The 57,671-nt window shown below is 53.2% G+C and carries 47 protein-coding genes, 2 tRNA genes and 1 other RNA gene (1 of these 50 running past the window's edge); 27 read left to right on the forward strand and 23 right to left on the reverse strand.

The annotated features are described in order from the left end of the window. On the forward strand, nucleotides 1-1,391 hold a 1,391-nt coding region (locus JW499_RS14675), incomplete at its 5' end, for an RHS repeat domain-containing protein (RefSeq protein ID WP_332874434.1). Between the two features lie 2 nt (nucleotides 1,392-1,393). After that, nucleotides 1,394-1,870: a hypothetical protein gene (locus tag JW499_RS14680; protein WP_205211318.1), complete on the forward strand. Its 477-nt coding sequence runs from the start codon at nucleotides 1,394-1,396 to the stop codon at nucleotides 1,868-1,870. Between the two features lie 1,341 nt (nucleotides 1,871-3,211). Here the strand turns inward: JW499_RS14680 and JW499_RS14685 are convergent. The 4 genes from JW499_RS14685 to JW499_RS14700 form a co-directional block, all read right to left on the reverse strand. After that, nucleotides 3,212-6,319, reverse strand: coding sequence for an efflux RND transporter permease subunit (locus tag JW499_RS14685; protein WP_205211319.1), 3,108 nt, complete (start codon nucleotides 6,317-6,319; stop codon nucleotides 3,212-3,214). Beyond that, entirely contained in the window at nucleotides 6,316-7,398 is a 1,083-nt protein-coding gene (locus JW499_RS14690) for an efflux RND transporter periplasmic adaptor subunit (protein WP_205211320.1), read from the reverse strand. Before JW499_RS14690 ends, JW499_RS14685 begins: the two co-directional genes overlap by 4 nt. Nucleotides 7,399-7,505: 107 nt before the next feature. Next, the gene (locus JW499_RS14695; RefSeq protein WP_205211321.1) at nucleotides 7,506-7,940 is read right to left on the reverse strand and encodes a cytochrome b562; all 435 of its coding nucleotides are present in this window, start codon (nucleotides 7,938-7,940) and stop codon (nucleotides 7,506-7,508) included. Between the two features lies 1 nt (nucleotide 7,941). Further along, the gene (locus tag JW499_RS14700) at nucleotides 7,942-8,193 is read right to left on the reverse strand and encodes an FmdB family zinc ribbon protein (protein ID WP_205211322.1); all 252 of its coding nucleotides are present in this window, start codon (nucleotides 8,191-8,193) and stop codon (nucleotides 7,942-7,944) included. Between the two features lie 149 nt (nucleotides 8,194-8,342). On the opposite strand from JW499_RS14700, the gene JW499_RS14705 reads away from it, so the two are divergent. Then, nucleotides 8,343-8,684 carry a 4a-hydroxytetrahydrobiopterin dehydratase gene (locus tag JW499_RS14705; RefSeq protein ID WP_205211323.1) on the forward strand — a complete coding sequence of 114 codons (342 nt, stop codon included), beginning with the start codon at nucleotides 8,343-8,345 and terminating at the stop codon, nucleotides 8,682-8,684. Between the two features lie 108 nt (nucleotides 8,685-8,792). Next, a complete protein-coding gene (locus JW499_RS14710; RefSeq protein WP_205211324.1) occupies nucleotides 8,793-9,425 on the forward strand; it encodes a DUF2799 domain-containing protein in 633 nt (210 codons plus the stop codon). A 177-nt stretch (nucleotides 9,426-9,602) separates the two neighbouring features. On the opposite strand, the gene JW499_RS14715 is transcribed toward JW499_RS14710, so the two are convergent. Continuing rightward, nucleotides 9,603-10,082 carry a Spy/CpxP family protein refolding chaperone gene (locus tag JW499_RS14715; RefSeq protein WP_205211325.1) on the reverse strand — a complete coding sequence of 160 codons (480 nt, stop codon included), beginning with the start codon at nucleotides 10,080-10,082 and terminating at the stop codon, nucleotides 9,603-9,605. Nucleotides 10,083-10,244: 162 nt separating this feature from the next. Here JW499_RS14715 and JW499_RS14720 point away from each other — a divergent pair, with 162 nt between their 5' ends. Next, nucleotides 10,245-10,946, forward strand: a complete 702-nt coding sequence (locus tag JW499_RS14720) for a response regulator transcription factor (RefSeq protein ID WP_205211326.1) — start codon at nucleotides 10,245-10,247, stop codon at nucleotides 10,944-10,946. A gap of 35 nt (nucleotides 10,947-10,981) precedes the next feature. Next, nucleotides 10,982-12,286 (forward strand): HAMP domain-containing sensor histidine kinase, encoded by a 1,305-nt coding sequence (locus JW499_RS14725; protein ID WP_205211327.1) that lies wholly within the window; start codon nucleotides 10,982-10,984, stop codon nucleotides 12,284-12,286. 7 nt (nucleotides 12,287-12,293) lie between these two features. Here JW499_RS14725 and JW499_RS14730 read toward each other — a convergent pair whose 3' ends face one another. The 9 genes from JW499_RS14730 to glnK (JW499_RS14770) all read right to left on the reverse strand — a co-directional run bounded on the left by JW499_RS14730 (nucleotide 12,294) and on the right by glnK (JW499_RS14770) (nucleotide 23,801). Next, nucleotides 12,294-15,029 (reverse strand): EAL domain-containing protein, encoded by a 2,736-nt coding sequence (locus tag JW499_RS14730; protein ID WP_232846438.1) that lies wholly within the window; start codon nucleotides 15,027-15,029, stop codon nucleotides 12,294-12,296. 40 nt (nucleotides 15,030-15,069) lie between these two features. After that, a complete protein-coding gene (locus JW499_RS14735) occupies nucleotides 15,070-16,476 on the reverse strand; it encodes an N-succinylarginine dihydrolase (RefSeq protein ID WP_205211328.1) in 1,407 nt (468 codons plus the stop codon). An 18-nt stretch (nucleotides 16,477-16,494) separates the two neighbouring features. Beyond that, the gene (astD, locus tag JW499_RS14740) at nucleotides 16,495-17,967 is read right to left on the reverse strand and encodes a succinylglutamate-semialdehyde dehydrogenase (protein ID WP_205211329.1); all 1,473 of its coding nucleotides are present in this window, start codon (nucleotides 17,965-17,967) and stop codon (nucleotides 16,495-16,497) included. 4 nt (nucleotides 17,968-17,971) lie between these two features. After that, entirely contained in the window at nucleotides 17,972-19,006 is a 1,035-nt protein-coding gene (gene astA / locus JW499_RS14745) for an arginine N-succinyltransferase (protein WP_232846439.1), read from the reverse strand. A gap of 59 nt (nucleotides 19,007-19,065) precedes the next feature. Beyond that, a complete protein-coding gene (locus tag JW499_RS14750; protein WP_205211330.1) occupies nucleotides 19,066-20,286 on the reverse strand; it encodes a hydrolase in 1,221 nt (406 codons plus the stop codon). A gap of 9 nt (nucleotides 20,287-20,295) precedes the next feature. Next, on the reverse strand, nucleotides 20,296-21,501 hold the full coding sequence (locus JW499_RS14755; RefSeq protein ID WP_205211331.1) for an aspartate aminotransferase family protein: 1,206 nt from the start codon (nucleotides 21,499-21,501) through the stop codon (nucleotides 20,296-20,298). Nucleotides 21,502-21,640: 139 nt separating this feature from the next. Beyond that, nucleotides 21,641-21,979, reverse strand: a complete 339-nt coding sequence (glnK, locus tag JW499_RS14760) for a P-II family nitrogen regulator (RefSeq protein ID WP_091354713.1) — start codon at nucleotides 21,977-21,979, stop codon at nucleotides 21,641-21,643. Between the two features lie 169 nt (nucleotides 21,980-22,148). Continuing rightward, the gene (locus JW499_RS14765; RefSeq protein ID WP_205211332.1) at nucleotides 22,149-23,408 is read right to left on the reverse strand and encodes an ammonium transporter; all 1,260 of its coding nucleotides are present in this window, start codon (nucleotides 23,406-23,408) and stop codon (nucleotides 22,149-22,151) included. Nucleotides 23,409-23,462: 54 nt separating this feature from the next. Further along, nucleotides 23,463-23,801: a P-II family nitrogen regulator gene (glnK, locus tag JW499_RS14770; protein ID WP_091354718.1), complete on the reverse strand. Its 339-nt coding sequence runs from the start codon at nucleotides 23,799-23,801 to the stop codon at nucleotides 23,463-23,465. 339 nt (nucleotides 23,802-24,140) lie between these two features. Between glnK (JW499_RS14770) and JW499_RS14775 the strand changes: the two genes are divergently transcribed. From JW499_RS14775 to JW499_RS14785, 3 genes are read left to right on the forward strand one after another with little or no spacing between them, the layout of a single operon-like run. Next, nucleotides 24,141-24,407 (forward strand): accessory factor UbiK family protein, encoded by a 267-nt coding sequence (locus tag JW499_RS14775; RefSeq protein ID WP_091354720.1) that lies wholly within the window; start codon nucleotides 24,141-24,143, stop codon nucleotides 24,405-24,407. Nucleotides 24,408-24,427: 20 nt separating this feature from the next. Continuing rightward, entirely contained in the window at nucleotides 24,428-26,344 is a 1,917-nt protein-coding gene (locus tag JW499_RS14780) for an EAL domain-containing protein (protein WP_205211333.1), read from the forward strand. 54 nt (nucleotides 26,345-26,398) lie between these two features. Further along, the gene (locus tag JW499_RS14785; protein WP_205211334.1) at nucleotides 26,399-27,898 is read left to right on the forward strand and encodes a YifB family Mg chelatase-like AAA ATPase; all 1,500 of its coding nucleotides are present in this window, start codon (nucleotides 26,399-26,401) and stop codon (nucleotides 27,896-27,898) included. On the opposite strand, the gene JW499_RS14790 is transcribed toward JW499_RS14785, so the two are convergent. Further along, a complete protein-coding gene (locus tag JW499_RS14790) occupies nucleotides 27,870-29,609 on the reverse strand; it encodes a putative bifunctional diguanylate cyclase/phosphodiesterase (RefSeq protein WP_205211335.1) in 1,740 nt (579 codons plus the stop codon). The genes JW499_RS14785 and JW499_RS14790 overlap by 29 nt on opposite strands. Nucleotides 29,610-29,872: 263 nt before the next feature. On the opposite strand from JW499_RS14790, the gene rep reads away from it, so the two are divergent. Continuing rightward, entirely contained in the window at nucleotides 29,873-31,888 is a 2,016-nt protein-coding gene (rep, locus tag JW499_RS14795) for a DNA helicase Rep (protein ID WP_205211336.1), read from the forward strand. 55 nt (nucleotides 31,889-31,943) lie between these two features. On the opposite strand, the gene JW499_RS14800 is transcribed toward rep, so the two are convergent. Then, nucleotides 31,944-32,366, reverse strand: coding sequence for a c-type cytochrome (locus tag JW499_RS14800; protein WP_205211337.1), 423 nt, complete (start codon nucleotides 32,364-32,366; stop codon nucleotides 31,944-31,946). Nucleotides 32,367-32,780: 414 nt separating this feature from the next. Between JW499_RS14800 and JW499_RS14805 the strand changes: the two genes are divergently transcribed. The 4 genes from JW499_RS14805 to JW499_RS14820 all read left to right on the forward strand — a co-directional run bounded on the left by JW499_RS14805 (nucleotide 32,781) and on the right by JW499_RS14820 (nucleotide 35,446). Further along, complete coding sequence (locus tag JW499_RS14805; protein WP_205211338.1) at nucleotides 32,781-34,889, forward strand: EAL domain-containing protein; 2,109 nt, start codon at nucleotides 32,781-32,783, stop codon at nucleotides 34,887-34,889. A gap of 132 nt (nucleotides 34,890-35,021) precedes the next feature. After that, a tRNA-Arg gene (locus JW499_RS14810) sits at nucleotides 35,022-35,098 on the forward strand. 47 nt (nucleotides 35,099-35,145) lie between these two features. Continuing rightward, a non-coding RNA gene (locus tag JW499_RS14815) (RtT sRNA) lies at nucleotides 35,146-35,268 on the forward strand. A 102-nt stretch (nucleotides 35,269-35,370) separates the two neighbouring features. Next, nucleotides 35,371-35,446, forward strand: a tRNA-Thr gene (locus tag JW499_RS14820). Nucleotides 35,447-35,480: 34 nt separating this feature from the next. On the opposite strand, the gene JW499_RS14825 is transcribed toward JW499_RS14820, so the two are convergent. Beyond that, nucleotides 35,481-36,797 (reverse strand): hypothetical protein, encoded by a 1,317-nt coding sequence (locus JW499_RS14825; protein WP_205211339.1) that lies wholly within the window; start codon nucleotides 36,795-36,797, stop codon nucleotides 35,481-35,483. Nucleotides 36,798-37,404: 607 nt separating this feature from the next. On the opposite strand from JW499_RS14825, the gene JW499_RS14830 reads away from it, so the two are divergent. The 4 genes from JW499_RS14830 to JW499_RS14845 all read left to right on the forward strand — a co-directional run bounded on the left by JW499_RS14830 (nucleotide 37,405) and on the right by JW499_RS14845 (nucleotide 45,154). Then, nucleotides 37,405-40,749: a transglutaminase family protein gene (locus tag JW499_RS14830; RefSeq protein WP_205211340.1), complete on the forward strand. Its 3,345-nt coding sequence runs from the start codon at nucleotides 37,405-37,407 to the stop codon at nucleotides 40,747-40,749. Between the two features lie 51 nt (nucleotides 40,750-40,800). Next, nucleotides 40,801-43,359 (forward strand): circularly permuted type 2 ATP-grasp protein, encoded by a 2,559-nt coding sequence (locus JW499_RS14835; protein ID WP_205211341.1) that lies wholly within the window; start codon nucleotides 40,801-40,803, stop codon nucleotides 43,357-43,359. After that, a complete protein-coding gene (locus JW499_RS14840) occupies nucleotides 43,356-44,252 on the forward strand; it encodes a transglutaminase family protein (protein ID WP_205211342.1) in 897 nt (298 codons plus the stop codon). The genes JW499_RS14835 and JW499_RS14840 overlap by 4 nt, the downstream gene beginning before the upstream one ends. Before the next feature lie 95 nt (nucleotides 44,253-44,347). Then, a complete protein-coding gene (locus JW499_RS14845) occupies nucleotides 44,348-45,154 on the forward strand; it encodes a transglutaminase-like domain-containing protein (RefSeq protein ID WP_205211343.1) in 807 nt (268 codons plus the stop codon). A gap of 37 nt (nucleotides 45,155-45,191) precedes the next feature. Here the strand turns inward: JW499_RS14845 and JW499_RS14850 are convergent, their stop codons facing one another. The 5 genes from JW499_RS14850 to JW499_RS14870 form a co-directional block, all read right to left on the reverse strand. Next, nucleotides 45,192-45,875 (reverse strand): phosphatase PAP2 family protein, encoded by a 684-nt coding sequence (locus JW499_RS14850; protein ID WP_232846440.1) that lies wholly within the window; start codon nucleotides 45,873-45,875, stop codon nucleotides 45,192-45,194. A 16-nt stretch (nucleotides 45,876-45,891) separates the two neighbouring features. Further along, nucleotides 45,892-47,403: a glycosyltransferase family 39 protein gene (locus JW499_RS14855; RefSeq protein ID WP_205211345.1), complete on the reverse strand. Its 1,512-nt coding sequence runs from the start codon at nucleotides 47,401-47,403 to the stop codon at nucleotides 45,892-45,894. A 125-nt stretch (nucleotides 47,404-47,528) separates the two neighbouring features. Next, nucleotides 47,529-47,933 (reverse strand): arsenate reductase/protein-tyrosine-phosphatase family protein, encoded by a 405-nt coding sequence (locus tag JW499_RS14860; protein WP_205211346.1) that lies wholly within the window; start codon nucleotides 47,931-47,933, stop codon nucleotides 47,529-47,531. A gap of 40 nt (nucleotides 47,934-47,973) precedes the next feature. After that, complete coding sequence (locus tag JW499_RS14865; RefSeq protein WP_205211347.1) at nucleotides 47,974-48,192, reverse strand: hypothetical protein; 219 nt, start codon at nucleotides 48,190-48,192, stop codon at nucleotides 47,974-47,976. Nucleotides 48,193-48,294: 102 nt separating this feature from the next. After that, nucleotides 48,295-49,143, reverse strand: coding sequence for an SH3 domain-containing protein (locus JW499_RS14870; RefSeq protein ID WP_205211348.1), 849 nt, complete (start codon nucleotides 49,141-49,143; stop codon nucleotides 48,295-48,297). Nucleotides 49,144-49,408: 265 nt separating this feature from the next. Here JW499_RS14870 and JW499_RS14875 point away from each other — a divergent pair, with 265 nt between their 5' ends. Then, nucleotides 49,409-50,644, forward strand: coding sequence for an EAL and HDOD domain-containing protein (locus tag JW499_RS14875; protein WP_205211349.1), 1,236 nt, complete (start codon nucleotides 49,409-49,411; stop codon nucleotides 50,642-50,644). 2 nt (nucleotides 50,645-50,646) lie between these two features. Then, complete coding sequence (locus JW499_RS14880) at nucleotides 50,647-51,393, forward strand: sulfite exporter TauE/SafE family protein (RefSeq protein WP_205211350.1); 747 nt, start codon at nucleotides 50,647-50,649, stop codon at nucleotides 51,391-51,393. A gap of 112 nt (nucleotides 51,394-51,505) precedes the next feature. Here the strand turns inward: JW499_RS14880 and ilvD are convergent, their stop codons facing one another. Continuing rightward, entirely contained in the window at nucleotides 51,506-53,341 is a 1,836-nt protein-coding gene (gene ilvD / locus JW499_RS14885) for a dihydroxy-acid dehydratase (protein ID WP_205211351.1), read from the reverse strand. Nucleotides 53,342-53,548: 207 nt separating this feature from the next. Between ilvD and JW499_RS14890 the strand changes: the two genes are divergently transcribed. The 7 genes from JW499_RS14890 to JW499_RS14920 form a co-directional block, all read left to right on the forward strand. Next, complete coding sequence (locus tag JW499_RS14890) at nucleotides 53,549-53,803, forward strand: hypothetical protein (RefSeq protein ID WP_205211352.1); 255 nt, start codon at nucleotides 53,549-53,551, stop codon at nucleotides 53,801-53,803. Continuing rightward, nucleotides 53,796-54,461, forward strand: coding sequence for a Crp/Fnr family transcriptional regulator (locus tag JW499_RS14895; RefSeq protein ID WP_205211353.1), 666 nt, complete (start codon nucleotides 53,796-53,798; stop codon nucleotides 54,459-54,461). The genes JW499_RS14890 and JW499_RS14895 overlap by 8 nt, the downstream gene beginning before the upstream one ends. 107 nt (nucleotides 54,462-54,568) lie before the next feature. After that, a complete protein-coding gene (locus tag JW499_RS14900; RefSeq protein WP_091354786.1) occupies nucleotides 54,569-54,766 on the forward strand; it encodes a YgaP family membrane protein in 198 nt (65 codons plus the stop codon). 185 nt (nucleotides 54,767-54,951) lie between these two features. Beyond that, on the forward strand, nucleotides 54,952-55,500 hold the full coding sequence (locus JW499_RS14905) for a glycine zipper 2TM domain-containing protein (RefSeq protein WP_205211354.1): 549 nt from the start codon (nucleotides 54,952-54,954) through the stop codon (nucleotides 55,498-55,500). 29 nt (nucleotides 55,501-55,529) lie between these two features. After that, nucleotides 55,530-55,835 carry a PepSY domain-containing protein gene (locus JW499_RS14910; RefSeq protein WP_205211355.1) on the forward strand — a complete coding sequence of 102 codons (306 nt, stop codon included), beginning with the start codon at nucleotides 55,530-55,532 and terminating at the stop codon, nucleotides 55,833-55,835. A 34-nt stretch (nucleotides 55,836-55,869) separates the two neighbouring features. Continuing rightward, nucleotides 55,870-56,562 carry a response regulator transcription factor gene (locus JW499_RS14915; protein ID WP_091354792.1) on the forward strand — a complete coding sequence of 231 codons (693 nt, stop codon included), beginning with the start codon at nucleotides 55,870-55,872 and terminating at the stop codon, nucleotides 56,560-56,562. Beyond that, nucleotides 56,559-57,671: the 5' portion of an ATP-binding protein gene (locus tag JW499_RS14920; RefSeq protein WP_205211356.1), read on the forward strand. 237 nt of this gene lie beyond the right edge of the window; only the first 1,113 of its 1,350 coding nucleotides appear in the window; its start codon is at nucleotides 56,559-56,561; the stop codon falls past the right edge of the window. The genes JW499_RS14915 and JW499_RS14920 overlap by 4 nt, the downstream gene beginning before the upstream one ends.

The raw sequence follows: 57,671 nt of genomic DNA on the forward strand, positions 1-57,671 counted from the left end.
CACTGGTGGCGATCCACAGCTCCGGTCTGGATAGTCTGGGAGCGGTGAAAGCACCGCAAACCCGCTATCTGCACAAGGATAACCTGGGCAGTGTGGACACCATCACCGATGCGGTGGGTAATATCGTTGACCGGATGAGTTTTGATCCCTTCGGTGGCCGCCGCCAGAACAACTGGCGGGAAGCGACCGCCGGCGTCAACCTGATCCCGGTGTTGACCAACCGCGGCTTTACCGGTCATGAGCATCTGGATGATGTCGGTCTGATCCATATGAACGGTCGGGTGTATGATGCGGCGTTGGGACGGTTTTTGAGTGCGGATCCGAATGTACAAGCACCGTATGCGACTCAAAACCTGAACCGCTACAGCTACGCGATGAATAATCCGCTGAAGTATACGGATCCGAGCGGATTCTTTTTTAAGAAGCTGTTTAGGTCCATTAAGAAGGCAGTTAGTAATGCGGTTAAGTTTGTTAAGAAGTATTGGCGGCAAATCGTTTCTATTGTAATTATGGTATATCTGCCTGGATATATACCCGAAGCGTGGGGGCCCGTAGTCACCGGTGCTATAACCGGAGGTGCAGCAGGTTTTGTATCTACGGGAAGCCTTAAAGGTGCCGTTATGGGGGCTGTAAGTGGCGCTGCTTTTGGAGCATTACATGGCTTTGATGGAGGCGTACTTGGCTCTGTGGAAAGTATACAGAAGATAGGCATGCATGGGTTAGTTGGCGGAATAACTTCAAAAATGCAAGGAGGTAAGTTCGGGCAAGGATTCCTGAGTGCCGCATTCACTCAAGCGGTTTCAATTGGCGCAAAAGGGACTAGCCTATTTAAAACAGCTGCAGGCAGAGCATTGAATGCAGCAGAACGGGCTAATAATGCTATTATCGCAGCAGCTATAGGTGGTACTGCTGCGTTGGTGGGCGGCGGTAAGTTTATGAATGGTGCAGTTACCGGCGCGTTTTCTCGGATGCTTAATGATGATGCTGATTGGAATAGAAAAGCGATACGAGCTAAAAGAGTTGTCCAAATCGCCAGTGATAAGGGCTCTTATATGAAAACGGAGTATGGTGAATGGCAGGCGAAGCCTTCAGATCAACTAAATGTAGATATACTAGATATTATACCAGCAACTCGAACTATTCGAGCTTTGAAGGCAATAGATACTCTCATGTTTAATGATGAGGTAAGGTCTGTATATAGCGTCGAGTACAGAGAATATACAGACTATGAATACGATACTTTATACGATCTAGAAAATGGTAAAAAAGTTAATGTTCAATTTTATCAGGGTTCAAGGAGAGAGCTTAGCACATATGAAAAACCTACAGGGTATAAAGAGGCAGTAGGTGTCCAAAGTAGAAGTTGTATGGCGATGACAATAGGATGTTAGCTATGAGAAGGTTTGTTACCATTGTGCTTACATTTATTATTTATCTGATTGTTGCTGGCTGTGAAAAAAATGAGCCTCGCCAACCATTTGGGGAGAGAGTTAAGCTATCAAATCCCGATAACCAAATAAAGTTTGAGCAAGAAATATCTTCCATAGAATACTATAAAGATCGTGAGGGATATGTCATATACTCTTTACATGATTATGATCTTGTTCTATCTGCTATTAGAAAAGCAATTTATGGAGATAGATTTACTCCCACTACCGAAGAATCTATTATCTTACATAATGAATGTAGAAAAGAAATTTATATTAATTTATTAAAATCAGTTAACATCAATTATTCGATTGAAAAAGGTCCAGATGGCGCTAAAGATTATCTAGTTTGGCGTCAGCTAGATGGTTATAAAGTTGATAAGGTAAGGAAAGAAGCCGAGTTTGAGTTTTTAAAAAGAGGTCCTGATTGTTATATTAGATAAATAAAGGATAAAGGGGACAGAGTGAAGCTCCCCCAGTTTAACAACAATAAAGGGGACAGATTTATTTTCCGGTGGAATTACCACCGTACCAAAGGCTATATCGGAGGGCTGTATAATCGCCGCGAGGGCGCGCCTCCCACAGTATTGTTCTCTATCGCAGTTACCCATCAGGAAAAAGGGGGCAGATTTATTTATAGGTCATCAGGCCAGTGTCGAATGGCGCTGGCCTTTTTCTTTGTGTGCCGTTCGGCCAGCAGGCCGTGCAGTTGGCTTCAGCCCAAGTGATCAGTTCCTGCCAGCCGGGCGCACAGATGGGACCAGTGCACGCAGCAAAACAGGTAACAGATTCTTCCTCTGCTCTATCTCTTCCTCGGTGCTCTCTGTGTCCTCTGTGGTAGAACCACTTTTCACGCATCCGTGTTCCCCAACGAGATTACAAAAACAGGGACAGGTATCTTTAAAACACGCTTCTCATTCATTTTAAATATGGGTTTTATTTCTGATATGGGATAGCCAGAAACCTGCTTGAATGGCTACACGACCCTGATAACCGTGCTTTTCAGCCAGTTCCCCGCCTCAGCTGTTATAAACTGATAACCGATCCCCCCAGCAATAAAGGGGACAGATTTATTTTCCGGTGGAATTACCACCGTACCAAAGGCTATATCGGAGGGCTGTATAATCGCCGCGAGGGCGCGCCTCCTACAGTATTGTTCTCTATCGCAGTTACCCATCAGGAAAAAGGGGGCAGATTTATTTATAGGTCATCAGGCCAGTGTCGAATGGCGCTGGCCTTTTTCTTTGTGTGCCGTTCGGCCAGCAGGCCGTGCAGTTGGCTTCAGCCCGAGTGATCAGTTCCTGCCAGCCGGGCGCGCAGATGGGACCAGTGCACGCAGCAAAACAGGTAACAGATTCTTCCTCGGCTCTATCTCTTCCTCGGTGCTCTCTGTGTCCTCTATGGTAGAACCACTTTTCACGCATCCGTGTTCCCCAACGAGATAACAAAAACAGGGACAGGTATCTTTAAAACACGCTTCTCATTCATTTTAAATATGGGTTTTATTTCTGATATGGGATAGCCAGAAACCTGCTTGAATGGCTACACGACCCTGATAACCGTGTTTTTCAGCCAGTTCTCCTCCTCAGCTGTTATAAACTGATAACCGATGACTCCTGGACCGAGCGTTTAAAATGCTCAGGCGGCTTGAGCTGCTCGCCGCTGGCGGGCGATTTTTTTGGGATAGAGCATTTCAAATTGCGTCGCGTTGCTGAGCCAGTCTTTCTGATCTATTTTGAGCCTTTTCAATATCGGTGGCAGGAGCATTTGTGCTAGATGGTGCATCAACTCCGCACTGAACCCCACTCATTCACCAGATGGTAGATCACCGGGATCAGCACCAGGCTGACCAGCATAGAGAAACTCAGCCCCCAGATCACCGTGATCGCCAAGGGTTGCAGCATCTCAGCGCCATCGCCCCAGCCCAGCGCCAGTGGCAGCATGCCGGCGACGGTGCTGAGGGTGGTCATGATAATCGGCCGCAGGCGCAATCGGGCGGCGTCCAGAATCGCGTCGGTGATGTTGTTGCCCTGATCTCTGGACAGCTCGACGTATTCGATCAGCAGGATGGCGTTGTTGACCACAATCCCGGTGAGCATGATCATTCCCAGCCAGACCGGCATCGACAGTGGCAGCGCGAGCAGCCAGATCCCTGCAGCAACGCCGATGGCGGCAAAGGGCACGCCAAACATGATGATCAGCGGGTTGCGCAGGGATTCATACTGAATCGCCATCACCACGAATACCAGAAACAGCGCCAGGCCGAGTAACAGGCTGGTGAGCTTGCTCTGTTCTTGCAGAACCTTTTCAGAGCCACCGTCATACGCGGTATAGCCCGAAGGCATGACAAAGTTATCCCGCACCTGATTGATGGCGCTCAGGGCTTCTCCCAGGGTGATATCCGGTGCCAGCGAGGCGGATATCTCGACGATACGCATCTGATTATCGCGCTGAATACTGGCGGGGGTTTCTATCAGCTCCAGGCTGGCAACATCGGACAGATGTACCGGTGGTGAGGCCCCGGTGCCGGGGAACAGCAGCAGTGTCTCCATCGATTCCGGGGTGTTGAAGTGCTGCTCCGCCAGTCTTAGACGGATATCGTAGGCGTGGTCATCGGTGATAAATTCGCTGATCACCTTTCCTTGTAACGCGATCTGAGTGGCTTCGATCAGGTCCGCCAGCTCGATCCCCAGCTGACTGGCGCGCACCCGATCCAGGGTGATCGACAGTTCATTGAGCTGATCCTCTGCCGAATGGCTCAGGTTGCGCAGTTGTGGCAGTGTCTTCAGCTCTGTTGTCAGTTGCTCTGCCAGACGGGTCAGGGTGTCATTATCCGGCCCCTGCAGGCGCAGGCTGATATCCTCGCTGCCGCTGTTGGTGCGGATACCCCGGATGCCGCGCTGAGTCATGCGCACCGTAAACCCCGCCAGTTGCAGTTTGGCGATCTGCTGCTGCAGTCGTTCGATCCACTGATTGCTGGACAGGTCCCGCTCGGCGACCGATTTCAGTTGCACAATGACGGTGGAGCGGTTGGACTGCTCCCGTTGCGAACGTCCGAATACAGAACCACCTACCAGAGTAAATACCGTGTCAGTTTCCGGCTGACTGGAGAACAGTGCTTCCAGCTGTTCCACCCGGCTGTTCATCTCGGTCAGGGAGATGCCGGTGTCCGCCGTAATTCTGACGGTTATCCGGCCATCATCCAGCGGCGGCAGGAAGATCTGTTTGCCACTGACAAACACCGGGGCGCAGACTACCAGAGCGGCAACAAAGCAGAGCAGGGTGAGCAGACGATAGTGCAACAGTTTGCTGAGAATCGCGGTATAACTGCGCCGTAATAACTGTAAAAAGCGGTCGGTCAGGTGACGTACTCCGCCCCCGTTGGTTACTCTTTTAGTTGCCGCCGCGAGTGCCGGTACCAGCGTTAGCGCGATCACCATAGACGCAAAGATCGCCGCTGAGATGGTGATGATCAGCTCCTGAAACAGCAGCCCCGTGAGACCACCGATAAACAGAAAGGGCAGCACCGCGCAGAGGTTGGTGGAGGTCGAGGCGATAATGGCACTGTTGACCTCGGTGGCCGCGTTATTCGCGGCCGCCAGTGGGTGCTCATGATTTTGCTGATGACGGTTGATGTTTTCCAGCATCACAATGGTGTTATCCACCAGCATACCGATCCCCAGCGCCAGCCCTCCCAGCGTCATAATATTCAGGGTCAGGCCACCGAGTCCCATTAAGACACAGGTAAACATGATCGCAATCGGGATGGCGCTGCCGATAATCAGGGTATGGCGCAAATTACCGAGGAACAGGTATACCACCGCCATCGCCAGCAGTGCGCCACTGATCGCAGCCGTGGCGGCATTGTTGAGGGCCTGTCTGACATAGATCGACTGGTCAGAAACCTGGGTAACGCTGATATCTTCAGGAATAATCTGTTGTTGCTCCAGCCATTCCAGTCGCTGTTTGACCTGATCGGCGACATAGGTGGTGTTGGCGGTGGGTTGCTTCTGAATCGAGAGCTTTATGCCCTGGACACCATCGGCGCGGATCAGAATCCGTTCATCTTCGGTACTGAAATCGATCTGGGCCAGATCGGCGAGGGTCAGGGTAGAGTCGCCTCTGCGGGCAACCGGTAACTGACGCAACTGGTCTAATGAGATGAGACGGCCACTGATACGGCTGTTGAGTTCATGGCCGGGCATGGTTATCCGTCCTGCAGCCTGATCACCGTTGCCCTCTTTGAGCGCCGCGACCAGGGTGCTGTAACTGATGTCGTAAGCCGCCATCCGCTGCTGATCGGGGGTTACATGCACTTCGCGGACCACGCCACCCCCCACTTCTGCGGCGGCGACTCCAGGCAGATTGAGCAGCCATTTTGCGAGAACATCATCAGACCACTGTCGCAGTGCCGCACTGTCGCGAATCTGCGAGCTGATAACAAACTCCATCACTGGGATCTGCGCCGGGTCCAGCTTATAGATGACGGGTGAATCGATCGAGTCCGGCAGCGTACGCCGTGCCCTGTCCAAGCGTGTGCTGGCATCCCGCAGGGCGATATCGATATCTTTGCCATACTCAAAGGCCAGATCAACACTGGTGCTGCCCTGAGTGGTGGTGGACTGTACATGAATCGCATCTTCAGTGATGGCCAGTTGCTCTTCCAGTTTGCGGGTGACGCGATCCTCCATCACCGAAGGCGGCACCCCCATGTCGACCACTCTGACGCGGATCTCCGGGTAGATAATATGGGGCAGCAGATCAACCGCCAGTCGGTTAAGCGCGAAAGCTCCCAGCACAATCACCGCCAGTGCAATCATCACCACCCCGACAGGGTGATGAATAGACCAGTTCGCAAGCCCTCTGGAGTGGCGCATGGATCTCTGTTTCACGGTGAAGCGGTCCCGTTCTGACTATCAGTTCCCCGGTCAACCACGGTCACCGGCATCCCCGCTTTAAGGTTGGTAAACCCGCGGGTGATTACCCGCTCTCCGGGTTGAAGCCCGGCCAGCACCTCAATCTGTTCGCCCGCTTTCAGGCCGGTTTGCAGCGGCCGGATCTGAACATGGTTGTCGTTATCGATGATATACACATAGCTGCCGCTGTCAGACTGACGCAGACTGGCAAACGGCAGCAGCAACACCTGTTGCCGGGCAATCTGGAATTTTACCCGGGCAAACTGCCCTGGCCGGGCACCCCGGGGCGCTGGATTGAGACTGATCTCAAGGGTGCCGCTGCGGGTTGTCGGGTCGATGGTGGGGTAGATGCGGCTGACTCTTCCTGAGACCTCGAAGCTGTTGGCCCGGTTGGCGCTGCGCAACGCATCGATCTCAATATCCACCGGCATCTCGGGGGGCAGCTGATTCAGCAGCAGCTCAGACACATCTACTTTAAGCCGCAGACTGCTCAGGTCCGCTAAGGAGAGCAGCAGAGAGGATTTTTCTGCCAGGTTTCCCGGTTCGGTATGGCGGGCGGTTACCACACCATCAATCGGTGATTTTATGCGGGTATATCCGAGACGGGTGGCGATCACCTGCTCGTCGGCTTTGGCGACTGCCAGATCGGTCTCTTTCTGGGTCAGCTCTGAACGTGCGGTAAGGTTGCGTTTGATCAGCCCGCTGATTCTCTGCAGCTCTTTTTCCGCCTGCTGGCGTACCGCCCGGGCACGCTGTAGCTGGGCGCTGAGCAGTTGATCATCAAGGGTGATCAGCAGATCGTCACGCTTTACCGTATCGCCTTCACGGGGCAGGATCTGCTTAACGATTCCCTCTTCCTGGTTATAGATATTGATGGTCTGGAACGCTTCAAGGGTGCCGGTACGCACCCGTTCAAGCTCGATATCCACTGGCTGGACTGACAGCACCTCCACCAGATGGGGTTTGGGCATACGGGCTTTAGCGGGGGGCGGCTGATCGCAACCCGCCAGCATCAGGATCGCGCCGAATAAGAGGATATAAGGTTTGCAGAACATGAGCAGAAATCGCCGTCTCAATGAAACTATGAATATCTGTATCTATACCACAGCTTGATTCATAACGGACAGCGATTTCCGGGGGATATAAACAAATTGTTGTGTTATCAGAGCCCCAGATACTCTTTCACAGTATCGAGCAATAACTCAAACACCCCTGGCTTAACTTTCTTGTGATATTCCACCCGTAACTGATCGACCTCTTTAAGTTGCGACTGCAGTTGCGCAAGGTTGGCATCCGTAGCGGTTGGCAGCCCGCGGACCAGCGTATTAACCTTGTCGAGGCCTTCCAGGGAAAGCTGTTTGCGCTCCGGGGAAAACTTGAATTCACGGGCGGTTTGCAGTTCGGTCAGAAACTGTGTGATCTTGTCGTTGAAAACTGCCGGGTCGCGGGTGTCGATCGCCTGCTTATAGTGCAGTCGCATCTCTTTCATGGTGGGCTTTAACGGCCCCGCCGAGGCGCTGGTGGAAAGTGACAGGCCGAGAAACAGCGCCATAAAAACCGGTATCAGTGAGGGTTTGCCTAAACTTTTAAAAAACATATCAGATTCCACAACGTCCGGGACAACCTCCGCCACTTATACAGGGAGGGGCCTCCGGGTTTTTTAGGGTTTTATTGCTGATCACGCCACCAGTGGTCAGCAGTTTGGTGACCGGCGCGTTAGCGGGGGTTGTGCCCGCTTCGAAGCCGCCGATGTCACAGAGGTCTTGCCAGGTGGATATATCAAGGGCCATTGGATGGCGTACTTCAAACACCTCACCGGTGGTTTCACAACGATAATCATAGGTTGGCATAGTGATCTCCTAAACTCTGCAGGCGAGTCCTGTTCGGGGGAGGCACTTTAGCATGGATTCAGCGTTCTGGTTAATCAATCTGCCGGTCGGGCAAAATTGGGCCAATAGCAGACTATACTGTGGCTCAGATATCATTTTCGGAGACCGTGATGGCTGAAGACTTACTAAAACAGCGTCGTTGTGTACCTTGTGACAGCACGACACCTGCGCTGACTCCTCAGGCCGCTGAGCAGCAGCTGAAGCGCCTGGCGTCCGGCTGGTCGTGCAATGAAGTAGGCACGGAAATTTGCAAAAAGTTCCTGTTTAAAGATTTTTACCACACTATGGCGTTTGTGAATGCGCTGGCCTGGATTGCCCATCAGGAAGATCATCATCCTGATCTGGAGGTGGGATATAATCGCTGCGTGGTGCGTTTCAGCACCCATGCGATAGGCGGACTGTCGATCAACGATTTTATCTGTGCAGCTAAAATAGATGATCTGAATATCTGATATATAGTGTTCTACTCTGTTTTGCTGTAGTTCAGCTTAATTCTGTCAAACTGCGGACTGACACATTCACAGGCGCACAGATCAGCGCGCAACCCAGGACACACAGAAATGAGTATACGATATCGGAGGTTGATGCCGGGACTGGCTTTAGTGCTGGCCATGACCGGCTGTGCCACACTGGACCGGGAAAGCTGCCTGTCTGCGGACTGGCAACTGATCGGCTTTAATGATGGTGTGGCGGGGCGGGAGGCCAGCCGTCTGGAACAGCATCGGGATGCCTGTAGTGAGTATGGTGTCGTGCCCCGGATGGATCAGTATCTGCAGGGCTATGACCGGGGTGTCCGGCGTTATTGCACCGCAGCCAATGGTTACCGGCAAGCCCGCGCCGGAAAAGCACCCGGTACGGTTTGTCATGCTGAGCAACAAGCGGAATTTGTCCGGGGGTTTGAGCTTGGAACGAAAGCGCATCAGCAGGTCGCCCGGTTAGAAAGTGTAAGGCATGAGCTGAGTATTCTGATCTCAGAACAGCGTGCCGATCTGCGTGAGCGTGATGATAAGCGTGAACAACTGATTATGGAGGGTATCTCTTCTGATACACGGGCGTTTCTGCTATCTGAGATTGATGAACTGGAACATGAGATCCGTTTACGTAATCTACAGATTAAACAGCAGCAGCAAGCGGTGCGGATGGAGATCCGCTATCTGCAGGATCTGGAAGCTGATCTGCGAAAGCAGTTGTAGGCCCTTTAGTCGTTAGATTGAGCTTTTTACAGCCCAAAAAAAAGCCCTGCTTAACGCAGGGCGAGTGGCCCGTTTAAAGGCGACGGTGAATATATGATGAGAGTCATATATGAGGGGTAAACTTTAACAATGGCCCCGCTGGAGCCTGATTCAGCGGGACCGGTCACACTTACATGATTACGAACGATTTTTTGCTGGTCGCATCTCCATAAATTTCTGTTGCTGTTCCGGGGTCAGAATGGCAAACATCGCTTTTTTTTGCTGCGCCCGCATCTGTATCATCTGAGCGGTTTGCTCCTGAGCCTTGCTCACCAGTGCGGCAACCTGCTGGTCATAGTCAGATGCATTGACATCCAGATCTCTCAGTGCCGAGTGCATCTCTCGCATTGCGCCCCGCTGGTCTTTCATCTGACCTTGCTGGTTCTGAAAAAGTTCCTGCATCTGCGTTTTTTGTTCATCGCTCAGGGCGAGTTTGTCCGCCATCATATCCATTCGCCTGGCGGCATGTTTGCCCTCCATCTGCTCATATTTTCCATGGCGCCCTTCCTGGCGGTCACCGCAGCGGTCCCAGCCGTCTTTAGCGGATGCCAGGCCTGCGCTCAGGGCGCCGGCACCAATCACTGCGGCTGTAATACCGATAACAAGTTGTTTACGCATGGTTGTTCTCCTGAAGCATTGCTTGTTTTGATGGCTGCAGTATGACGCTGCCCCCTGCTAAGTTGGGTAAAGGCGGTGTAAAGTTTGGTAAAGGGGATGACTGGCAGATGAAATTCCCCCCGGGCTTGATTACTCTGGCACTATCTGAATAAGGAACGATGTATGAGCGACAACGTGAAACTGCTGCTGGTTGATGACGATCAGGAACTCTGTGAGCTGATAGGGCAATACCTTCAGTCTGAAGGGTTTGATGTCAGCTTTGCTCATAGTGTTGAGCAGGCGCTGCCATTACTGCAGCAGGACGGCAGCTATGATCTGCTGATATTTGACATTATGATGCCGGGGCAGAGTGGCCTTGAGCTGTTACAGCAGGTTCGTCCCCGTATCAAAACCCCGGTGATTATGCTGACCGGGCGGGGAGAGGATATCGACAGGATCATTGGCCTGGAGATGGGAGCGGATGATTATCTGGGTAAACCCTGTAATCCCCGTGAGCTGGTTGCCCGTATCCGCGCAGTGTTGCGTCGCAGTGGACAGCAACCGGCCGCAGAGGGCAGTTGCGATAAGCTGGCGATGCATGGCATAGAGCTGGATTGCGGCAAGCGTCAGATGCAGGTATCTGGTGCCGAACTTGAACTCACCAGTGCCGAATTTAATGTACTGGCAGAACTGATGCGATCCGCGGGAACGATTGTCAGCAAAGATGACCTCACCGAAAAGGTTCTGCATCGTAAGCTGACCGCCTATGACCGGGCGATCGATGTACATGTCAGCCGGGTACGGCAAAAACTGGCGGCGGTGCTGCCGGACAGAGAACTGATTAAAACGGTTCGTGGGGCTGGCTATATGCTGGTCAATGAGTAACGGTATCGCGACACGCGACGAGGGCGACAGAACTGATGGCGATTCGCTGGTATAAACGGCTTTTTCTGAAAATATTTGTCACCGTCTGGCTGACCAGTTTTCTGGTGATCGCACTGACTGCATTTGTGATCGGTCACCTTTCAGAGCAGCAACGTGACCGTGATGTCTTCAGCGCCCGGGTACTGGGGCAGGCGGAGTTGCTGATTGACCGTTATGAGCGGGATGGACGCCTGCCACCCCCGAAAGAGTGGCGCCGTTATCACGATGATGATCATAAAGAGCCGCGTTTTTTCCCTACCCGGGTGCAGATTACCGAACTTAAAACCGGTCTGGTTATCTTTGGTCATGACGATATCAGAAAATATCGTAACCCATTAGTGTTCAATGTCCTTTCAGATACGGGGCGGGAGTACCAGGTGGTGGCCGAGACCCGCATACGTCCGGATCTGGCGGCCAAGCTGTTTGGCTTCTTTCTCTCGGTTCAGGTGGTGTTGTTAATGGTCGTTGCCGGCATAGCGGCCCTGCTGATCAGTTTGATGGTGGTGCGTCCGGTGAACCGTTTACGCCAGTACACCCGCGATCTCTATAATGGTGATCTGAGCGCTCGTACTGACGATAATCTGAGTCGGCGGGGAGATGAGATCGGCGAACTGAGTCGCGAATTTAACCGTATGGCAGAGTATGTCGAACAGACACTGCAATCCAATATTCATCTGCTGCAGGATGTGTCCCATGAACTGCGTGCCCCTCTGGCGCGGTTACAGATGGCCGCCGGGCTGGCCGGGCAAAAGATGTCTGAGGCTGATCAGCATTTTATCGAGCGGATTAATCAGGAGTGCGAGCGGATCAACCGGCTGATCGATGAAATTCTCAGTTTGTCACGACTGGAGCAGATGGAGGTTTCCGATCAGAGCTTTGAGCTGGCCCGGGTGATCGATACTCTGGTGGAGGATTTTCGCTTCAGCGCCCCGGATCACCCGCTTGAATGGGCTCCGGTCAATTACCGTATCCGGGGCAACCCCGCGCTGCTGGAACGGGCACTGAGTAATATTCTGGGGAATGCGGTGAAACACACCCCGGCAGACACCGGGATTGTTATTTCGGCGGAACAGACCGCGGGCAACGTTCTGATCCGGGTTAAAGATCGGGGGCCTGGTCTTACTCCGGAGCAACTGGATAAGATGTTTAAGCCTTTTGTTCGCTTTACCGGTCAGCAGAACGGTTATGGGCTGGGTTTAAGTATTGCTCAACGGGCGGTGCAGTTGCTGGGCGGAACTCTTTCTGCTCAAAGCCAGCCGGGAAAAGGACTTGAGCTATTACTGGTGTTCCCCCGCATCTGAGCCGGGTTTATAGCAGGGCAGTTTCAGAAGTAGTGCTCAAGATGGTATCGATAGGCACCGGGCGGCTTATTGCGTAACCCTGAGCATAATCGACGCCAAGTTGTCTGAGACGTTCCATTATTTCGTCGGTTTCTACGAACTCCGCGATGGTTTCCATCCCCATGATGTGGCCGACCTCATTGATTGAGCGAACCATCGCTTCATCAACCGGATCGGAGATGATGTCCCGCACGAACATGCCATCGATCTTGAGCAGATCTACCGGCAGGTTTTTCAGATATGCAAATGAGGAGAGTCCACTGCCGAAATCATCCAGTGCAAAGCGACAACCCAGGCTTTTCAGCGAGCGGATAAATATCTGGGCATCTTTAAGGTTGGCGATTGCCGCGGTTTCTGTGATCTCAAACTTGATCATCTGTGCCGGCACAGCGCCCTGCTCTATACTGCGGATAATGTATCCCAGCAGAGCGTCATCTCCCAATGACTGCCCCGACAGGTTGATCGCCAGACTATCGATATGATCCAGTTGCTCAATATTCTTTGCCATCCACTGCAGCGTGTTGTGAATTACCCAGCGATCGATCTGAGGTGCAATGTTGTAGCGTTCGGCCGCTGGCAGGAAGGCCCCGGGAGCAACCAGATCGCCGGACTCAGACTGCAACCGGATCAGCACCTCATAGGCAGTTTTGTGCAGTTTCTGCAGAGGTACAACGGGCTGAACATAGAGCCGGAAACTATTGTTATCCAGCGCGCGGTGGATCTCGCTAGCCCACTGTATATAGCCTTTACGAATCAGTTGTAGCTCATCGTTTTCATTGTAGATATGGATCCGGTTGCGGCCGGCATCCTTGGCCGTGGAACAGGCGGTATCAACATCCTGTAGTGCACTCACTGCACTGGAGGTATGTCGATCGATCACCGTTAGACCGGCACTGATCTCAACAGAGAATGTGTGATCTTCCCACTGAAAACGAAACTGTTTCAGATCGTTCATAATCATCTGCAACACCCGCTCACCCTGCGCCAGGCTGGCATTTTCCAGCAACAGCAGAAACTCATCGCTACCGGGACGAGCCAGGGTGTCGCGGCTGCGAAGTTTATCGCGGATCAGATTGCTGACCTGCCGCAACAGGTCATCTCCGGCCAGATGACCGCAGCTGTCATTGATGATCTTGAACTGGTCAATATCGATAAAGCAGAGCACATGGTGGGAGTGATGTTTATCGGCGTGCTCTACGATGCGGGTAAGTTCGTTTTCGAACTGGCGACGGTTTAACAGTCCGGTGAGCGGGTCGTGGGTGGTCTGGAAGTTAATTTCATCCGATATTCTGCGAACCTCGGTGATATCCTCCTGCAGTGCGATAAAGTGGGTGATCTCGCCAAGGTTGTTGGTGATTGGTGAGATGATCTCCTCAGCCCAGTAATACTCGCCGTTTTTCTTTTTGTTATGAAACACGCCGCGCCACTCCTGCCCGGACAGCAGGGTTTTCCACAGGTCGCTGTAGATCTCCGCGGCCGTCTCTCCTGAGTTCAGGAGTCGGGGGTTTTTGCCGATCACTTCTTCCGGATAGTATCCGGTAATATCAGTGAAACGGGGGTTAACATACTCTATCTGGCCGCTGACATCGGTGATTACGACGACGTTAGGGCTCTGTTCCACCGCCATTGATAGCTTTTTCAGCGTATTGGTGGTGGTTTGTTGCTCTGTGGCATCGTTGAATACACCCACCCCGCCATTGATCTGGCCCTGGGCGTCCCGCAGGGGTACAAACTCGGCAATCAGATACATCTTTCGCTGACCTGAAACTGAGATATAGGGGCCTTCGAAGCGTCCGATATCTCCCTGTAGTGCATCCCGAAGGGCGGCTAGCAGCTTCTCATCGGTGAGCTTTTCCAGCATGTTGAAGCCAACCAGCACTGAGTCAGAGGAGCCGACGATATCCGCAAAGCGGTGGTTGATCATGGTGATAACGGCATTCTGGTCATAGTGAAAAATCCCCACGGGTGAGTGCTCAATAATTGAGGTCAGGCGCTTTTCGCTGGCATGCAGTTCCCGGGTACGCTCACGGACGCTGACTTCAAGATTTCTTGCCCAGCGACGCTGATCTGCTGAGAAGATCAGCATCAGAGGAAAGAGGAGCAGAAGAAACAGGGATGCAAAGCCGCTTTTTTTCAGAAACTGTTGCTGTAGCAGCGACTGTATATGGCTGATCTCAATATCCGCAGCGGCGATATAGGGGGTGCCATCGGAGGCCGTTTGGGGAATAAACACGCTACGAAAGTGTCCCCAGTGATCCTTGATCTCAAGAAATAGTTTCTTCTGGCTATGGCTCAGTTGCTGCAGCCGGGGATCGGCATCGGTATAAGGGAGTAAATAGTTATACAGGTCTTTACCCGCCTTCATCTCCTCATCGGTGACGCTGGCGCTGGTAAAATAGACCGCGTTGTCCTGCAGTATCAGGGTATAGATATAGATGATATCGCTGTGGCGGGTGTAGTCAGATAGCTTAATGGTATTGTGCAGATCTGCTTCAGCGCTGATATCACCGGGCTTCATGTTGTGGTGATGGAAGTTTTCCGGTAGCAGCAGCGGGGCTGTCAGGGCGCTGGTGGTCAAATCCTGATCGATCTGCCTGTACAGTTGCGACCGTTCACTGTTGTAGTCCCAGCCAACATAGATCATCACCCCGACAAGATAGGCCAGGATAGCAATGTATACCCTTTTACTGATTTTAAATGTCATGGGTGGATTATAGGTGCTTTTGCAAGAGCCGTTTACGCTCTTATACCTGAAACGGGTATAACCCCGGAAGTTTTAATATCCCGGTGAGTTCATCCAGGGCTGCCTGAATCTCAACCGGCAGGCATGGGTCGGCCAGGTCTTCAGCGTTTAACTGCTCCCGGTAGTGTTTGTTGATCCAGCTTTTCAGGCGATTATAGAGGGTGTAATCAAGTATGATGCCCGGATGTACCGCATTTTGCTCGGCCTGACTCAGCGGTACCCTGAGACGCAGGCAGGCGGGGCCACCACCATTATTCATGCTCTGGGTCAGATCGATATACTCCACCGCCGATACCGGATTATCCCCTGCTATTAACCAATCGATGGCGCGCTGTGCTTCGCTGGAGGCGAGACAATTGCTGGGTGCCAGTAACAGCATCGAGTTTTCGCCAGTGTTATGGGGCGTCCGGATAGAATGCTCAGAGAGGTGATCGGGCCGGGCCTGCGCTGATAAGCTGATCAGTTGGCTGTTAAACAGATAGCTTGAGACCGCTTCTCTGACACTGAGTAGCTGCGGACTGATTTCGGTAATAGTCAGAGGCACATCCCGGGAATGGGTTGACTGCCGCCACTGTTGCTGCAGTTGTTGTAATACCTGCCGCTGGTTAACAAAAGCCTCTGCATGCAACATCAGAAAATTACGGTGACCTACACCGATGACATCATGATGAAAGACTCCCTGATCAATGACGTCTGGGTTTTGTTGCGCAATCACAACTTGATCGGGCGGTAGCTGGTGTTGTCGCACCAGTGCTTCGCAGGCTGCCCGGGTTTGTCGGGCGGGGTAGATCTTCGGCATCTGATCGTCGCTGCCACGACCATAGACCAACAGGCTCAGTCCTGGCTGGCTGTGGGTGGGGCAGAGCCGTGTATGGTTAGCCGCACCCTCATCGGCGTAATCCGCCTGGCATGGCAGGGGCGGATGGTGGCAGAAATGATCCGGGTTATTGAATATCCGCTTTAGCATGGCGGCGCTATAGTCGGTTTCTATGGTCCGGTGAAGAGTGGTGATCAGATTGGCCGGGGTGAAATGGACTCTGCCATCAGGGCAATCTCTGCTGGCCGACACGGTTGCCGCATTAGCGGCCCACATGGTGGATGCGGAGTAACACGCGGCTAACAGGTGGGGAGCTTTCTTATAGGCCTGCCCGATGATCTCCGGGGTGGCGCCGTTGAATCCCAGCCGCTGCAAGGTCTCAACAGCGGGGCGGGGTGCCGGCGGTAAAACCCCCTGCACCTGCCCCAGTTGTACCAGACGCCACATCTTTTCCAGTCCCTGCAGCGCTGCCTGTCGTGGTGAGGCGACCCTGCCACGATGCTGATCAGAGGCGATATTGCCGGGAGACAGGCCGGCATAGTTATGGCTTGGGCCGATCAGTCCATCGAAGTTAACTTCCTGATAGTGCATAGAGCCTCCGCGCGTCTGCTAAAGTTTCAGCCCGGGGCTGAGTTTTTCCGGCAGACAGGGTGAATTGCTTTCAATGGATGCTACCGGATAGGCGCAGTAATCGGCAGCGTAATAGGCTGACGGGCGATGGTTGCCGCTGATACCACACCCGCCAAAAGGCATCGCGCTGCTGGCGCCGGTCAGCGGGCGGTTCCAGTTGACGATACCCGCGCGGATCTGGCGTTGAAATAGTTCATATTGCTCGCGGTCATCGCTGAACAGCCCGGCAGAAAGGCCATACTGTGTCTGGTTAGCGATGGCGATCGCGGATTCAAAGTTGCGATAGCGGATTACTTGCAACAGCGGCCCGAAATACTCCTGATCAGGCAGATCTTCAGCTGCGGTAATATCGATGATCGCCGGCGATAACAGGGTTCCGGTACTGTTTTGTTGCTGTGCTTCAAGATGGACCGTGGCGCCCGCCTCGCTCAACATCTGTTGTGCTGCAAGGATAGAGTCTGCGGCCTGCTTGTTGATCAGGGTGCCCATAAACGGCTGTGGTTTTTCGTTGTAAGTGCCGGTGCGTAGTTTACTGCACAGATCAACCAAGAGGTCCAGATAATGGTCACCCCAGCTGGAGGCTGGTAATAGCAGCCGACGGGCACAGGTGCAGCGCTGCCCGGCACTGATAAAGGCAGATATGATGGTGTCATGCAGGGCGGCTTTGAGGTGCTGTACCGGGGTGATCAGCAGGGGGTTATTACCACCCATCTCCAGTGCCAGAATTTTTTCTGGCTGCCCGCCAAACTGGCGGTGAAGCAACTGACCGGTCACCGCACTACCGGTAAAAAATAGACCATCGATACCTGGGTTTGAGGCGAGTGTTTTGCCAGTGTCACTATCGCCCTGAACCAGGTTCAGTACGCCGTCAGGCAGTTCTGCTTTTTGCCACAGATGTAACATCAGTTCGGCGCAGCGGGGGGTTAGCTCACTGGGTTTGAAAACCACGGTGTTGCCCGCCAGCAGAGCCGGCACAATATGGCCATTGGGCAGGTGCATAGGGAAGTTGTAGGGGCCGAATATCGCGACCACACCGTGGGGTTTATGCCGCAGCACCAGGTCTCCCTGAGGGGTGTGCTCGATCCGGGTCGGGCAGCGCTCTTTATGGGCCCGGATAGAGATGTCGGTTTTACCGATCATCGCGGTGATCTCGGTGCGGCTTTCCCACAGGGGCTTGCCGGTTTCCTGGCCGATGGTATCCGCCAGCAGCTCAGCATACTCTTTCAGCAACTCGGTAAAGCGGATGATATAACTTTGGCGTTGCTCCAGAGTCATGTCACTCCAGCGTGTGGTGGCGTTACGGGCCACTTCAACGGCCTGATTGACCTGCGCTGGTGTGGCGCTATGCCCCTCCCAAATCCGCTCGGCTGATCCCGGGTTCAGTGAATTAAAGCTTGCGCCTTTACCCTGCAACCAGTGACCATTTATAAACAGAGATGCGTGTGCTTTCATGGCTTTAGCTCCTGCTCTTTAAGGGCACTACCCGGACTTTGTCACCCTCGCTCACCTGCAGCAGGTGCGCCAGCTCTGCAGTGAGGGTTATTCTGCCTTCGGACGGGGCGATCTCAACCACGGTGCAGCGGAAGTTTTGCAGTGAGGTATTACTGATCAGAAAGGGCTGTGTATGCTGCTGACAGGGGCCTATATGCACCTCCACATAGCGGCTTTTTCTGACCGCCCGGATATCCTTAAGTTCGCAGGCAAGGGTGGGGCCGGCATCAAAAATATCGATATATTCCTCATAACGAAAGCCTTCGCTTTCCAGTAATTTCCGCGCAGGTACGGTTTGTTCATGGACCTCACCGATCACCTGTCTGGCCGTTTCTGGCAGCAGGTGAATATAGATCGAGTGCTTGGGCATCAGCTCGGCGATAAACACCTTATTGCCCAGGCCTGTGAGATAGTCCGCTTCAGAAAACTCCATACTGAAGAAGTGCCGTCCCAGTCCGTTCCAGAAGGGCGAGAGCCCCTCGGTATCGCTGACACCGCGCATCTCTGCAATGATTTTGCCGGGGAAACGCTCTTTGAATTGCGCCAGAAACAGAAAACGGCAGCGTGACAGTAAGCCCCCGTTATGACCCTGCCGGTATTCCGGGGTCAGATACAGCGTGCAAACCTCAGTGCAGCCAGTATAGTCGTTGCAGAGATAGAGGGTCTGAAAGCTATTGTGGACCCCCAGTTCCCGGGAGGCATGAACAACCGTGCCCAGACGGTAGTGATAGAACGGTTCCCGCAGACCAACGGCGGACTCGATGCCACAGACGCCAACCACTTTGTTGTCCGGTGAAGCTTCCAGAACAAACAGGTAACTGGCACCCAGTGGATCCGCTTTGACCTGACTAAAGGCGACTTCAGAAGCGGCGATCTTTGCTTCAAGCAGTTCCCGGTTACAGGGAAGGGAGGTAAAGCCCGGACCGCTGTCCCGGGCCAGTTCACAGAGTCGATCCAGATCGGATGATCTGATTGGGCGAATTATGTTGATATCGTTCATCCCTAATCTCCTCGGTTTACCTGAAAACTGGAGTAAGCCGTCAAATCGCTGGCACCTGGTTACATTCTGTTTCTGAGCCAGGTGTCGGGTTGTTCTGCCAGCCGTAACAGGATCATTGCACTGAGCTGCGCCCGTTCAACCAGGCTGGGCAGCCGGATAAACTCACTATGGCTGTGAATATGGCCGCCCTGCACCCCCAGGGTATCAACATTGGGCAGCCCGGCCGCCGATAGATTATTACCGTCACAGCAACCGCCGGTTGACTCCCATGCGAGGGGCGCACCCAGTAGCCCGGAACACTCTGTTACCAGTTGAAACAGCGCCAGGTGGGCCTGGTCCAGCTGTTTTGGCGGGCGACCAAAACTGCCGTGTAGTGTCAGTGATATCCCCTCCTTGCTGTTGATCTGCTGTTGGATAATCTGCAACTGTTGCTGGCACCATTGTTCATCTGCGCTGATGCGGGTACGAATGTTGAAGCGACAACGTGCCTGATCGGGCACCTGATTGGTCGTTTCTCCGCCATCTGCCACGCCGATATTGAGAGTGACGCCGTCTCGCCGGCCATTCAGTTGATCGACCGCAGTAATAAACTCAGCCATGGCACAGATCGCATTGCGGCCGAGATGGTGTTCCCGGCCGGCATGAGCCTCTACGCCGGTGAAAAGGGCGGTAAAATTGCCGCTGCCCTTACGCTCTCCCGCCAGTTGCCCGTTGGGCAGTGCCGGTTCGTAGATCAAGCCCAGGTCATGCTGTTGCGCCTGTTGGGCCAGGATTGCGGCGGAACCGGGGGAACCGATCTCCTCGTCGGGATTCAGTATAACGGTCCAGCCCAGCCGTTGTGTCAGGGGCGACTGTTCAAAGGCGCTCAGGGCTTCCAGCATAACCAGCAGCCCGCCTTTCATATCGCTGACGCCGGGCCCCTGCAGCGTCTGGTCATCCAGCCACTGACACCGCTGAAACGCTGAATCAGCCGGGAATACTGTATCCAGATGTCCGGTGAGCAACACCTGTAACGGAGCGTCCGGGCGTTTGCTCAGAATATGCAGATCTCCCAGACGGTGTTCTTCGGCAGAGCCATCGGTGCGAAGCTGAGTAGAGGCTGCTACGGCGTGCTGCTGATGATGACAGTTGAGCCGTGCACAAAACATCTTGCTCAGCAGTTCACCAACCTGATTGACTCCGGCCCGGTTGAGGGTGCCGGAATTAATCTGCGCCAGTTTCACCAGGGTTTCGGTTAAGGGGGGCTGGCGTTCGGTGATTGAACTCAGCAGGGCATCCATAATCTTCGCCTAAAAGCCCATTTTTATGGCCAGCATCGCCTGGGCGAGTTGTTGTAGTCCCTTTTTCATCTCTGGATAGGGGATGACCAGCGAGGGTGCAAGCCGCAGCACATCGGGACCCGCGGTCAGCACCAGCACTCCCTGTTCCTGCGCCTGAGTCAGCAGGTCACGTGCTTTTCCCTGCCAGGCTTCCTTCAGTTCACAACCGATCAGCAACCCCTCAACGCGGATATCACGAAACAGCCCGATCTTCTGGTTGAGTTGCTTGAGTCCGCTGATAAACATCTGTTGGCGTTGCGTAACCCCGGCAAGCAGCGTGGGATCGTTGATCAGCTCCAGGGCTCTGGAGGCTACTGCACAGGCCAGTGGATTGCCCCCATAGGTGCTTCCATGGGTGCCCACAGAGAAACTTGCGGCGATATCGTGAGAGGTTAGCATGGCGCCGATAGGAAACCCGCACCCCAGCGCTTTTGCTGTGGTAAGAATATCCGGGGTTACCTGATAACCCTGATAAGCAAACAGTTTTCCGGTACGCCCCATTCCGGTCTGGACCTCATCAAAAATCAGCAGGGCATTGTGTTGCGTGCAGAGGGTACGTAAACCTTCCAGAAACACCGGTTCAGCGGCAATAATGCCTCCTTCGCCCTGAATGGGTTCGACAATAACGGCGCAGGTTTTGTTGGAGATCTGATATTCCACGGCTGCCAGATCATTAAATGGCAGATGGGTAATATCTCCGGGTAGCGGTTCAAACCCTTCGGTGTATTTAGGTTGTCCTCCGGCCGTGACGGTAAACAGGGTGCGCCCGTGAAAGCTGTTTTTAAAAGCGATGATTTCGGTTTTTTCGCTGCTGTAATGTTTTTTGGCGTAGAGACGGGCGAGTTTCAGCGCTGCTTCGTTTGCTTCTGCGCCTGAATTGGCAAACAGTACCCGTTGGGCAAAGGTTGCATCGCACAGCTGTTTGGCCAGCTTCAGTGCCGGTTCGTTGGTCCAGACATTGCTCAGGTGCCATAATTTCTGTCCCTGTTCCTGAAGGGTTTTTACCAACTCGGGGTGACAGTGTCCCAACGCATTCACGGCAATACCGCCGGCGAAGTCGATATACTCTTTACCTGACTGATCCCACACCCGTGAACCCGCTCCCCGAACCGGGATTATCTGGCTCGGAGCATAGTTGGGAACCATCACTTCATCAAACATCGTACGGTTGATCATACTCTGGAGAATCCTTTTTACTGAAGAAACGTTTCCCTAAGTTTAGACGCTGAAACAGATAGAGCAGTACTATTTCAACCGTTAGGGCAAAAAAAAAAGCACCCATCGGGTGCCTTTAATCGATAAATTATTCAGTGGCTTATAGCGCGTCAGTGCCTGTCTCTCCGGTACGGATGCGGATTGCCTGCTCAAGTGGCGTGACAAATATCTTGCCGTCGCCAATCTTGCCAGTATTAGCTGTTGAGGCGATCGCCTCGATTACCTGATCCACTAAATCATCAGAGATAGCCGCTTCAATTTTCACTTTAGGCAGAAAATCTACAACGTATTCTGCGCCGCGGTAAAGCTCGGTATGACCTTTCTGACGGCCAAAACCTTTAACTTCGGTAACGGTAACGCCCTGAATGCCAATTTCTGACAGAGCTTCACGTACGTCATCCAGTTTGAACGGCTTTATGACCGCACTTACCAGTTTCATCATTACTATCCTCGCTTGGATCTGTTTTTCTGACAGGAGATGCCTGCAGGCCTCAGACGGTGGTCGATCAATATTAGGCCTAGTATAACCAGAATCAATAAGTTAATAAAACGTCAGAAGGGGAGCCAAGGCTCCCCTTTTAAGGATATGTTATATCCAGCGGGTAAAATTACTTACCTGAAGTGAACTCAGGGTAAGCTTCCATACCGCATTCAGCAAGATCCACACCTTCGTACTCTTCCTCTTCGCTGACACGGATGCCGATAACTGCTTTGAGGATGGCCCAGACGACCAGGCTGGTGACGAAGACCCATACAAAGATGGTTACCGCACCGATCAACTGGCCACTGAAGCTTACATCGCCGTTGGTAACCGGTACCAGCAGCAGACCCAGCAGACCACAGACACCGTGTACAGAGATCGCACCGACGGGATCATCGATACGCAGCTTGTCCAGAGTGATGATGGCAAATACCACCAGAACACCACCGATGGCACCGAACAGGGTTGCCTGCAGTGCGGTAGGTGTTGATGGCTCTGCTGTGATTGCTACCAGACCCGCCAGAGCGCCGTTCAGCAGCATGGTCAGGTCGGCCTTGCCGAACAGCATGCGGGCAGTGATCAGCGCCGCGATAGAGCCACCGGCTGCCGCCGTGTTAGTGTTCAGGAATACCATTGCTACAGAGTGAGCGTTGGCGATATCGCCCAGTTTCAGCACGGAACCGCCGTTGAAACCGAACCAGCCCATCCACAGGATGAAGGTACCCAGCGTGGCCAGGGGCAGGTTAGCACCCGGGATAGCGTTAACACCGTTGGCGGTGTATTTGCCTTTACGGGCACCCAGCAGCAGAACACCTGCCAGTGCTGCAGCAGCACCCGCCATGTGCACGATACCAGAACCGGCAAAGTCTGAGAAACCCAGGTCGCCCAGGTTGTACATGCCGAATACGTCAGCACCGTTCCAGGTCCATGAACCTTCCATTGGGTAGATGATACCGGTCATTACTACAGCGAAGGCGAGGAAAGCCCACAGCTTCATCCGCTCGGCAACCGCACCGGAAACGATAGACATAGCGGTAGCAACAAATACGACCTGGAAGAAGAAGTCAGACGCGCCGGAGTAAACCGAGTCGCCATCGAAGCCCGCTTCAGCAGAGTCCGCCAGCACCTGATTCACATCAATCACACCAATAGTGCTCAGGAACAGGTCGCCGTCGTACATAATGTGATAACCGCACACCATATACATGACGCAGGCAATCGAGAACAGGGCTACGTTTTTTGTCAGGATCTCGGTGGTGTTCTTAGAACGTACCAGACCTGCTTCCAGCATGGCGAAACCTGCCGCCATCCACATAACTAATGCACCGCACACCAGAAAATAAAAGGTGTCCATCGCATATTGTAATTCAAAAATTTGATTTTCCATCACTTCCCCCTGAAGCAAACGCTTAGAGTTGTTTTTTAGGTTGTAAGTCAGTTTTTACAGTGCGGTATTGCCGGTTTCGCCGGTACGGATCCGGATGACCTCTTCAAGCGGCATCACGAAAATCTTACCGTCGCCGATCTTGCCGGTCTGAGCCGTTTTGCTGATCGCCTCAACTACCTGATCGACGATGCTGTCCTCCACAGCAGCGTCAACCTTTACCTTGGGCAGAAAATCGACAACATATTCTGCGCCGCGGTAGAGTTCGGTGTGACCCTTTTGACGACCAAAGCCTTTCACCTCGGTGACAGTGATACCCTGTACACCGATTTCGGAAAGTGCTTCGCGCACATCATCCAGTTTGAATGGTTTAATAATTGCTGAGATAAGTTTCATGGGATCTGATCTCCACTAGTAAAACTGTTTTAAAGGGCTACGCTGGTTATCAGCGTAGCGATAAACGGTTGGTCCATACTAAGCATTGCACATGCCATAAAGTTATTTGTTATTTAAAAACAGTGGCTTATAATGATTTTAAGATGTTTTGCTATGGCCTTTGGAGGTTTTTGCGCGCTTTCTTGATGAGTCGCTGGTGCACAATTGTTGTGCAGGCACTTTTTTGGTGCGTCGATAGGTATGCATCGGTATGCCGCAACATCCGGGTCGGGATATTGGCCGGTTATTGGTATAGTCTTAACAGAGTTGAACAACCGATATTATTTGGAAATATGAGATATGATTAATCACAAAATACTGGAAGGGATCAGCGAGCAGATCGGCCAGTTATTTGATCAGACCCGGCCCGGTTCAGCAGAATCTGAGATTCGGCAACAGATTAATGCCCTATTGCTGAGCGCGTTCAGACGGATGGACCTGGTCACCCGGGAGGAGTTTGATGCTCAGAGTGCTGTTTTGGCCCGTAGCCGCGCTAAACTGGAGCAGTTACAGTCAGAGCTTGAACAGCTTGAGAAAAAGGTCGGTCAGACCGTCAATAAACCCTAGTCACAGACCAAGGACACCCTATGCATCTGCTTATGTATGCCTGCATCCTGCCTGATCTGAGTTATCAGTTCGCGACTCAGGAATATCTGGGCATGCTTGGCTGGCAGGGAGATGTGAGCGGCGTGCCGCTGTCTCAGGTGCACTCTGAGGAAGCGCTGTTTGAGTTGCGTCATGGGATGATGCTGGCCCGTTCAAAGGGGACCGCGACACTCTCCTGGCAACCGTTTGTGGAGGATCACAATCTCTGGCTACGGCTGGAAATTTTCTGGAACCCGGTTGCCCGGCTCTATACGGTTAATGCGATGCGAACCGGTCAGGCAGCAGGGCGCATGCTGTTCCAGGATCCGCAACAGGGGTTGTTCGACTACACCCCGCAGGCGGTTATGTTGCTGGATGGGGATAACCGCATCTATCGGGTAAACCCCAGCTTTTCAGAGGTTACCGGTTTCTCTTATGAAGATGTTGTGGGGCAGGGGCCGGGAATCGTCACCAACCGGGAGATCTCTGCCGAACTGTTCGATCATCTGTGGCAGCAACTGATGCTCAGAGGGTTCTGGGAAGGGGAGTTGTGGAACCAGCATAAAGATGGCCATAGCTATCCGGCCTGGTATTCGCTGATGGCGCGCCGGGATGACAGTGGTGAGATCGACGGCTTTGTGGCTCAGTTTTCCGATATCAGCAGCTCCTATGGCGATCAGAACCGCTATAGTCATGCCAGCTACGATGCCCTGACCGGATTGCCGGATGAGTTTATGCTGCTCGATCAGTTGAATCAGCAGTTGCTGAGAGACAGCCTCGGCCACCGGGGACGAGGGTTGCTATTATTACAGCTGAACAGCACCGGGGAGGCGGGCGGGGCGCTTATAGCCGCACTGGCTGCACGGCTCAGCGCTCAGGTGCGGGAAACCGATCTGTTGGCGATGGATCAGGAGCATAACTTTGTTTTCGTGCTTGAAGATTGTCCCGATGAGATGACTCTGGAGCAGTTTGCCGATCGGATTGGTGCGCTGCTGCAGGAACCCGTTGATATCGATGGACAACCCTTTGTGGTTCATCACACGATGGGCGGAGTGCTGGTCGAGAGTGGCGGTATCAGTGCTGAACTGATGCTGGACCGGGCCCGGCTGGTGCTGCGTACCCTGGAGAAGCAGCAGGGCTTTTGGCTGTATGATAAGTCTCTGGGGAGTGGTACTGTGCTGAGTCGGGATACTCTGGGTCAGGCGGTGTCAGAGGGCTGGCTACAGCTACGCTTTAATCCGGTTTACTCTTTGCAGGAACATCATCTCGCTGCGGCTGAGGTGTCGCTGGCACTGAACCACCCACAACAGGGAATCTTGTCGCCGGAGCAGTTTATCCCTCAGCTATCCCGTTATGGTTTACTGCAGGATTATCATCAGCAGCTGGAGCGTCAGTTGCTGCCAATGATCAAACTCTGGAGCGGCTTTGAACAGTTTCATAATCTCTGTATCAGGCTGCAGGATGAGGAGCTTTTTTCTGTAGCGGTGATCGAGCATCTGATCCGGCAGATGGTTAAGGTGGGCATACCGCCCCAGCGGCTGATGATCATTTTAAATTTTGTCCAGCTGCAGCTGTTTCCCGATGAGATCGAGGAGCTGAAAGCCCACGGGGTGCTGATACTGCTGGACCCACAGCAGCACTCACTCGGACGTTTGTCGCCGCAGTTGTTTCCCGATATGTTGCTGCTCAACGCGGGACTGGTGGAGCAGCAGATGCGTGATGATCGCTATATACGTGATGTCGAGACACTGATCTCTATGGCGCGGCAGAATGATCTGGAGGTGATGGCGGAGGGGGTTCGCACCACCGGACAGATGACCCGGCTAACACAGCAGGGTTGTGTGCGCATGAGTGGTAAATATGTTGGACGTGATCTGACCCTGGAGCAGTTGGTCGAACGGTTAGATCTGGAACACTGAAGCAGGGCTTGGCAAAAACAAGCCTGTTAAACCAATATCCAGGGATGGATTCGCATGGCATTGGCAATAGTTCACACCCGGGCGCAGCTCGGTATTCAATCACCACCGGTTGCGGTGGAAGTTCATCTGTCGGGCGGTCTGCCCAGCTTTTCCATTGTGGGGATGCCCGAAACCGGGGTCAAGGAGAGTCGCGAGCGGGTTCGCAGCTCGCTGCTTAACTGCGGCTTTGAGTTCCCGGCCCGGCGTATCACCGTTAATCTGGCACCCGCAGACCTGCCGAAAGAGGGCGGGCGCTACGACCTGGCGATAGCCATAGGCATTCTGATTGCCAGCGGCCAGCTGCCGCAAAACAGTGCAGATTGTTTTGAGTTTCTGGCGGAGCTGGCGCTGTCGGGCGAGCTGCGGCCGGTCTCGGGCGTCCTGCCGGTGGCGATGAGTTGTCGCAAGGCTGGCCGGAGTTTGTGGCTGGCGGCGGACAATGTTGAGGAAGCCGGGTTGGTGAGTGGCTTGCATCTTTTTAGTGCAGGGTCTCTGCTGGAGGTCAGCAACCATCTGGCGGCGGCCTCTCTGATCACACCGGCGCTGGCTTCAGGGTGGCAGACTGAAGCGGTTCAGGGGGCGGATATGTCTGATGTGCGCGGGCAGTATCAGGCAAAAAGAGCACTGGAAATTGCCGCCGGAGGTGGGCATAACCTGCTGTTGTGCGGGCCGCCGGGCAGTGGCAAAAGCATGCTGGCCAGCCGCTTACCCGGTATTCTGCCGCCTCTGGCGCAGGACGAGCGCCTGGAGATCGCGGCTATCTACTCGATTGCCGGGATACAGGAGAAAAGTCTGTTTGCTGGCGTCCGCCCATTTCGCACCCCGCATCATACCGCGTCTGCAGTGGCGCTGGTGGGCGGCGGCAGTAATCCCCGGCCTGGTGAGATCTCCCTGGCCCATCAGGGGGTTTTATTTCTGGATGAGCTGCCTGAATATAGCCGTCAGGTGCTGGAGGTGATGCGCGAGCCGCTGGAGTCGGGGGAGATCAACATCTCCCGTGCTGCCCTGCAAACCCGCTTTCCTGCCCGGTTTCAACTGGTTGCTGCGATGAACCCCTGCCCCTGTGGATATCGGGGAGATCAGAGTGGCCGGTGTCGCTGTACCCCGGATCAGGTGCAGCGCTATCAGGCAAAAATATCGGGACCGTTATTAGACCGGATCGACCTGCAGAGCTGGGTGCCAGGGCTGACTCCCGAGCAACTGATGGGACCGGCTGAAACCAGTGAGTGCAGCCGTGATATCAGAGCGCGGGTCGTCAGCGCCCGGGCTATTCAACAGCAGCGACAGGGGTGTATTAATGATCAGCTCAACGTTAAGGAGCTGGAGCAGTATTGCCAGCTGGGCGCTGAGCAGCAGCATTTGCTGATGCAGGCAATGGATAAGATGGGGTTGTCCGCCCGGGCTACGCATCGGGTATTGAAGGTCTCAAGAACCATTGCGGATCTGCAGGGGGAGGCGCAGATCAGTAACGCAGCGCTCCTGGAAGCTATTGGTTTGCGGCGCTCTCCGCTGTGAGTTGATAACCGTTCTGCAGCAGATCTTTAAATTCAGTGAACGGCACCGGTTTGCTATAGAGATATCCCTGTGCCTGATGGCAACCAAAGCTGGCGAGGAAGTTGAGTTGCTGGATGGTCTCAACCCCCTCAGCAATGATCTCTTTGTTGAGACTGTAGGCCAGACGGATAAGGGCTTTGACAATTTCCCGGTCATCCGGGTTGTTATTGACACCGGAAACAAACGAACGGTCAATTTTCAGGCTGCCGATAGGTAGTTTTTGTAACAGAGAAAAAGAGGAATAGCCGGTACCAAAGTCATCCAGTGAAAAGTTGATACCCAGCTTATGTAACTCCTCAATACCTTCGCGAACATGCAATTCATTATTAAACAGGGCCGATTCGGTAAGCTCAAATTCCAGAACCGAGGTATCGATAGCGTATTTTTCAATCAGTCGCTGAATCGTCCGGCAGAGATAACTGTCCTGGAACTGCCTGAAAGACAGGTTGATACTCAGGCTTTTTATCGTCAGTCCGCTCGCCAGGAGTTGTTGCATATCCTCCCCTGCCTGCTGGATCACCCAGTAACCGATCGGCACGATCAGCCCGGTACGTTCGGCGGTGGGGATAAACATATCCGGAAAGATCAGTCCCCGTTGCGGGTGTTGCCAGCGAATCAGGCCTTCAGCTCCGATGATCTTACCGGACAGAATATCAACCCGGGGCTGATAGAACAGTTCGAACTCGTTTCGCCGGATAGCGTTGATCAGCTCGGGTTCTATATTGTAATGGGGGTCTTGTTCAAAACTGCTTTGCGGGTCGAAAATAATATAGCTGCAACTGCTTGTTTCTTTAGCCTTGATCCTCGCCTGAGTAGCCTGGTGGATCAGTGTGTCCGCTTCACAACTGTGTTCCGGGGCCAGTGCAACGCCGATGCTGCAGGGCAAAATGATTTCCAGCTCATGATAGTTGTATGGCTCAGTCAGGCGGTGCAGCAGCTGGATGCACAGCTGTGTGACATGCTGGGCCAGACTGACATCGTCAGGCGTCTCCAGCAGCAGGATAAACTCGTCATTCCCCTGGCGCGAGATCAAGCCCGGAGCCAGTTCAGAAAGGCGCTGACTCATCTCTTTAACGACAACGTCACCGGCGGAATAGCCATTGATTGTGTTAAAGCGTCGGAAGCCATCCAGGTCAATATTGATCAGCGCAAAATGTTTTCCCGATCCACCTTTTCGCAGGGCTCTCAGCCGTTCCGAAAACTCCTGATAAAATTGCTGCCGGTTCATCATGCCGGTTAGCGGGTCCAGTTGCGTCAGGCGCTCAATCTCTGAGTAGTACTGGCAGATTTTAAGGTTATAGCGCAGCAACCGCTGTAATACTTCATCGGTCAGAGCGTTGGTGGAGATATAGTCGCTGGCCCGCCAGAGCATCGATTCATCGATACGCTCAGGGGTAAGATTCTGATCAAACAGGATGACCGGAATATGGGGGTACTGCTGACGCAGGTAGTGCAGCTCAGAGAGCGCGTTGGTATCAGTAAAACAGGTGTGCAGAAAAATCAGATGGGTATCTGTCTGTTCCAGCCGTTCGGTGGCCTGATCAAAGCTGCATTGCTGTACCTGGCATTGCTGCTGTTGCAGACGGGTCACGATCGCTGAGGTATCAACGCCGCAACTATCAACAATCAGACACTCTGTACGTGCTGGATTACGGCTAGCTACAGATAACATATCGAATCTACTACTTGAGAGTAAACGACCATGTTTATTCCCGCTGTTTACTACTGATAAGACAATTCATTCCATGCGATAATTGTCCCCCCTGTAAGCGCATTAAGAGTAGCACGTCAATTTATTGAATTAAACAGTTGTTTGAGTGCTTTATGTTTTAAAACAATGAATTACAGCGGATTTTGTAGGTTTTTACGGCAAGTTAACATTACTCTATCGGCCGTATATGAACAAAACTTTAGCAGTCAGAGTAACTATTTATAATGTCGAGACTTAATCCCAAACAGCGAGAAGCGGTGGACTATATCAGTGGGCCGATGCTGGTGCTTGCCGGGGCCGGCTCGGGTAAGACCAGTGTTATCACCCGTAAAATTGCTTACCTGATCGAAAACTGCGGTATCAAAGCGCATAACATCGCTGCCGTGACCTTCACCAATAAGGCCTCGCGGGAGATGAAGGAGCGGGTTAATACTCTGGTTAAAGGAAATGCCACCCGGGGGCTGACCGTTTCAACCTTTCACAATCTGGGGCTGAATATTATACGCAAAGAGCATAAAACCCTGGGTTTCAAGGCCGGCTTCTCGCTGTTTGATGATCAGGACAGCAAGGCATTGCTGAAAAGCCTGCTGTTACACCACAACGAAGAAACCGATCAACTGGACTTTATTCAGAGCACTATCTCAAACTGGAAGAACGATATGCTGGGGCCGGAGCAGGCTCTGGCTAAAGCGGAAGGCCCTGCAGATGTGCTGGCGGCCAGGGCGTATGAGGCCTATCAGAAGAGTCTGAAAGCCTATAATGCGGTGGACTTCGATGATCTGATTCTGCTGCCGGTGCAGTTGTTCATGAATCACGGCGCTATTCTGGAACGCTGGCAGCAGAAGATTCGCTATCTGTTAGTGGATGAGTATCAGGATACCAACATTACCCAGTATCTGCTGGTCAAGATGCTGGTGGGTACACGGGGGATGCTGACGGTGGTGGGTGATGATGATCAGTCTATCTACTCGTGGCGTGGCGCCCGACCAGAAAATCTGGTGCAGTTACAGCACGACTTTCCTTCACTTAAAGTGGTCAAGCTTGAGCAGAATTACCGTTCAACCGGACGTATTCTTAAAGCAGCCAACACCGTGATCTCGAATAACCCCCACGTGTTCGATAAAACCCTGTGGAGTGATATGGGGTTTGGCGATCCGATCCGGGTGGTATTCACCCGTAATGAAGATGCTGAATGTGAACGGATCGCCACAGAGATTCTGGATCTGCATCTGCGTAAGCGCTATCAGTTTAAGGATTTCGCTATTCTCTATCGCGGTAATCATCAGGCCCGTCTGCTGGAGCTGAAACTACAGAGCTATCAGGTACCCTATAAACTCAGTGGTGGCACCTCATTCTTTGCCCGCGCAGAGATTAAGGACATCATGTCTTACATGAAGGTGTTAGTGAACCCGGATGACGATAACGCATTCCTGAGAATTATCAATCTGCCCCGCCGGGAGATCGGTCATACTACATTGCAGGGCTTGGGCGAATACGCTTCTGAACGGCACTGCAGTCTGTTCAATGCCTGTAGTGAGCTGGGTCTGGAACAGGTATTAAAACCCGCCCAGGTGGAGCGGTTGCAGCGCTTTAAGAACTGGCTCGAAGGGATCTATCAGCAGTGTGAACGGGGGGATCCTATCGATGCGATTCGCAAGATGATAGAGGATATCGATTTTGCGGGCTGGATCGCTCAGAACAGTTCCAGTGAAGCGGTTGCTGAACGGCGCATGCAAAACGTCTGGATTCTGGTTGATTCGCTTCGCAATACCCTGGAACGTTTGCAAGAGGATGATCCTGAGGCGGGGATCCGGGAGGCTATCGCCCGACTGGTGCTGATGGATATTATGGAGCGTCAGGAAGAGGAAGATGATTCTGACCGGGTGCAGCTGATGACGCTGCACGCCTCCAAGGGGCTGGAGTTTAATCATGTCTATCTGATGGGGATGGAGGAGGAGATTCTGCCCCACCGCAACAGCATCGAAAATGGCGATATCGAAGAGGAACGGCGACTGGCGTATGTGGGAATCACCCGGGCGAAGCAGACGCTGACAATGACCCTGGCGCGGAAACGAAAACAGTTTGGTGAACTGATCGATTGTCAGCCCAGCCGTTTTCTTGATGAGCTGCCCGAGGATGATCTGGTGTATGAAGGCCGTGGGGAGGTGTGCGAAGTTACCAATAAAGCACGGGGTAATGCGACCCTGAGTGGTTTACGGGGGTTATTGGACGATCTATAAGTAATAAAAAAGGCCGCATCAGCGGCCTTTTTCAGATTTAGCGAGGGGGCTCGGTTTACTTGGCACTGTCTACCATGTATTGAACGGCCGCTTTGATCTCTTCGTCAGAACAGGTGCCGCAGGTGCCGCGCGGGGGCATAGCATTGAAACCGTTCAGGGCGCTGTTCAGCAGTGTTTCCATGCCTTTAGCTCCACGGTCAGCCCAGTCGCTGGTACCAAACTTAGGCGCATCCAGTACGCCTGACGCGTGGCATGCAGAACAGCTGGCAGTGTACACTTCTGATCCGGAGCGGGCGCCGGCGGCAGCTGCAGGTGCAGCGGCACCACCACAGTCATCACCTTCTACACAGACAGAACCCACTTTGGCAATACGTTCTGCAATCGCATCGTTATCAGTGTTGGCTATAGCCGAGGTGGCCAGAAAACCCAGTGCTACAGCAAACAGGGCAGAAATAGCTTTGGCAGCAAATTTACTCACAGTCACGACCTCATCATCGCTAATTTTAGAAAAAGGTAGCTGTCGGATGCCCTCAATGGGCCTGTTACAGCGTTTAGAAATAATAATTCGGCCGGGATTATAGCGGTAAATAGGCACAACGAAAATGGTTGAGGTCATTATCGGGACTAATTAATTAGTAACGAACCGCTGAAAAGGATCAAAGATGCCTGGTTTAGCTATCATTTTGGGTAGTGAAAGTGCTTTTGTTGTTGCCTCATGGCGACGTTGGCGCTATGTTGTTGCACAATAAATTCCAACTTTAACTTCGCAGGACTGCAAGCCAGTCAGCTGTCGCATGACTTACGATACCGTAAAAGGACTTATTATGGTAACTGGTGTCTCTTTATTATGCTTTGATCTCTATCGAAGCAGCCGGTTTGCTGGGTTGTTCTGATGACCCCACGTCCGATATTGTCCGTCACCGGCAGGCTGCACCGTTTATTTGTCACTTCAGTCGCCGTGGTTTTACTGATCACCGGTCTGGTGGTGATGAGCGTTGAGTTTTATAACCATCGCAGTCAGTTGATTGACAGAGCCCACGTCTTTTCCGGGCTGACCTCCCCCCAGCTTGCCCAGGTGGTGCTGACCGAATCGCCAATGCTGGCGACCCTGCTATTGGAAAGTTATTTCTCAGAACCCAATCTGCTGGGTATCTATGTGTATCGCAACGATGGTTCAGAGCTGGTTAAACTGACCAAGCCGGGACTGGCCCAGTCTCTGCCTACCCCCTCGCATGAACTTCGGGCTCAGCTCGAGGCGTCCTATACAATCGGCTTCGAACTGCTTGATTACAGTGTTCCGTTAAGAGTGAAAGACAAACTGGTGGGGCAGCTATATCTGCAATATAGTCTGGATGCAGTTAAGCGGCAGTTACTGATCTATCTGCTGTTTGGTACGGCTCTGTACTGCTTCTCTCTGCTCGGCGTGTATCTGTTGTCGAAGCGAATCCAGCGGGGGATTTCTGAACCTGTGGATAAAATAATTGATGCAATGGAGCAGGTTACCGTGCATCAGAACTTCGCTCTGAAGATCCCCGAAGATGATAAACCGGGTGAGCTTCATGCCCTGATCAGTGGCTTTAACCGTATGCTGGGGCAGATTAACCGCAATGCCAAAGAGCTGAAATCCCATCAGGCTGCGATTGAGCAGCATGTCTACTTTGACCCGCTCACAGGGCTGGCAAATCGCCGGCTGCTGATGCAGAGCATGGAACGGGAAGTACTTCGGGCGAAGCGTTCCGAGCAGATCGGTGCGCTGTTATACATGGACCTGGATCACTTTAAAACCATCAATGACTCGCTGGGGCATAGTGTGGGAGACGCTGTGCTCAATAGCGTCTCATCGCGAATACGTAAAGCGGTCAGAGAGGCCGATACCCCCGCCCGACTGGGGGGCGATGAGTTTGTTGTGTTACTGCCAGAGCTGGGAACCAGTGAGTCTACCGCCAGTCACAATGCGCTGAGTGTGGCCGAAAAAGTGCGTCAGGCTATCTCTTCGGTGCACCAGATTGATGGTCGCGCGCTGCATGTGACACCGAGTATCGGTATTGCTCTGTTCGATGGCCAGAATGATGAGTTTGAAAACCTGATTATGCAGGCAGATCTGGCGATGTACCGGGCCAAGGAAGAGGGACGCAACCGGGTTCAGTTTTTCCTCGAACAGATGCAGCACAATGCCGATCACCGGCAGCAGATAGAGGAAAGTCTGCGGCAAGCGATCGAAAATGACCTGTTGTATATCTGTTATCAGCCTCTGGTCCGGGGGAATGGCAAGATTGTCGGGGCAGAAGCATTAGTGCGCTGGTCGGATGGCGAGAAGGGGCTGGTTAACCCCGCTTCATTTATCCCTATCGCCGAGATGACCGATCTGATTTGTTGCTTAGGCCAATGGGTCCTGACTGAGGTCTGTCAGCAGATGGCCTCCTGGGAAAAACAGGGTAAAAAGCTGGTGGTATCGGTCAATATCAGTCCGCGTGAGTTTGAACAGAATGATTTTGTTGAGAAGGTTCAGGAAATTATTCTTAACAGTGGTGTCAGGGCTGAATATCTGGTGTTTGAACTGACCGAGGGGGTGCTGTTAAACAATATTGAAGCCGTGCGTATAAAAATGCAACGGCTGGCCAAACTGGGGATCCGTTTTGCACTGGATGATTTTGGTACCGGGTATTCCTCGCTACAGTATCTGAAGCAACTGCCCCTGAATACCCTGAAAATTGATCAGTCCTTTGTTCAGGACATCACCACCGACAGCAATGATGCTGCGATTGTGTCAACGATTATAGCGATGGCGCGCACCCTGGGTATCGATGTGGTGGCTGAAGGGGTTGAAAAGCAGGAAGAGCTGGATTTCCTCGAGCATTGGGGCTGTCAGTTGTTTCAGGGGTATTATTTCAGTCGGGCAATGAAAGCAAAACGTATGGGCAGCCTGATACCCTCGGCAGGCAAAGAACAGCTGCGGGAGACACAGATAATCCCTTTCAAAAAACATCAGTTTAGCAAGTGAATAGTGACTATAATCAGGTAACTCCTCTACGGAAATACTGCTATCACGGAATCGCTGAAAAATTCACTTTAGCAATAGACAGTACTCCGTTAGATCGGTAATATACCGCCCTCATCATCACTGATGAACTGCGCGCCTGTAGCTCAGCTGGATAGAGTAGCAGGTTCCGATCCTGTTGGTCGGGGGTTCGAATCCCTCCAGGCGCGCCACTTTATAGTTAGTGTTGCTATTTATAAATTCGCACAACACTCTGTTCCGGGCATGAATGCCTGGAGGGTGAGATCCCCCGATGGGGTTCGAGCCGAGCGAAGCGAGACAACGGAGCGTAGCGACGGCCCGAAGGGCAAGGCGAAGCCGGGTAATCCCTCCAGGCGCGCCACTTTATAGTTAGTGTTGCTATTTATAAATTCGCACAACACTCTGTTCCGGGCATGAATGCCTGGAGGGTGAAGCGAAGCCAGGTAATCCCGCTTATCACAGTGCCGGTATAGCTCAGTTGGTAGAGCAACTGACTTGTAATCAGTAGGTCCCGAGTTCGACTCTTGGTGCCGGCACCATTTCTTCTTACCTCCACCCTGACATAGTGGCAGTTTAGCCACTGACAGCTGAATAGGTCCATAGTACCGCAAACCCTGTTGTCAGCATAAATGGCCCATAAAACCGGTTGAGTTTCATCAGCGTAATTGCAGAGATACCATAACGTGATTGCAGGCTAAGTTGCACCCCGGAAAACGGCGATAGCCCGACACCGATCGACCAACTGAGTAAGAGTGTGATTCCCAACAGGTTGGGATCGCTGACACTGGGCATGAGGATGCTACCTGCCAGCACCGCAGAGGTGACCGGGTGCATACCGATCAGCGCCAGGCCGACCAGGGCTGATAGCGTCAGACAGGCTTCCGCAGCGGTAAAGTGTTCGGGCGCCAGGCGTAGTTGCAGTGATTCCAGCAGTGCCGCGACCCCTGAGGCGAGGACTGCAGCAGCCAGAAACAGTGTCACTTCACTGCCGAGTTTTGGCAGCCCTTCATGGATATGAGTTTTAAGGTGTATGGCGCAATCCCGGGGTTGTCGAAGCAGCAGGTATGTCAGTGTAAACAGGATTGAGATCAGTGTGACCAGTGTGATCACCGATAACTCTGGCAGATAGTGGTGAGCAATGATGACCAGTATGGCCAGTAACAAAGGCATCCATAACGCTCCGGCATGCATAGGATAACCATGGGTTTTATCCGAATCGGGGTGATGGCTGATCTGCCAGGCGCTGAATATCAGTGCGATCAGTGCTGTGGGCAGGCCGTAGATCATGAGGGTGCTGAGCTGGGCGCCGGGTGCGCTGATCAGCACGACACCCATTGCCGCAAAGAAAGGCGACCAGCAGGCACAGATACTGAACGCACGTAATAGCGTAAGCCCTTGCAGTGGTGTCAGTTGTCTGTGGTTGCTAAGACGGTCTCCGACAATCATTATCGATGAGATATTGATGACGGCTGCTATCAGATGGGTACCAAAAAGTGTCCGCAGCATCGCTGTTCTTCCAGGGGGAAGCTGCTCATCGGTTTGTATACCCCGGGTGGCGACAATTCTCAGAAAGCTGACTGCGATCAACATAGCGATAATCATCTGATTGGCTTCAAAGGCTTTCATCAGATAGCGCTGGTCGCCCCCCTGATAAATACCAATAGCAAGTCCTGTGGCACCGGCGATCAACAGAACCGCGCTCTGGATCAGCTGGCTGGGTCGCTGGCGACGAATCAGCAGCGCCGCTGCCAGCCATACCGGAGCGCCGGCAATATAGTCAGGCACGGCGTGGGTCAGTGCTGTGATCAGTGAGAGCAGCAGCATCAGCAGGAGTGTCCAGCCTGTCACGGTGGTCGATAGTGGCAGGGTGGAGATGGTTTTTTGATCCATAGTAAATCCGTACAGTGCGATGCTGAAAGGGCTGGGGCCGGGTTAATCCGTGATCATACCGCGAACACCTGAGACTGTCCGCAGCGCCACCGAATATTCTTCAGACGTCTCTTCAGACGAGAATTGCGCGGATATATTGTTTGCGGCAGGTTACTGCTGTGCGTAAAACAGGGTAACCTGAAAAGCTGTTATTACAGCATCAAAGGTATACCCTTATCGATCAATCAGCTGTTGCTGGCCTGTTTATTGCTCTACCTTGTATATAGCCCGAACTGCGCAATTTATGCGCTGTTTGAGTGCGGAGCCTCAGCGTGCAGGAGCGCTGACTGCATCGGCTTTGATATCGCTGCATTGTTGTGGTGCAAAGATCAGCGGTGCACCGGGAGAGTAAAGGACGGCTGTCTGAGGTATAGACCCTGTCTGTTAATCCTGAAAGAGTGCACTATGATGAAAACGATCATAGTTTGTCATATTGAACAGCGATGATGGGGCGCAGAGAGTATTTCTCTGGCGAACAGCGATCCGGATTCTGACCGGAATCCGTTGAGCCCGTCTTAGTTTTTATGCTTTATTCAGAATGGTTTTTTATCGATCTACGGGGTACCGAATGGCCATACGAACCGCAATCCATCATATTACTGAATATCGCTTCGACAAAGCGGTAAAAATGTCCCCGCACACGATCAGACTGCGGCCAGCGGCCCATAGCCGGACTCCGATTAAGGCGTATTCCCTGAAAATAAGTCCGGAAAACCACTTTATTAACTGGCAGCAGGACCCTTTTGGTAACTTCCTGGCCCGTTTGGTGTTTCCGGAAAAGAGTGATCACCTGCGGGTAGAGGTGGAGGTGATCGCCGATATGACGGTGATTAACCCGTTTGATTTCTTTCTTGAAGAGTATGCAGAGAAGATTCCGTTTACCTATGAGAAAGAGCTGCTGTCAGAACTCAAACCCTATCTGGAGATTGTAGATAACGGCCCGTTAATTCAGGAGTGGGTCCGCTCTGTGCCCCGGGAACCGATGCCCACCAACGACTTTCTGGTTTATCTGAATCAGCGTCTGGAAAGCGAAATTGATTACAATATCCGCATGGAGCCGGGGGTTCAGACCAGCGAAGAAACGCTGGAGTTGAAACGGGGTTCATGCCGGGATACGGCCTGGTTGCTGGTGCAGATTCTGCGACATCTGGGACTGGCTGCCCGTTTTGCGTCGGGTTATCTGGTGCAGCTGGTGGCAGATGTAAAAGCGCTGGACGGCCCATCGGGAACCGATAAAGATTTCACCGATCTGCACGCCTGGTGTGAGGTCTATATTCCCGGGGCTGGCTGGATTGGCCTGGATCCGACCTCGGGTTTATTCGCCGGTGAGGGGCATATTCCACTGGCCTGTACTCCTTCTCCCCGTTCGGCGGCACCGATTGCCGGAGGGATCGATCCCTGCGAAGTAGAGTTTTCATTCAGCAATGAGGTTACCCGTATCCATGAAGACCCGCGGGTGACCAAACCTTACACCGAGCAACAGTGGCAGTGTATTGAGGCCCTGGGGGGCGCTGTTGATCAGCAGCTGGCCGATCTGGATGTGCGCCTGACCATGGGTGGAGAACCCACCTTTGTGTCGATCGATGATATGGATGGCGCTCAGTGGAATACTGACGCTCTGGGTGAGGCAAAGCTTCGGCTGGCGAAAGATCTGTTGCTGCGCTTGCGGGAAAAATTTGCCCCGGGAGGCCTGCTGCATTATGGCCAGGGTAAATGGTATCCCGGTGAGGAAGTGCCCCGCTGGGCGCTGGGATGCTTCTGGCGTACCGATGGCCAGCCATTGTGGCGCAATGCAAAGCTGCTGGCGAGGGTGGATAAAGATTATGGCGTGACCCGCAAGACCGCCAGGAAGTTTGCCCAGCTGCTGGTGGAAAAAGCGGGCCTGCCCTCCAGGCGGGTGATGCCGGCTTATGAAGATTCGCTCTATTATCTGTGGAAAGAACAAACACTGCCCGGCAATGTTGATCCCCTCAAAGCGGATCTGAAGGATGATCTGGAACGGAAGAAACTGGCACAACTGCTGTCGCAGGATCTGGGAAAACCGGTAGGCTACTGCCTGCCACTGGGCTGGAACTACACCACTCAGCACTGGCGTTCGAGCCCCTGGCCTCTGCGCCGTGATACCCTGACGCTGATTCCCGGTGATTCGCCTATCGGGTTGCGTCTGCCGCTGAACTCATTGCCGCTGATGACCGATGAGGAGCTGCACCGGGAGCATCCCCGGGACCCTTTCTCAGACGCCCAGACCCTCCCCGATGCCGGACTGAGTTCAGCTCAGGCCTGCGCCGCGCCGTCTGAATCGGTCGACAGTGTGACCACTCCGGTTGAGGTGGTGCGTACTACTCTGTGTGTCGAGCCGCGCAACGGTTGCCTCTATCTGTTTTTGCCGCCACTGGATCATCTGGAACATTATGTAGCTCTGGTGGAACTGATCGAAGACACCGCGGCAGAACTTGAAGTGCCGGTAGTGATTGAGGGCTATGAAGCGCCTAAAGATGAGCGCATTCGCTGCTTTAAGGTAACCCCTGATCCTGGCGTTATCGAGGTTAATATTCATCCGTCGGATAACTGGCGTGAGCTGTCTGACAATACTCAGATACTCTATGAAGAGGCCCGTTTATCCCGGCTTGGTGCTGAGAAATTTATGCTGGATGGCCGCCATACCGGAACCGGTGGTGGCAACCATATCACCCTGGGGGCGGCCACTCCGGCTGACAGTCCGTTTCTGCGCCGGCCAGACCTGCTGCGCAGCTTTGTCACATACTGGCAGCACCATCCCGGGTTGTCCTATCTGTTCTCCGGTATGTTTATCGGTCCTACCAGTCAGGCACCCCGGGTCGATGAAGGGCGGGAGGAGATGCTCTATGAGCTGGAGACAGCCTTTGATCTGATGCCTGACGGGATTGTTGATCAGCCCTGGTTGATAGACCGGCTGATGCGTAACCTGTTGGTAGACATCACCGGCAATACCCATCGTTCAGAGTTCTGCATCGATAAGCTCTACTCGCCGGGGTTATCTTCGGGGCGTCAGGGGCTGCTGGAATTTCGTGGTTTTGAGATGCCACCGCATCCGCAGATGGCGCTGGTGCAGGCGTTGCTGATCCGCTGCCTGATGGCACGTTTCTGGCAAGATCCCTATAAAAAACCGCTGGTACGCTGGGGAACTGAGTTGCATGACCGCTTTATGATGCCTCACTATGTCTGGGCTGATATTCGCGAAGTGGTTAAGGATCTGCAGCAGCATGGTATTCCATTCCAACAGGAATGGCTGGCACCTTTTGAAGAGTTCCGCTTTCCTCACTACGGCAGCGTCGATATTGATGATGTACGGATCGAACTGCGCTGGGCGATCGAACCCTGGCATGTGCTCGGTGAAGAGGTGAGTAGTTTTGGCACTGCGCGCTTTGTTGATTCCTCCGTTGAGCGTTTGCAGGTCAGGGTGGAAGGTCTGACGCCGGATCGTTATGTGCTGGCGTGTAATGGCCGCCGCATACCGCTTCGGTCTACCGGGCGTCATGGTGAGTTTGTTGCTGCTGTGCGCTACAAAGCCTGGGCTCCGCAGTCGGCACTGCATCCGACCATCGGGGTTCATTCACCTCTGATTTTTGATCTTATCGATACCTGGAACGGGCAAACCATTGGTGGCTGCAGTTACCATGTGGTCCATCCGGGCGGTCGCAGTTATGAAACCTTCCCGGTCAATGCGTTTGAGGCTGAGTCCCGGCGTATCAACCGCTTTGGTGATACGGAACATACTCCCACTCCGCCAGCGACCACTCATATGCCGGAGTTCGCCGGTATCCGGGAGTTTTTCGCCAATAATGCGCCACCGCGGCCGATGGCGCCACCAGTGGAGATGCCTGCAAATGAGTACCCGCATACCCTGGATCTGCGCAGACAGATGGAAACGTAGTCAAGTCATGGCATACTATGCAGCCTGATATAATTTTGGTGCCGAAACCTGATGGAAACACGAGCCGCAGAAAGCCCTGATGGGTTGCAGTATTCAGCCGAAGGCTCTGGATATGACGAGGTCTATGGCGATCAGTCGCAGATCCAGGGGCACTGGCAATATCTGCTCGATGGCCTTAAAACCCTGGGGGTTCAGGGGATTCGTGAACGCCAGCTAAAAGCTGAACGTATTCTGCGGGACGATGGCGCGACCTATAACAATGGCTCGTTATCGGCGACCACCTGGCAGCTCGATCCGGTGCCTGCGCTGATCTCCAGTGAAGAGTGGGCCGCTATTGAGGCCGGTCTGCAGGAACGGGCTGAACTGCTGGATCTGGTACTCAAAGATGTTTACGGCAAGCGTGATCTGATTCGTCTGGGTATTCTGCCGCCCGAGCTGCTCTACAGTCATGGAGGCTTTCTGCGCGCCTGTGACGGGCTGGCTTTGCCCGGTGAACATCAGTTGGTGATGCACGCCTCTGATATGGTACGGGACCATACCGGCGCGATTCAGGTGATCGGTGACCGCACACAGGCGCCCAGTGGCGCTGGTTATGCCTTGGAAAACCGCACCGTGATGTCCCGGGTGCTGCCATCGCTGTTTCGTGACAGCCATGTACACCGGTTATCACTCTTCTTTCAATCGTTACGTCTCAAGCTGAACAGCCTTGCCGGCTCGATCACCAATGAGCAACCGCGGATTGTCATTCTGACCCCGGGCTCCTATAACGAAACCTATTTCGAACATACCTATCTGGCCAACTATCTGGGTTTCCCTCTGGTGCAGGGGAGTGACCTGCGGGTGAGTAAAGGGTATCTGTGGATGAAGTCGCTGGGCGGGCTGGAACGGGTTGATGTGGTGCTGCGGCGGGTCGATGATTTTTATTGTGATCCGGTAGAGCTCAAAAGTGACTCCCGCCTGGGAGTGCCCGGCTTGCTTGAGGTGGTGCGGGCCGGGCGGGTGATAGTCGCCAACCCGATGGGCTCAGGATTTCTGGAAAACCCGGCGTTGTTGCGTTATATGCCACAGATTGCCAGTCATTTTCTCGGGCGGGAACCGCAGCTCGCCTCGGTTAAAACTTACTGGTGCGGAGACCCTCAGGATCTGACCTATGTGATTGAAAATATCCGTCGGCTGGTGATTAAATCCTGCTTTCGCAAACCCTCCGAACAGAGTGTTTTTGGGGCTTCGTTAGATGACAACCAGTGTCAGGAGCTGATCGGGAAGATCCGCCAGGAGCCGTTGAAGTTTGTTGCTCAGGAATATATTCGCCCCTCCACGACTCCGTCCTGGAAAGATAGCCAACTGCTGCCCCGTCCTTCGATTCTGCGGGGGTACTCAGTTGCAACCAGCTCCTCTTACAATGTGATGCCGGGGGGGCTGACCCGGGTAGGTAATCAGGCCGACAGCCTTAACCTGAGTAATCTCAGGGGGGCGATCAGTAAGGATACCTGGATCCTGGCATCGGAACCTGAAAAACAGGTCTCTCTGATGGAGCAACGACCACAGCCTGCTCCGGCTAAAAGCCAGATGCAACCGCGCACCTCTTTCCCCTGCCGGGTGGTCGAGAATCTATACTGGATGGGGCGTTACGCGGTGCGGGCCGAATCAGCACTGAGGTTGCTCAGAACCGTATTCGTGCAGCTGAACAGCACGTATCATATGCCGGCTGAAACCCGCCAGGTATTGCTGCAGACGGTTACCCAACTGACCACCACCTACCCCGGTTTTGTTTTGTCGGCTGAGTCAGCGTCCCTGCAACCTGAAGCGGAGTTGCTGTCGGTGGTGCTGGATGGCAAACGCACCGGTAGTGTTACTGCCAATCTGAACTCGCTGCTGGAGTGTTCTGATCAGGTGCGGGAGATGTTGTCGGCGGATACCCAGAGGGTGATTAATGACCTTCGGGATGAGCTGAGTGGGCTGGCCGATTCGCTTAAACAGGGGCTGACAGCGGCCCCGGAAGAAGCGCTGGATCCTCTGGTTACAACCCTGCTGGCACTCTCAGGTCTGTGGCAGGAGAGCATGGTGCGGGGGCTGGGCTGGCGCTTTATTGATATGGGGCTGCGGGTTGAGAAAGCACTTCAGGGATTGTCTCTGATCCGTTCCTCGCTGGTGGCTGTATTGCCAGAGTATCAGCAGCTGCAGGTGCTGGAATCGATTCTGCTCAGCTCAGAAGTACTGATCACCTTCCGCCGGCGAGACCATTCCGGAAGCGATATGGCCCAGGGGCTTGAGTTGCTGCTGCACGATAACAGCAATCCGCGGTCGGTGTTTTATCAGGTTGAACAGCTTCGCCGACACCTCGGGGAACTTCCTTCAGCGGTGCATGGCTCGGGTCTGGCAGAGGAGGATCGCTATATGCTGGAAGCTTCCTCTGCTATCCAGTTGAGCAATCTTGAAACACTGGTGGCAGAAGACGACAAAACCAAAACCCGTGCCACGCTTGATCAGTTGCTGGCGCGGTTGCAGTATCTGCTGCAGGAAACTTCAAACCAGATCAGCACCAAATACTTTGATCAGATCAAGGTACACCAGCAACTTGTACGCACCGCCTGGGATGAGGAATTATGATCTATCGCATTCGTCATATCACTCACTACGAATATGAGAAACCGGTGACGTTATGCTACAACCGGGCTTACCTGTTGCCACGGGATACTGAGTATCAGAGCTGTAGCGATAGCCGGATCCAGATCTCCCCGGCGTATACACTGGGGCAGCAGCGCAGCGATTATTTCGGCAATAAAGCGTACTTTTTTTCCCTGGAACAACCCCACCGGGAACTCAAAATTGATGTAACCACCGAGATTCGGGTACATGAGAGTAAATATGCCCGGGAGTGTGAGCTTGATCTCGACTTTGGCAATACCTGTGGTCAGGCGTTGGTGGCGCTGCAGGAAAGCCGTGAGTTAGCGGTACTGGAAGCGCGGGAGTTTGTGCTGAATTCGCCGATGATCAAAACCGCTGCCTCGCTGCGTGAGTATGCCCGCTCCTCCTTCGCCAGCAACCGTCCCCTGCTCTCTGCAGTGCGGGAGCTGACGCAGCGGATCTATACTGACTTTACTTACGACCCGGAATCCACCAGCATCGCCACGCCGCTGGATGAGGTGTTACGCAATAAACGTGGTGTCTGTCAGGATTTCGCGCATCTGGCGATTGGTTGTCTGCGCTCTCTTGGGTTTCCCGCCCGCTATGTCAGCGGTTATCTGGAAACACTGCCGCCGCCGGGACAGGAAAAACTGGTTGGCAGCGATGCCTCCCATGCCTGGTTTGCTGTTTTTTCACCCGGAGAGGGCTGGTTTGAGTTTGACCCTACGAATAACAATATGCCCGCTGAGCACCATATCACAACCGCCTGGGGGCGTGATTATGGCGATGTTTCGCCGTTGAAAGGTGTGTTTTTTGATGGTGGTAAAAGCCAGAAACTCACCGTCTCTGTAGATGTCAGCAGGGTGCAAAACTAAGTTGATCAGTTCTCCCGCCAGTCATTGGAAGGTTATCACAATACTGGCGAGCTTAATCTGGAACTATTCGCCCATTCAACCGCAAGGATATCCTGATGTGGTTACAAACGAGCTGTGATCTTTTATTTGAAATCGCTATACCGACCCCTTTTGTGCTGATGTTACGCCCCCGCAGCGGTGCCCTGCAGTGGATCGCCCGGGAGCAATATAAGATTGTGCCGAGCCTGCCGGTGATGGAGTTTACCGATAACTATGGCAACCTGTGCCAGCGGCTGGTGGCACCGGCGGGCAACTTCTCCATATCTACCTCATCCCGGGTGATGACCGCAGATAGCCTCGATAGAGCACCGGGAGCTGCTTTTGTTGAAGTGCAGAACTTGCCCGACGCGGTACTCAGCTATCTGTTGCCCAGCCGCTATTGTGAGTCAGACCGGTTTGGCCAGATGGCCAGCCAGATTACCGCTGGTTGTCTGCCGGGCTATGATCAGGTCGCTGCGATTGAAACCTGGTTGCGCAACACGTTTCGCTATGAGCCGGGTGTCAGCGATCTGCTGTTATCCGCTCAGGAGGTCAACCATCAGCCGTCTGCGGTCTGCCGTGATCTGGCGCATCTCGGTATCGCGCTGTGCCGTAGTCTCTGTATTCCGGCGAGAATGGTGGTGGGGTATCTGCATGACCTCTATCCGATGGATCTGCACGCCTGGTTTGAAGCCTATGTGGGGGGGCGCTGGTATACCTTCGATGCCACCCAGTTCGATCTGTATGAAACCTCGCGCAAAGGGGGGTATGTGGCCCTGGGGTATGGCCGGGATGCCGCCGACGTGGCTATTTTCAACCAGTATGGCCCGGCGGTCTTCCCCATCGAGCAGCATGTCACCGTGCAGCTGTGTGACAGTGCCTGATCGCAGTGTCTGAGAGCGACTGTCGGTGTTCGTTCGTTTATCGGGTGGATGAGTAAAGTGGGTGCCGCAAGCCAAACAGGGCACCCAGCAGCGCAATAACAAAGTAGACCGCCCAGAAGGCAAACAGCACATCGCTGAAAAAATGCCCCCCCTGCACGATTCGGGTCAGGCCGAGCACAACGCCCACCATACAACCGCCCCAAAAGGCTTTGCGGGATGCAAATAGCCATCCCAGAATCATAAAGTAGAAACCCATGGCCGCATGGCCGCTGACGAACGAGCAGTTTTTGCTGCACGCACCCGAGTATACGAATGCCGGGGTGAACTGCTTATTGCCACCAAAATTTTCCACCTGCACTGGCCGTGCACGACCAATGGAGTTGTCTTTCAGAACCGTGTTTACCAGCAGGCCGGGGCCTAAAATAAGGGCAGTTAAGAGAAAGGTGATGCTCCATTTTTTATAGTTTTTCAGCGTCAGCTTATTAAACCGGATCAATAAACCGGTGATGATAAGTCCCAGCAGAATCGGGATATGAATAAATGCAAACAGTCGATAGATAAACTGAATAATCGGGTTGTTATTGTAGATGAACTGCTGCGTCTGCGGGTTGTAAAACAGTCCGGCGATATACAGGTCGATCTGAGGAAAAGCGATGAAAACCGCAACGCAGATCAGAAACAGTACGACATCCCGACAGTATTTGAGATGATTAAACGACATGAGGTAGGCCATCGGATTACTGTTTGTCCTCCTGCGTCATCCCCTTAAAGCCGCTGACCTTATACAGCCGGGCTGAGCGGGTGAAGTTGCTGTACAGTGGCAGGGACTGTTCAGTCAGCAGCGTCACCTCAGCAAAATAACGCTTCAGCTTGGCTTCTACATCATGTTCACTGATAAATAAAAACCGCTTTTCCTGACTTCTGGCCAGTGGGTACTGAAGCTCATAGTGATCTTCGATATAGTTATCGTCACTCAGAGCGACCCCTTTAAAATCCTGCGGCGTGATGTAATAGCCAAAGTAAGCCAGCAATTTACGGGAGTCACTGGCCAGCTTGTAATCCGGATACTGATCAAACCAGGGCTGAAACTGATGTACAAACTCAGGCCAGCCGAGTATTCGTTTGTAGGGATCGTTGCCCCACTTGCGCTCTATGCCCAGCACGTTTGTGATGCTGCCGTAATGGTAGAAAATCAGTGACAACAGCAAGTTAGAGAGCAGGCCGATCAGCAATATACGATAGCCTTTTAGCTGACTCAGATAATAACCCGCCAGCAGGGAGGCACCAACATAGGCGGGTCCTGCCCAGTTGATGTTGGCACGGGCCATAAACGCCTGGACTGAGAGCACGGCAAAAGTCGGCCAGAACAGACTCCAGAGCAGTTTTTCAATGTCACTGCGGGGCTGACGCCTGAGGCCCCGGATCACAATGTAGATCAGCAACACCGGGCCAAATACAAACAGCTGACCACTCCAGAATTCGATCAGACGGCTAAAGCTGATGGAGCTGCTACTCTGATGAGAGATCTGTGCCGTATGCTGGAAGCTGATAAAGTCGTGCTGGTAGTTCCAGTAGAGGTTGGGTAGCAGGAAGCTGAGCGCCAGCAAACAGGTCAGCCAGAACCTGGGATTAAGTAGTAGTTGTCTTCCTGCTGTGCTGAGTACGGCGTATAGCAGAAAGGTGGTGGGTAAAATAATAAACGTATATTTGGACAGCAGCCCCAGCCCGCCAGCAACTCCGGCGAGCAGCCACCAACCGGCGTTATTGCTCTCTTTGGCCCGCAGAAAGGCGTAGAAGCAGAGACACCAGAAAAAGATCAGGGGGGCATCGGTGGTGATAAACAGGCTGTTAAAACCGACCAGCGGCATCAGCAGAAAGACAGAGCCACTGAACAGCGCCGCTTTCGCTGCGATCACCTTATCGTCTGAAAAACGTTCAGCGGTACGATAGAGAATAATGGCGGCGGCGCTGTATAGCAGCGGTGATGCCAGCTTGACTGCCCATTCAGCGTTACCAAAAACCGCGGTGGTCAGCGCGATCAGCCAGCCCACGACGGGCGGTTTAGAGTAATATCCCCAGTCCAGCGTCTGGGCCCAGCCAAGATAATAGGCCTCATCATAAAACAGGGTGATTGGGGTGCTGATAACAACCCATTCACGATAGAAGAATAGCAGGGCGAGCAACGCCAGAAACCAGCGGAAAGGGTGTGCGGTAAATACTGTGGTTGTGTCAGAGGACGCAGCAGACATTCTATAGTTCCGGACTGGCAGGTTGTGTGTCCGGCGATTGGCCGGTGTTTCTTCAGGGGCGCTAAGTTTAACAGAGGCCCTCAGGCAAAGAAATGTCCGCTTGTCGTTCCTGCTGCTCTGGTCAGTTAGATCAGCCCCTTAGCCTGCAGCATCAGGTTCAGGCGTTCAGATATTTCGATCTCCATATGTTTGAGATCTTCAGTATTGTCTGCATGGTGGAAGTCCCAGCGTATATGCTGTTGATCGGTTGGCAGCTCAGGCAGGGCATCGTGGCTCTTATCGCAGAGGGTGATGATGGTATCAAACGGCTCCAGTGCTATGTCATCCAGGCTTTTGCTCTCTGGTTTTATGTCACCTCCCAGCAACTGGCTTACCCACCCGGCGACCTCCTTCGGTACCGGGAGAGGCTCCGGCCCGGCGCTTTTCGCAACCACCCTTCCATGAGCCATTTTATTGGTTAATGCTTCGGCAATCTGCGAGCGGGTTGAGTTGTGTCGGCATACAAACAGGACTTTATAAGGTGTATTCATGGTGAGGTTTCCGCTGTTTTTACGAGTACGATTGAATGATTCAGGCAGATTCGCAGTCCTGATTATCAGCATCCTCATGATAGTTCAGGATACTCCACTCGTGGGGGACATTGGTTAAACGGATAAGATTATGGCAGTTATTGCAGATATAAACCGTATCATTATGGATATGATTCCGCTCCACCAGATTCTCGTGAGCATTGGCTTGTTTTTGATTCACCAGCAAAAAGCAGTCGCTGCACAGTCTTTGTTGTTCCATCAACAGAGGCTCTCCATATTTTTCAAACAATTGTTTGGCAACTATAAGGGTATGGCGCAGAAATTGGTATCCCTGGAACGTTAAATATACGCTCAGATGGCGTCAGTCAGATGTGGGCATTGCCGTGCAAACACCCTCTTTCAGGGCCACGTGCCGGATAGCATTCTGTTCGTTAGCGGGGGACCAGTCGACAATGATGGAAGTGCTTGACAGTGAACTGCTAACGGAACGGGTGTTGGTTAACTCATAGAGAATCTGATTGTTCTGATCATTGCTGGCCAGCGCCTCTGCTGCGCAGGTTATTTTTACCCGCTGGGCTGAGTTCTGCTCAGCAGAGAGTTTCAGTTTGAACAGTAACTGGCAGAATTCATAACCTGATGTATGCAGGTTTTTACGACAGGTTTTGCTTACCGATTCTACTGTGACACGGGTCTTCTGCTGTTTGCCTGTCGTGTCCGGACTCGGGTTATGAGCCGCTGTATCGCCCGGCGATGCCGGGGTGGGCGATTCTTGGGCGGTTGCTCCTGTGGTGGGCGCAATCAGATTATCTTCAGACTGACTGCGATCCAGGGAATCGACGACGGGGATTTCCGGCGGCGATGTGAATGCCGTGCGTAGTGATTCAGCCGGAGGGATCAGCGACTGTGCAGAGCGCTCTTCGGGTGGCGCCAGCAGCACCGGCGTCCGGGACAGCACCCTGACATAGTGAATGGAGATAAAACCCCGGCCATCGTCCAGACGGATCCAGTCGCGCATATCAGTGGTAGTAACCGTCAGCCGGTCTCCTTCACTCAGCACTCCGACCACCGGGCTATGCGTGGATCTTGATTCTCTGATATTGAGGATGGTTGAGCGCACCACGATCTCGAGCCGTTCAGTTGCAGACAGGGTTTGCGGCAGGGATGAAATCATCAGGATCGTGCAGATAATGAGGCGGCGCAGTACAGTCATAGAGTCTTCAGATCAGTAATTCGCATTGTTGGCTATCCAGACTTCAGTCAGGTTTTCAAGATAAAAACACATAGCCGGTGAAACAGTGGAGTCAGAGTATTGCTCATTAACTGTAGGGTCAATATGCGACTACCTAAACTGGGTGATGAACAGCACTTTACGGAGCGTTGAGATGGTATATATTGACAATAGTTTTTTATATCCAGTCTCTTATGGCGGGAGATGATGAGTTATACTGGGTCTATATCTGATCAGGGGATAAATAGTGAGTATTGCGTTAGATGAAAATATGCTGACAGATGGCTCTGTTCTGTTGGCCAGGCAACCGGTATTTAACAAAAGTCAGGATGTGCAGGCTTACAGTCTGTTGTATCGCTCCGATAGCGGTATGCTGCCGGCGGAGTTTTCTGATGAGCAGGCGACGGCTTCGGTTATTCTGAATAACTATGCAGTGGCCTCAAGCGATGGTAAAACCAAGCACCTGCCGCTATTTGTCAAACTGACTCAGAGCATGCTGCTGTCAGATATGTTGCCTGACCTTCCCCGTGAAGGTGTTATTTTCGAGCTGCTGCGCGAAGATGGTATTTCGAAAGAGCTGCTGTCGGTGCTGCGGGAGCGCAAATCCCAGGGGTACCGGTTTGCCTTAACTCACTATACCGGTGATAAGGGGCAGACTCCGCTGCTGGATCTGATGTACGTGGTGAAAATTGATATTCAGCGTCATGACGATGCTGAGCTTAAACAGCTGGTTAACTTCTGTAAGCCCTACCGGGTCCATCTGCTGGCGGATAAGGTTGAGAGCCAGGATGATTTTCGCCGGGCACTCGATTTCGGTTTTAATCTGTTTCAGGGCTATTTTCTCTGTCGTCCGGTATCGATCAAAGGCAAGAGCTTTGGCAGCGCTAAAGCCCTGATTCTGGAGCTGCTGGCAGAACTGAACAACCCTGCGGCAACCGCCGAATCAGTTGAACAGATTGTCATCAATGACCCGGCTATGACCTATAAGATTCTGCGCCTGGTCAATTCCGCTGCCTTCAGCACGCCAAAACAGATTGAGTCGATCTCCCATGCAATCTCACTGATCGGTATGGATCAGGTTAAGAAATGGGCCACACTGTTTCTTCTCAGTGGCCAGTCGGGTAAGCCGGTTGAGCTGACACGGGTGATGCTGATTCGTGGACGGATGTGTGAGCTGTTGGCTGAGATGCTCAGTTATCCACAACCGATCAATTTTTTTATGGTGGGCCTGCTGTCGCAGCTTGATGCGATGATGGATACCGAGATGCAGGTGCTGCTGGATCAGATCCCCCTCGATGACTCGATCAAAAATGCCATTCTCACCCGGGTGAATCAGATGGGTGAGATTCTAACCGAGGTGCAGCACTATGAGCGCGGCGAATGGGCTGATATGCGCAACCTGTTAGAACGTCCATATTACGAGGTGGCATATCGTCATAGTTTAAACTGGGCTGATCAGGTACTGGCTTCACTCCAGGAGTGATCGTGGTCTGGCTACCGGATCTGGTAGGCGCTGATACGGCGCTGTTACTGATCATCACCAGTACCCTGACCTCGATGCTGACGGCGGCCATGGGCATTGGTGGCGGCGTGTTACTGCTGGCGGTGATGGCAACGGTGGTGCCGCCTGCGGCGCTGATTCCCGTGCATGGTCTGGTACAGCTCGGTTCAAATGGTAACCGGGCGCTGTTAACCCGCGACCATATCGACTGGTCTCTGTTGCGGTTGTTTTTTGCCGGTGCAGCGGTCGGAGCGGTGATTGGCTATTTTGTCGTGGTGCAGCTGCCGGTCGAGGTTATCCAGCTCAGCGTCGCCGGGTTTATTCTGTTTCTGGTCTGGGGACCGAAACTGGGTAAACAGGAGATGCCACCTGCCGGTCTGGTGCTGGCGGGGGTAGGAACCACTCTGATGACCATGTTTGTGGGCGCCACCGGCCCGCTGGTGGCCGCTTTTGTTCACCGGCTGGGCTATGAAAAATACCGTACAGTTGCAACCTTTGCCGCCTGCATGACGGCGCAACACCTGTTGAAAATGGTGGTATTTGGTCTGCTGGGCTTTGCTTTTAGCGATTGGTTACCACTGATTTTAGCGATGGTTGCCGGCGGCTTTGCCGGCACCTGGATCGGACTGCATATATTAAAACGACTACCTGCCGAACGGTTTCAGCTGATTTTCAGACTGCTGGTGACAGTACTGGCTTTGCGTCTTGTAACGCAGGTGTTTAGCAACTGATGAATAGGCAGGTATAAATAGGCAGGTATAAATAGGCAGGTATAAATAGGCAGGTATAAAAAAGCAGCCCACTGTGGCTGCTTTTTTGTGGATGCGGATCTGCCCGGGCGGATTAATCTTCCAGTTTGGTCAGGTCCCGTACTGCACCTTTGTCTGCAGAGGTTGCCAGCAGTGCATATGCCTTCAGTGCAGCAGATACCTGACGGGGCCGCTGTTCCGCAGGTTTCCAGCCCAGTGCATCCTGCTCGGTCCGGCGCTGAGCCAGCTCTTCATCGGACAGCAGCACGTTGATCGTCCGGTTAGGGATATCGATGCGGATACGGTCGCCGTTGCGCACCAGACCGATGGCACCACCTGCTGCGGCTTCCGGAGACACGTGACCGATAGACAGGCCCGATGTGCCGCCGGAGAAGCGGCCGTCGGTTAGCAGCGCGCACTCTTTGCCCAGCCCTTTCGACTTGATATAGGAGGTTGGGTAGAGCATCTCCTGCATGCCCGGGCCACCTTTAGGACCTTCGTAACGGACGATAACCACATCGCCCGCCTTAACCTTGTCATCAAGGATATTGGCGACCGCTTCATCCTGAGATTCCGTGATGTGGGCCGGGCCTTCGAACACCAGAATAGAGTCATCGACACCCGCGGTTTTCACCACACAGCCATCCAGGGCGATATTGCCACGCAGTACTGCCAGGCCGCCTTCCAGAGAGAATGCATGTTCCAGCGAACGGATACAGCCGTTGGCACGATCACCGTCCAGGGTGGGCCAGCGGGTGGCCTGACTGAAGGCGGTCTGGGTTGGGATGCCAGCAGGGCCCGCCTTGTAGAACTCCATCACTTCTGCCGATGGGTTACGCATGATGTCCCACTTATCCAGCGCGTCTTTCATCGTGGGAGCGTGTACCGTAGGGGCATCGGTATGCAGTTTTCCGGCGCGGTCCAGTTCACCCAGAATCGCCATGATACCACCGGCACGGTGGACATCTTCGATATGGTATTTAGGCGTATTAGGAGCCACTTTGCACAGCTGAGGGACGCTCCGAGACAGACGATCAATATCGGTCATGGTGAAATCGATCTCAGCTTCCTGAGCAATCGCCAGCAGGTGCAGAATGGTATTGGTTGACCCGCCCATGGCGATATCCAGTGTCATTGCGTTCTCGAAGGCTTTAAAACCAACGGAGCGTGGCAGCAGTGAAACATCGTCCTGCTCATAATAACGCTTTGCCATCGAGACAATGCTGCGACCGGCTTCCAGAAACAGCTCTTTGCGATCTGCGTGGGTAGCCACAACAGTACCATTGCCGGGCAGCGCCAGTCCCAGCGCTTCCGCCAGACAGTTCATGGAGTTTGCGGTGAACATCCCGGAACAGGAGCCACAGGTTGGGCAGGCAGAACGCTCAACGGCATCAACCATCTCGTCGGAAGCATCAGGGTCAACCGCCATCACCATCGCATCAACCAGATCCAGTTTATGCTCAGACAACTTGGTTTTACCGGCTTCCATCGGGCCGCCAGAGACAAAGATAACCGGGATGTTGAGGCGCATAGCGGCCATCAGCATCCCCGGAGTGATCTTGTCGCAGTTGGAGATACACACCAGTGCGTCGGCGCAGTGAGCGTTGACCATATACTCAACGGAGTCCGCGATAATATCCCGGGATGGCAGAGAGTAGAGCATGCCATCGTGGCCCATAGCGATACCGTCGTCGATAGCAATGGTATTGAACTCTTTGGCTACGCCGCCAGCCTTTTCAATTTCACGGGCGACCAGTTGGCCCATATCCTTCAGGTGGACATGGCCCGGAACAAACTGAGTGAAGGAGTTGGCGATAGCGATGATCGGCTTCTGGAAATCGTCATCCTTCATCCCCGTGGCGCGCCAAAGTGCGCGGGCACCGGCCATATTTCGACCTGCGGTTGAGGTCTTGGAGCGATATTGTGGCATGCACAGATCCTCTGCGGCTGTAGTGGATTTTTGTATAAGACCGCGGATTATAGCAAAACTCTCCGCGGGAATATCTAACAATCCATTTTATCAGGGGCAGGTTGGGGTATGAATTGCGGTTTACCCGCATCCGGACGGCCATAACGGGCTATTGTTTAGCGCAGTAAAAACGTATTCTTAGAGGGAATCTGATTCCGGGAGGCGTTAATGGTTATAGATAAAAAACAGATCCGTTCTGATCGCTGGCTGAAAATGATGATGCGTACCGGTGTACCGGTGGCTATTGTGAGCATTCTCTGTCTCTGGCTGGGGCAGTTAATGGCATCGCCAGCGCTGGGGAGTGTTTTTCTGGTGACCATGCCGATCGCGCTGCTGATCGGGTTTATGTACAACATTCGATACGTGATGCTGGCGTTGCGCGCCCGGCGTCAGGCGGCAGACAGCACCTCCGATCATGAATGACCTAACCCTGCTGACCGATCAGTTTCCACTGCTGCAGCAGCTGGATGAGGTCGGACTGGCAATCCTCAGCCGGGCGCAGCGAGTCCAGCTGCCGGCAGATCAGGTGGTGTTTCATCAGGGCAGTGCCTGCACTCACTTTATTATTGTCGTTTCCGGTGTGGTGAAGGTGCTGGGAAGAAACGCCAATGGCCGGGAGCTGGTACTGTACCGGATCGAAAATCAGGGCTCCTGTGTACTGACCACCTCCTGCTTGCTGGGGGCTGAGGATTATCCTGCGGAGGGGATTACCGAGACCGAGGTGACTGCATTTCTGATCCCTCTGTCTGAGTTTCAGCGGGCGATTGCCGAATCGGAAGGGTTACGGCGATTTATATTTGATTCCTACGGTGAGCGGCTGGCAAAGCTGATTGGCCTGGTGCAGGAGATCGCTTTTGAACGCATCGAAAAGCGACTGGCCCGCTATCTGATTGAACATGTTGGTCCTGGCTTTGTGTTGTTACGCTCCCATCAGGAGATCGCCGACGAGCTGGGCACCGCCCGTGAAGTGGTTAGCCGGCAGTTGAAACAGTTTGAGCAGAAAGAGTGGGTCGCCCTGAGCCGTAATCAGGTGCTGTTTCTGAATAAGAGCGCGGTTAAACGCGCGGCAAAAGAGAGCTAAGTAAAAAACAGAGTGCGATCAGCGCCTTCAGTGTGACTTTGTCACAGACAGAGTTCACTATTAGACTGATAATACCCCCAAACCTGAATAAACCTGAGGATGGAAAAATGGAAAAGAATATCGGATCTGTTGATAAAGCGGTACGTATTCTGGTTGGTCTGGTACTGATTGCACTGGTGTTTGTGGGACCTCAAACCGTTTGGGGATGGATCGGTGTACCGGTGATCGCGATCGCCCTGTTTGGCTGGTGTCCGCTATACCGGGTGCTGGGTGTCAGTACCTGTAAAAAGTGCTCAGCTGAGTAAGCAACCAGCAGCGCGACTATGATGCATTAAACCAACCGGCCCCTCTGGCCGGTTTTTTTATGTCCGCAAGCCGCAGTGTAAAGATAGGTAAAGCGGAAAAGGATAGCAGATAGTTCAGGATCGGTTCAGTCCTGTGGCACGACAATAGGCTACATACTCCAGAGAACAGAGATGGGAGAGTAGTCATGAAAAAGATCATTGCAGGCAGTCTGATACTATTGGGACTTGCGTCCGGAATGGCTCAGGCGGACCCCCGCTTTAAAGAGAAAAGGCATCACCAGGAATTCGCCAGGGTGACCCATGTTGAACCGATTGTGGTGCAGACGGAGCGTCGCATCCCCCGCCGTGAATGCTGGGAGGAAGATGTGCGTTACGAAACCCCGGCTCATCACCGTAAATCTTACACAGGGCCTATACTTGGCGGTATTATAGGCGGAGCGATCGGTAACGAGCTGGGCGCAGGCCAGGATAACAAGAAGGTGGGCGCCGTTGTCGGGGCCGTGCTGGGGGCATCCATCGGTAACGATATCAGCCGTAACAGTCACCATCGTGGTAACAACGTTGAATATCGTACTGAAACACGCTGTAACGTTCAGCACGATATTGAGTATTATGAGCGGGTAACCGGTTATAAGGTGACCTACCGCTATAATGGTCAAACCTATCAGACCCGTATGGATCATGATCCGGGTGATCGGATCCGGGTACGCGTCAGTGTTAGTCCTGTTTCCTGATTTAAGCTGTAAATGAATGGGTGATAATAATGTTCAGAACGTTCTCATATACACTCCTTGCCCTGCTGATGGTAACGACTGCGGCGACTGTTGCGGCGGCGGGGGTGGCTGAGACCCGCGCTGAATTCAGAGTAGAATCCATGGTTTTTGCCGCAAACCGGGTGTCCCTGCAACAGGCAGCGGCCACTGCCAGGCAGAATCATGGGGGCAAAGTTGTAAAGGCGGAAACCCGGAATCGCGGTGGGCGAATCGTGCATTTTATCCGGCTGATCAATAATGGCCGGGTAAAAACCATTATGATTGATGCCGAGACTGGTCAGGAACTAACGCCTTAAGGGTAACCGCCATCCACAGGAATGGAGTGACAGAATGAAACTGTTGGTAATAGAAGATGATATGGATCTGCGTCGTCAACTGGTGACGGCCCTGAATGATAGCGGCTATACCGTTGAAGAAGCGGAAGATGGTGAAGAGGGGCTCTACCTGGGCAGTGAATTTCCGTATGATCTGGCGGTTGTCGATATCGGCCTGCCAAAGCTGTCGGGGGTTGAGGTGATTCGCCGCTGGCGTAAGCAGGATATTAACTTCCCGGTCATTATTCTGACCGCCCGGGGTGACTGGCAGGATAAAGTCGAAGGGTTGGAAGCGGGGGCCGATGACTATCTGGTTAAGCCTTTCCATATTGAGGAGCTGATGGCCCGGCTGAACGCCCTGCTGCGCCGGGCGGCGGGTCATGCCAAGCCGATGCTGGAGTTTGGGCCGTTGAAGCTGGACAGCAGTGGACGTAATGTTTATCTCAATGACAGCTCAGTTAAGCTGACCAGCTATGAATACAGAACACTGGAATATCTGATGCTGAATGCCGGCAAGGTGATCTCCAAGAGTGAACTGACCGAGCATCTGTACCATCAGGATTTTGACCGTGACAGCAACGTGCTGGAGGTGTTTGTCAGACGGCTGCGACAAAAGCTGGATCCGGATCAGTCTCTCCAGCCCATTGCCACCGTGCGTGGACTGGGATATCGCTTTGATCTGCCTGCCGGAGCGTCAAATAACGCATGATGCCCCGTGCTCTTCGTGCTCGTCTGCTACTCGCTTCACTTCTGTTGTTGCCGGTATTCTTCGGCCTGACAGGATTTGCCCTGCAGCAGGCGTTTCACCACAGCCTGGAAGCGGCCGAGGAAGAGCGGCTGAAGCTACAGGTCTATCTTATTCTGGGGGCTGCAGAGCTTCAGGGTGATCGTATTATGATCCCCGATAGCCTGCAGGAGCCCCGCTACGCTCAGGTCGAGTCGGGTCTTTACGGCTTCCTCCATGACAGCAAGGATATGCTGGTATGGTATTCAGAGTCTGCCAAGCTGATCTCCGATGCACTGGTCGAACAGCTAAAAGTGGATGGACTCAATACCGGTGATTCACGTTTTTATCGGCTGCCGGAGCACGGTGTATTTGTCTATCAGTTTGCCCTGTTGTGGGAGATTGCCGGGCGTGAACATAACTATGTGTTCACGGTTCTGGAGTCCGATAGCCAGGTAAAAACCGAGCAGAAAGCCTTTAATGCCCAGCTATGGGGCTGGCTGGGCGCGGCGATTTTTCTCTTTCTGCTGGTTGAAACGGCGCTGATCCGCTGGGGGCTGAAGCCGCTGACCCGGCTGGCAGGAGACCTCAAGCGCATTGAGCTGGGGCAGAGCGATAGACTCACCGGTGAATATCCTACAGAGGTTCAGGCGGTTACCGATAACTTCAACCTGCTGATCAGTAATGAACGTCTGCAGCGGGAGCGCTATCGCAACACTCTGGGAGATCTGGCCCATAGCCTGAAGACCCCGCTGGCGGTGATCCGGGGGGCCCGGCAGGAGCGTCTCAGTTTTGACGAGTATCAGACCCTGGTAACGGATCAGGCGGGGCGGATGGATCAGATCGTACAGTATCAGCTGTCCCGGGCCGTGAAGAGTCAGGGGCGGACCCTGGCAAAGAAAACCCCGGTTGCGCCGATTATTGAGCGGATGGTTACCGCCTTGAATAAGGTCTACCGGGATAAAAACATCGGGGTGGCGCTGAGCCTGGACGGTGAATATCAGCTGCCTGCTGATGAGCGGGACCTGATGGAGTTGCTGGGTAATATTCTCGAAAATGCCTATAAATATGGCCACAGTCAGGTAGCGGTCTGT

It is taken from the genome of Amphritea pacifica (genome assembly GCF_016924145.1).
Taxonomy (GTDB): Bacteria; Pseudomonadota; Gammaproteobacteria; order Pseudomonadales; family Balneatricaceae; genus Amphritea; species Amphritea pacifica.

Excerpts from the sequence above, each read along its gene's own strand:
- JW499_RS14680 (WP_205211318.1), top strand. The coding sequence starts at position 1,394 with ATGAGAAGGTTTGTTACCATTGTGCTTACATTTATTATTTATCTGATT.
- JW499_RS14690 (WP_205211320.1), bottom strand. The coding sequence starts at position 7,398 with ATGTTCTGCAAACCTTATATCCTCTTATTCGGCGCGATCCTGATGCTG.
- JW499_RS14695 (WP_205211321.1), bottom strand. The coding sequence starts at position 7,940 with ATGTTTTTTAAAAGTTTAGGCAAACCCTCACTGATACCGGTTTTTATG.
- JW499_RS14700 (WP_205211322.1), bottom strand. The coding sequence starts at position 8,193 with ATGCCAACCTATGATTATCGTTGTGAAACCACCGGTGAGGTGTTTGAA.
- JW499_RS14705 (WP_205211323.1), top strand. The coding sequence starts at position 8,343 with ATGGCTGAAGACTTACTAAAACAGCGTCGTTGTGTACCTTGTGACAGC.
- JW499_RS14710 (WP_205211324.1), top strand. The coding sequence starts at position 8,793 with ATGAGTATACGATATCGGAGGTTGATGCCGGGACTGGCTTTAGTGCTG.
- JW499_RS14715 (WP_205211325.1), bottom strand. The coding sequence starts at position 10,082 with ATGCGTAAACAACTTGTTATCGGTATTACAGCCGCAGTGATTGGTGCC.
- JW499_RS14720 (WP_205211326.1), top strand. The coding sequence starts at position 10,245 with ATGAGCGACAACGTGAAACTGCTGCTGGTTGATGACGATCAGGAACTC.
- JW499_RS14725 (WP_205211327.1), top strand. The coding sequence starts at position 10,982 with ATGGCGATTCGCTGGTATAAACGGCTTTTTCTGAAAATATTTGTCACC.
- JW499_RS14730 (WP_232846438.1), bottom strand. The coding sequence starts at position 15,029 with ATGACATTTAAAATCAGTAAAAGGGTATACATTGCTATCCTGGCCTAT.
- JW499_RS14735 (WP_205211328.1), bottom strand. The coding sequence starts at position 16,476 with ATGCACTATCAGGAAGTTAACTTCGATGGACTGATCGGCCCAAGCCAT.
- astD (WP_205211329.1), bottom strand. The coding sequence starts at position 17,967 with ATGAAAGCACACGCATCTCTGTTTATAAATGGTCACTGGTTGCAGGGT.
- astA (WP_232846439.1), bottom strand. The coding sequence starts at position 19,006 with ATGAACGATATCAACATAATTCGCCCAATCAGATCATCCGATCTGGAT.
- JW499_RS14750 (WP_205211330.1), bottom strand. The coding sequence starts at position 20,286 with ATGGATGCCCTGCTGAGTTCAATCACCGAACGCCAGCCCCCCTTAACC.
- JW499_RS14755 (WP_205211331.1), bottom strand. The coding sequence starts at position 21,501 with ATGATCAACCGTACGATGTTTGATGAAGTGATGGTTCCCAACTATGCT.
- glnK (WP_091354713.1), bottom strand. The coding sequence starts at position 21,979 with ATGAAACTGGTAAGTGCGGTCATAAAGCCGTTCAAACTGGATGACGTA.
- JW499_RS14765 (WP_205211332.1), bottom strand. The coding sequence starts at position 23,408 with ATGGAAAATCAAATTTTTGAATTACAATATGCGATGGACACCTTTTAT.
- glnK (WP_091354718.1), bottom strand. The coding sequence starts at position 23,801 with ATGAAACTTATCTCAGCAATTATTAAACCATTCAAACTGGATGATGTG.
- JW499_RS14775 (WP_091354720.1), top strand. The coding sequence starts at position 24,141 with ATGATTAATCACAAAATACTGGAAGGGATCAGCGAGCAGATCGGCCAG.
- JW499_RS14780 (WP_205211333.1), top strand. The coding sequence starts at position 24,428 with ATGCATCTGCTTATGTATGCCTGCATCCTGCCTGATCTGAGTTATCAG.
- JW499_RS14785 (WP_205211334.1), top strand. The coding sequence starts at position 26,399 with ATGGCATTGGCAATAGTTCACACCCGGGCGCAGCTCGGTATTCAATCA.
- JW499_RS14790 (WP_205211335.1), bottom strand. The coding sequence starts at position 29,609 with ATGTTATCTGTAGCTAGCCGTAATCCAGCACGTACAGAGTGTCTGATT.
- rep (WP_205211336.1), top strand. The coding sequence starts at position 29,873 with ATGTCGAGACTTAATCCCAAACAGCGAGAAGCGGTGGACTATATCAGT.
- JW499_RS14805 (WP_205211338.1), top strand. The coding sequence starts at position 32,781 with ATGACCCCACGTCCGATATTGTCCGTCACCGGCAGGCTGCACCGTTTA.
- JW499_RS14825 (WP_205211339.1), bottom strand. The coding sequence starts at position 36,797 with ATGGATCAAAAAACCATCTCCACCCTGCCACTATCGACCACCGTGACA.
- JW499_RS14830 (WP_205211340.1), top strand. The coding sequence starts at position 37,405 with ATGGCCATACGAACCGCAATCCATCATATTACTGAATATCGCTTCGAC.
- JW499_RS14835 (WP_205211341.1), top strand. The coding sequence starts at position 40,801 with ATGGAAACACGAGCCGCAGAAAGCCCTGATGGGTTGCAGTATTCAGCC.
- JW499_RS14840 (WP_205211342.1), top strand. The coding sequence starts at position 43,356 with ATGATCTATCGCATTCGTCATATCACTCACTACGAATATGAGAAACCG.
- JW499_RS14845 (WP_205211343.1), top strand. The coding sequence starts at position 44,348 with ATGTGGTTACAAACGAGCTGTGATCTTTTATTTGAAATCGCTATACCG.
- JW499_RS14850 (WP_232846440.1), bottom strand. The coding sequence starts at position 45,875 with ATGTCGTTTAATCATCTCAAATACTGTCGGGATGTCGTACTGTTTCTG.
- JW499_RS14855 (WP_205211345.1), bottom strand. The coding sequence starts at position 47,403 with ATGTCTGCTGCGTCCTCTGACACAACCACAGTATTTACCGCACACCCT.
- JW499_RS14860 (WP_205211346.1), bottom strand. The coding sequence starts at position 47,933 with ATGAATACACCTTATAAAGTCCTGTTTGTATGCCGACACAACTCAACC.
- JW499_RS14865 (WP_205211347.1), bottom strand. The coding sequence starts at position 48,192 with ATGGAACAACAAAGACTGTGCAGCGACTGCTTTTTGCTGGTGAATCAA.
- JW499_RS14870 (WP_205211348.1), bottom strand. The coding sequence starts at position 49,143 with ATGACTGTACTGCGCCGCCTCATTATCTGCACGATCCTGATGATTTCA.
- ilvD (WP_205211351.1), bottom strand. The coding sequence starts at position 53,341 with ATGCCACAATATCGCTCCAAGACCTCAACCGCAGGTCGAAATATGGCC.
- JW499_RS14890 (WP_205211352.1), top strand. The coding sequence starts at position 53,549 with ATGGTTATAGATAAAAAACAGATCCGTTCTGATCGCTGGCTGAAAATG.
- JW499_RS14895 (WP_205211353.1), top strand. The coding sequence starts at position 53,796 with ATGAATGACCTAACCCTGCTGACCGATCAGTTTCCACTGCTGCAGCAG.
- JW499_RS14900 (WP_091354786.1), top strand. The coding sequence starts at position 54,569 with ATGGAAAAGAATATCGGATCTGTTGATAAAGCGGTACGTATTCTGGTT.
- JW499_RS14905 (WP_205211354.1), top strand. The coding sequence starts at position 54,952 with ATGAAAAAGATCATTGCAGGCAGTCTGATACTATTGGGACTTGCGTCC.
- JW499_RS14910 (WP_205211355.1), top strand. The coding sequence starts at position 55,530 with ATGTTCAGAACGTTCTCATATACACTCCTTGCCCTGCTGATGGTAACG.
- JW499_RS14915 (WP_091354792.1), top strand. The coding sequence starts at position 55,870 with ATGAAACTGTTGGTAATAGAAGATGATATGGATCTGCGTCGTCAACTG.